Here is a 57,671-nt window from a genome sequence, read left to right as displayed (position 1 = left end):
AGCCGCGAATTGGGGGCTATAGACCATGACCACGCCTTCGGAATTTGCCGCAATTGCCTTGGCCAGCGCATAGATTGAAGTTGCGTCCAGCACGCCGCCTATGAAGGGCGCGCTGAAGCCATGCGTGACCACCGTCACCGAGGCATAGCGTTCACCTTCCGCCCGGCGTCGCGGCTCTACCGTAAAGGCCGCTTCGGCAAATTCGCTTTCATGCTGCTTGTCGTTCGATTGGCGGTGCAGCTCTACCCCCCAGAAATATTGCTGGCCAAAGGTCAGCAATGTATCGGATGACAGCGTGATGCGGATCAGACCATCTTCACCGATCAGCGCTTTGATGTCTTTCAATGTATAGTGTTTGGTGAAAATGCGATTGCGGTTGCCTTCGACGGGCACAACGCCTTCGCCTGCTGTCACATCGGTCCAGCCCAGCAGTTTCAAGGCTGCAACAGCTTCGCTGCTGGCTTGGTCGGCGAACAGCCCGTTTGCGGGATCGGCCGCCGCAACGGTAAAGGTCATGCCGGACACATTGGCCAGGTCTGTCAGTTGGAACACGAATGTCGGCTGCGGATAGTTGCTTTGGCCGCTGTAATCTTGCAAAGCCAGCCGATTTTTCGCCTTGGTGATTTCCAATGCGCCCTCGACCCCTGCCGGTGTCATGTTGATAGAGCTGCGCAACCCGGTAGAGCCATTGACAACGCCGCCGGTCACGATCGGCGTGCGCCGTTCAAACCCCGGCGGGGTGCCGACTTCCAGTTTGAAATGCCCCGCCGCATCTTGCCAGGGATACAGCGCGAACAGGGCACGCTCGTCGATTTCATACTCATATTCCGGGGCCGTTACCGGCCGCCCGAATTTGTTGAAATCACCCGCAGTCGTGAAGTCATCAATCGGGTAGTCATACAGCATGCTCAGGTTTGGATTGGACGTCTTGTGCTTCGCCAGCAACGTAGCCAGCAATTCCTCAATTTTCTGGATATCATAGACCAGCGTTGTGCCCAGCCTGCCGCCCGACATGACAACCTCACCCCCGTCCGAGGTCAGGCCAAGCGCCGTTCCCCAGCTTTGCGGAATGCCACGCGTTGCAGCGACCACTTTTGGGGGTAAGCCGTTATCACCGCCCAAAACTCCGGTCATCACGGCAATATTGCTGCCTGCAGGATTGTAGTATTGAGACGAGAAAATGCCGAATTCTTCCGCAGCCTTGTTCGGGTTGCGTTCCATCATTTCAGAATTGAACCGCCGTTGCCCTAGCACAAAGGCCAGTTTGCCATCGCGTGAAAAGACGATATCTACCGGGTCTGCAATCGTGAACGGGTCGATGAAAGGGTCAGCATCCACACTGGGCGGAAAGGCGAAATAGGTTACAGAGTCGCGCGCCCATGCCCCGCCGCTATCGCGTTTGAACACAAAGATACTGCCGGGATAGGCTTCGGCTCGGTTCATGTAATTGTTGTCCAGCACGATGATGCGCGCCAGCCCGTCATCCACGCCGTAACGTGTCTGAACTGCGCGCGGATTGCGCAGGAAGGTGCCGTTGCCATTCTCTTTGGCGCCAAACTCGATCACCAGCGCAGTCTCGATTTCAGGTGTGGGTTTGGCCAATTCTGCATTCAGCAGATCCAGATCATAGATCACCACGCGCCCGCCGGCCTGCCCGCCCTTGGTGTCAAGCTGGGTCACAACAAGCTGCTGAAAATCGGGTGTCAGGGTTGCGTCAAGATTGGTCCATTGCTTTCCGCCCAGCTCTGCGCTGGCGATAACCTTGTTATAGGTGAACGGGTCATTCTGATCGGTGCCGATGACGTAAATCATCGAGCTTTTGGTATCTATGGTATAAAGGCGTCTGCCGCTGGTATCAAAGAACAGTTCTGTCAGCGCCGGATTGCCGGGGATTTCAATATAGTTGATCCCGTCTTTTCTTACATTGGCGTCGATCTGGCGGTACATCACCGCATCGACCACCGCGATTCCACCCACCCCTTTCAGCGATACATAAAGCCGCGTGCCATCTGGCGTTACCGCAACCTTTTGCGGGCTGGTGGTTTGGCCGGTCGGCGCGCCTGTGGCGTCCAGATCACCAATCGGAATCCGCACGATCAATTCTGAACGCTGCGGAATAATCGTTTTATTGCTGGCTTCGTAGTCTTCCAGTTCTTTCACGGTCATTTGTGCGGGATCAACCGGCATCTCACGCATGACCACAAGCTGATCAATAGTGCCGCGCACAGTTGTCACGTCGGGCCCATCGGGCTGCGTGATGCCGCGTTCCACAACCAGATAGGTATTGCGATAATCCGAGGTTATTGAAACCGGCCGAGAAATGCGAACCGCGACATCCTTGTTTCCGCCCGAAATATTGGTCGCTTCGGCAAAGCCGGTCAACGCCGACAAAGCGCTGCTGATAGAAAATTCGGTGCCAAATTTCGCTACCCGCACCTGGCCAACCGAACCGCCGCGGGGTGGGTTGACGCTTAGAACCTGTTTTCCATCCTCGACCCGGCCCTCGGCGCGGACCGCCCGGCCAATGCCGTTTTCAGAAATCAGGTACAATTCGAAATCACCCGATTCCGCACCTGCCATCATCATGCCGGTCAACTCATCCTCGGGGAAATCACCAAAGACAATATAGCTGGGCGGGGCGTTGGTGCCTGTCTTGAAAAGATTTGTGCCTTTCAGTTCCAGCTTTTGGTTGGTGGTCAGCGCCGTTCCCGCATCATCGGTATAGCGGATCACAGTCTCGTCGATAACCGGGGCGTCGATCCTCAGATTATCCAGCAGCCCGCCAGTCCCCACAAGATTTACCGACATGTCTTCGATGCCGTCAAACACCGTCAGATTGGCGCTGCGAACGAATTGCTGTGTTTCGCCATTGATGATGGCAACGGAGATCTTCTTGATGACATTCGGCAAGCTAAGGGTAAATTTGGCACCCGCATTCAGCGCACCGATGAATACGCCACCCTGCGAATTTGACACAAAGGCCGATGTTTGAATCGCATCGCCCGGCCCTTTGGCAGTAACTTTCGTGATCCCGGTAAGTTGCCGCGCCATATCGACGCCGACTTTCATCACCGCCATTGGACCGCCAACCATTGGCCCGTCATGCGGCGGTGATTTTGTCCGGGCGATACCGTTTTCATCAACCGAACCGGAATCAATCTCTTGATAGCCTTTGACCAGCGATCCGTCTTCCATCACGAAATCAGAAATACGGTAAAACAGCACCCGGTCGCCGGGGGCAAGATTGGTCGGCACCGCAAACTGCATCGGAATCTGCATTGGCGTGCCGCCTATATCCAGATTGAAGGCCGCCGCAAATTCAAACCCCATGCCGGTTGGCATCGGTGGCGCTTCAAGGTCTGCCTCGGTCAGGGTTGTGATAGTTACATTGGTCGCGCGTGGCATCGCCCCGGCAGCAATCGCCACCTGATAGCCATCACTATTCGCAACGATCCCGCCGTCACGGCCCACGGGCACATTGTCGGCAACAACAGGTGCCATCACCGTTACCGGCACCAGTATTTCAGTTGCGCGGAAAATCACCTGTACCGTGGTTTCGCCCGGCTGCAAGCCGATGATCCGACCATCTGCGGTGACCTGCACGATACTGCCATCGACAACATAGCTGATCACCTCATCCGGGCGGGTCGCAATAACATTCTCGCCCTCGGTATCGAACAGCAAAAGCTGCCGCGAGGCGCCGGGCGCTATCATCACAGCATCCGGGTAAACATCGGCACCAAAATTCACCAGGGCGCGGTCATATGCGTCTAATTTGCCCACCCGCACCACGGTCGCCGCCGAAATGGCACCCCGCGCCGCGATCAGATGCGTAAAGCCGTCACCGCGCCCTTCCAATTGCCCGCGCCGCAGTACGGCGACAGTTGGGTCTGCAATGTTTACAGTGATATAGCCTTCGGGCAGCGCCACAATACCACCATCGGCAAAGGCCCCAAAAATTGCGAAATCACGGCGTTCGCCATCGGCAAGATCGGGCGCGCGCTGCGCAAATTCAATCGCTTCCAGCGCCGCCGCTGAAATATCGACGGCAAGTTCCGTCACATCCGACCAGCGATGCCCATCTGACGCCCGCAGATAAATCCGCGCATCGCCGGTGCGGCCGGTTTGTGGCGTGAACAGCAGGCTGCGGCCATCGGGCGCAAGCTGCGCCACGCCGCCATTCGCCCCCATAACCTCATAGAAAATCGCGTCGCCTTCGGCATCTGCCGTCATCGTGCCAAGGTCGATCCGAATGGCAAGATCGGCATAGGTTTTGCGGGCTTGCGGCGTGATAACGGGCGCGGAATTGGCCAGCAGGCCAAAATTCTGCATCATAAGCGCGTGGTCGCGGGCATTCGCCGCGCCGTCACCGTTGATATCAACCGCTACCAGTTCAAAGCCCGCCAGATCGGCCCCGTTCACGCTGCCATCCGCCGTCAGATCGCCCGCTGCAGTCACCTGCAAACGGTAATCGCCCGCCACGGCAGCCGCCATGGTCACAACCTGCAAACCTGCCGAGTCCACCGCAAAAATCACAACGCTTTGCCCGCCGATCTGGTGGATCGGCAGTGGTTCCTGCCCGTTCAGGCGCAGCGTTGCGGCCCCCGGCCCATCGGCCTGCACGCGCAGCAAGATGCGCCCACCCACCGTTGCCAACTCACTATCGCGGATGGAAAGCGTTGCGGTTGCGCTGCCATTCGCGGGCAATGTTGCGTCAAACGGCGCTGCGGTGGCAAGCACCCCGAAATGATGCCCGCCAGCAGAGGTTTGCATGCTGCCATCGGAAGTATAGGCATAACTTGCGGCATCCGGCCCCGTGGCCGCAATCAACCGCCCCGCGCCTGTGCCCTCATACCCGTACAGCACGGGGTCTGTGCCAGCCTTGCCGACAAAACTCAGCCGCCCAAGCGCGTCATAAAGATAGATGATACGCGCGCCATCGGGCAGTTGAACCCCCGCAATGGCACCAGCGATATTGGTGATGATATTCACCGTATCGCCATTGGCCGCGATGATGCCGCTATCCGAAACCCGCAGCCGGTTGCCGTTTTGCACGATGCCGGTCACGTTGCCCGCACCATCTGCCTGCCAGCCGGTGCCATCTGCTGTGGTCAGGGTCAGGCTGCTGCCAAACGCCGCAAAGGGCGAATAGGGCAGCCCCAGCAACGCGTCAAACAGCCCGCCTTCGGCCTCCATCAACACCGGGCCGTTATGTGCCAGCGTATAGCCCGTATTTGTGCCATCAAAAACCAGGTCAATCCGGGTGAACCCGGCAATCTGCGTTGTGACAAAGCGCGCGGTAAAGGTCAGCCGTGTGCCATCGGGCGCGCTCAGATGTACCCGGTCGCCTTGGCGCAGCGCGCGGTTGCCGGTGGCCGCAGGCCCGGCGTCAAGGTTCAGATCGGCCCAACCCGCTTGCCAGCCGGGGCCAAATTCGCCCGGTTTGCCAGCATCGCGGGCATCCAGCACCCGTTGCAAGGGCAGCGTCACGCCGCCAAGGGTGATGATTGCATCGGTATCAACCCGGCGCAGGCCAGAGGCGGCGGCGGGAAGAATTTCCACCTCACGCTCTACAATGCTGCGCAGGCCTGCAAGGTCGGTCGCCTCCAGCCGCAGGGTATAGAATCCGGATTGCACCAGCGCCGGGTCCAGTGTGGCCAGCACCCCGTCAACCCCGGCACCGCCCTGGGCCAAAATTTGCGCCGCGCCGTTTTTGCCAATCAGCGCCAGTCGCCACTGATCAAGGCTTGCATCGCTGATACGCCCCGCAATCGTGCCAGCGGCCAGAACAGCGCCGTCAGCCACATTCAGCGCCAATTCCGGCGCGTGGCGGTCGCTGGCATCACGCACGGCGATAACGCGTTCGGCCCGGCCAACGCGGCCATCGGCATCGGTCACTTCCAGAATGGCGCTATATTTACCGGGCGCTGTGGGCGTGAAATCGGCCCGCCCCAGCGCGTCCAGCGCCAGGGGTGTACCGTCCAGTGTCAGCCGATACCCCGTTACCGGCACCAGCCCCGACCCGGTGACCGAAAGCGTCACCTTTTGCCCCGGCAGCGCGGGAAAGCCCGGCGTTACATCCAACACCGCGACCGGCAACACCGCCTCACGCGAGATGCGAATGACCATGGGGGCAACGGTTTCATCTGTGCCGTCAAAGGCCCCGACCCGCAGCACCAAATCCCCCAGATCCCCCGCATCGGGGGTAAACAGCAGCCGCCCGGTTGCCGCATTGAAACTTGCCCCGGCTGGCAGGTTGTCAATCCGCAGGGTCACGCTGTCATCGCTGTCCGGGTCGGTCGCGCCGATAATCGTATCCAGCGTTTCGCCCAGCACAACAGCGCGGTTTTGCAGGGTCAGGACCGGCGCGCGGTTGCTGTTGAGGATGCGAACCTCGACATCTTGCTGCGTGGCCGCCCCCGCCGCATCCCGCGCGCGGAGGGTTATCGTCCAGGTTCCGGCCTGCACATGGGTCGGTGTCCAGCTTACAACGCCGGTGCGCGCATCCAGTTGCATACCGGGGGGCAGGGCGCCGACCGGCTCAAACAAAATCCCGTCACCGTCAATATCTGACGCCAGCAGACGGAAGCTGAGCGCATCCGCCTCGCGCCCGGTTTGCGGCGGGGTTGCCACGAAAATCGGCGCGCGGTTGGTATTGGCGACAACCAAAAGCACAGGGATGCTGGCGCTGCGATTGCCATCGCTTGCCGTCACCACCAGCGGGTATTCCCCGGCCTGAAAGCTGTGCGGTGTAAAGGTCAGGGTGCCGGTCAGCGGGTCAAGCACGGCCCCACCGGGCAGGCCGGTGGCCGAAAACGTCAGCGCGTCGCCTTCGGGGTCTGCCGCCTCAAAAACATGGGTCAGAGATGAGAGTTCGGCGACCTCAAGCCGCGCAACCGGCGTCAGGAACGGCGCGCCGTTGGTTGGCCGCACTTTCAGCGCAAAGCCCATGCTGTCGGTGTTGCCGGAACTGTCGCTGACGGTCAAAACCACGGGATAGTCACCCGCAGCCACCGCGCCCGCCGCCCAGGCAAGCCGCGCCGTGGTGCCGCTGGCCGAGGCAACAAGCGCTGCACCGGCAGGCAGGCCCGCCGCCTGCCATGTGATGACCGCACTGTCAGCGTCAGTCGCGCTGAACACAAATTCAGCCGCCGCATCTGTCAGGGCAACCAGCCCCGCCACCGGCTGCAGCCTGGGCGCAAGGTTTTCTGCCGCCACGGTCAGAATAAAGCTGCCGCTGTCGCTTTGCGCATTCGCGGCCTGACCATTGCCGTCATCGGTCACTTGCAGCTCTATCCGCCAATTGCCGCGATCCAGCTCATTGGGGGTAAGCCGCAGCAGATAGCTGCCATCGGGATTGATGATCAGCGCGCCAAGCGGTGATGTGCCATCCAGCGGCACCGGGTTTGGATCAATCGAGATTTGATCCGCGCCGCCGGTCCGCACCGCAAAGGCAGAAAAGATCAACGCACCGCCATCGGCATCAACCGAGGCCAGCGGGATGTCCAGCACCGCACCCGCCTGAACGCTGCGGTTGGGCAGGTCTGGCAATTGCGGCGGGCGGTTTACATCTGTCACCGTCAGCACGATATCAACCGATCGTTCCAGCGCAACACCCGTGCCATCGCCATCATCGCGCGCGGTCAGGCGCAGGATGTAGCGCCCCGCATCGGCAAAATCGGTCATCCAGGCAAACTGCCCGGTCTGCGCGTCATAGCGCGCGCCGTCGGGCAGGCCGGTCATCGTATAGGCAATGCTTTCGCGTTGCGACCCTGCGTAGTAAACTAGTTCGCCATTGTCGTCCCGTTCGGGCAACACATAAAGCGGATTGTCGGGGTCAAACCCCGTGGTGCGGAAAAATATCCCTTGCCCCTCGGCTACGGTCCAATCCTCAAACCCTTGCAGAACCGGCGCGCCATTGGCATTCACCACCTCCAGATCCAGGGTGATCTGCACCGTTGTCTGACCATCCGACACCCGAACCGGAATCGCATAGTGCCCCATCTGATCAAAGCGTGGCGTCCATTCAAACAGGCCGGTATTCGGGTTGATCACCGCACCCGCCGGCAAGACCGGCGCGCGGAAGCTCAGCGGCTCGCCTTCCGGGTCATGGGCGATCAGCGGGATGCGGATCAGATCCCCCTCGCGCACCTGCAAGGCCTGCGGGGTGGCCACGACGGGCGCGGCATCGCCCGGATAAACGATCACGGTAAAGCGCTCGACCGCCTCTTTCGCGCCATCGCTGGCACCGATCTGGATATTCGCGTAAATCCCGCGCTGCCCCGGCAACGGCCGCCAGACCAGCTCTTGTGTTTGCTGATCAAGATAGGCGCCTTTTGGCAGATTATCGGCAAACAGCACGATGCGGTCGTAATCTTCATCCATCGCGATGATCGGCAGGCGCATCTCTTCGCCCTCGATCAGCGTGATAACGGCATTGGGCGGCACGATGCCGGGGGCGTGGTTTACCCCTTGGCCAATCGTGATATCCCATGCGATTTCGCCGTAACTGCCCTGATCGTCATAAACCCGCACCCGCACGGTAGAGGTTTCATCCGCCTCGCGGCCCGGTGTCCAGGTGACAAGACCGCTGACGGCATCAATTACCATACCCTCGGGGCCCTGCATCAGGGCAAAGCCGATCACGTCACCGTCAACATCAACCGCCGTCACCTGATGGGTGTAGGCCGTGCCGATCACCGCATCGGCGCGGTAATCTTGCAAGATCAGGGGCGCAGCATTGGCCCCCGGCAACACCCGCACCCCATGTTCAAACGGGGCGCGCTCGGCCGGGTCAAGCAACAAGGATACCGCAAGCGCCATCGTCGTTTCGCCCGCAAGCAGCACGCCGTTCGGGCCAAGTGCGCTTGTCAGATCAATCAGCCAGATATCATTGCTGCGGGTGCCCGACAGCGGCGTTCCCGAACCGTCAGGGTCGCTGATATCCAGCGTCAGTTGTGCAGGCGCCCGGATGGGCCGGGTGCCGGTGTTGGTCACCAGAACCTCATAGGTTACACTCTCGGCTGCGCGATCATAGCGTGTGTTCTGGAACACAAAGGAAACCTGCGCCGTCGCGTCCTCCATCCGGCTGAACGCAAAGGATTCGATACTGCCCAGCACCATGCCGCGTGACGATTGCACCTTGTCGCTGACGGTAATCTGGTAATCGCCACGCTGTAGCGGCGCAAAAGACAGCGTGACCTCGCGCGTTTCATCATTATAGCGCGTTGCGGTGATCGGGATCAGCCGCCCCGTCGCATCCGACAAAACGTAATTCGCCGGATCAATGGCCGAACCTGTTCCGCGCACCGCCATATCATCATCAAACCGCAGGCTGAAGCTGGCAACGGGCAGGGCGGTTACTGCGCCATCCTCAAACGTGGTCGCAATGATCTTTGGCACATAAAGCGGGCGCAACACGTCAAGGCCCCGGCCATGGGCCAGTATCACGCGCCCATCCGCCAGCGTGATGATATCTTCGGCGCGCGCCGTGGAAGCCGCGATTGTGACCACCTGATGCGAGGCCATATCCAGCGCATAAACCCGCGACAGCCCGGCACCGTTGCGCACCGAGGTCAGCAAGGCGAGGCCGGCAAACTCGGTGCCCTCGGCGCCAAAGGTCAGCGAATCCAGCGGCGCATCAAGCTGGGCGATCAACTCGGCCTTGCCCGCTGCGTCAAAGCGCAAAACCTTGCCCCGGTCAGGCCAGCTTGTGCCCCAAAGCGTGCCATCGGGGGCCAGTGCCAGATCATCCACCCGCATATCTGAAAACGGTGTCAGCAGCCCGCTGGCCCGGTCAAAAACCGCGATCCCGTCGCCGGTAGAGACGTAAAGCTGGCCTTCGCCCTTTACCGCCACCGCCTGGGTGATGCCATCACCATACTGGCCGATGATATCGCCGCTTGTCAGGTCAAGTTCCAGCAAGGCGCCCCCGCCCGAGGTCGCCCAGATACGCCCCGCGCCATCTTGCGCCAGCCCGTAGATCGGCGTGCCAAGCCGCGCCAAAGGTTGCTCGGCCCCTGTACCATCCTTGGCCACCCGGTAAAGCCAGCCGCGATCCGGCCCGCCTGAAAACAGGACCGAGCCATCCGCCAACCCCAACAGGGCCAACGCGCCGATGCCACCCTGACTGCCCGGCAAATCCTCGACAAAGGCCTCAAAGCCGAAAGGGGCGATGGAATTGGCAAACACCCCGGCGCGCAGCGCGGAAATGGTGGCCGCGATGCCATTTTGTGCCTGAAGGAACAGCGCATTGGCGGGTATATTTGCGACCGGGTTCCCCAGATCAAGCGGGGTGGCCTCGGTGGTGGCCTTTACCAGCGTTCCGCCCAGATCGACCACATCCGCCGGGATGGACCCGGTGCCGGTGCCAACCGGAACCGCGCTGCGATTGCCGGCCATATCGCGGGCAAGCACAAGGAATTTCACCTCAACCGCGTCCGGTGCGGCCCAGACAAAGGCACCCGTTGTCTCATTATTGGCGATCAGGCGGAAATCACCGCCGTCTATCGCGGCATAGATATTCGCATCGCGCAGGCCCGAGCCGTTTTCCTCCTCGGTGGCGCTCCAGGTAATGCGGTAATCGCTGCCATCGCCCAAACGCTCGGCAGAAAAATTCGTGACAGGGGCTTTGGTATCCAGTCGATAGCGATAGGGCGCGGTATCTTCGGGCGCGGCAATATCTGTCAGAATTCGCGCAACGGCGCTGACCTCATGGCCAGAACCGGCATCGGGTGCGGCGGCGGCGGTAAACTGTACCGCGCCGCTTTCACCGGGCAACAGCAGGCCATTTGGCCCTGCCGTATCCAGCAATTCGCCGGTTTCAGGGTCAATCGCCTGCACCAGCCAGGTTGCGGTGCGGCTGGCAATATCCATCCCTGCCGATAGCCGCAGAATAAACCCGCGCGTAGCACTCAGATCCAGATCCTGTTGCCAAACCATGCGCCCCGCCGGCACCTTGACCGACAGGTCACCCAGCGTCAGCCCGCCCAGCCGGAAGCTGCGTGCATCCAAAGCGGGGTCAAGCGTGGTGACAATGCGCAGGTCCCGCAAGGGCCGTGCGCTATCGGTATCCACCGCAAAACCCACCTCATGCGGCAGGGCATAGCCGGTTGGAACCCAGTTGCCCGCACCCACACCAATCGGGCCGCGCAGCCATCCGCTGCCTTCGCCTGCGGGCACGCCCGCGATATCGCGGAAACGGTCCAGATCCAGCGCGACCAGCTCGGATGTGGTATTGTCAGAGCCGAAATCCGGCAGATCGACGGCGCCGAGCCCCAGCCAAGGGGCATAGATATTGAACGCGGTGAACGTGGTTGGCCGGGTCAGGCCCAGATCATAGGACGCCGCCGCTGGCAGGTGCGGCACCGGAACCGCATAGGGAATGCCATTTGGCGGGTTGCGCATATCATAGCGGGCAACCGGGGCCTTGGCATTGGTGCTGCTACCATACCATTCGCGCACCTTGCTGTAAAAATCGACCAGATCGCCCGAACTGCGGATGCCCCCCCCAGCCGTTCCCAGCAGCAAGCCCTGCGACAGTTGGGCAACCAGCGAGGTGACACGGGTGGACGCAAACACTGGGGGCGCATCGGCCTCTTGGCGCAGCAGCCCCGCTGTTGTCAGCGCCGCAAGGAAACCATCGGCCCAGGTTTCGGCATCGGCGGCAAGGGTTTGCAGGCTTGGCACAGCATCGGGATCGGCAAGCACGGCAAGGCGCAGCCCCTCGGCATCGGCCTTTTGTCGCGCGATGAATTCATCGCGCGTCATCGGCGTTGCCGCAGCAACCACATTGAACTGGAACGGCAAATACCAAGGCAGATCACCCGAAACCACCTCTTTTGCAGGGTCGGTGAAAATCTCATGGATCAGCGGGTCCACGTCTTCCAGCGCCGCCACGCCCCCACTCAGGCCATCGCGCGCCGCCAGTGCCGGGTCACGGCCATAAAGGAAGGTCTTGATGCCTTCAAAATCGCGGTCAATCAGCGCCTGCAAACCCGGATAGGTCTGCACTGTAAAGTTCATCTGCACCTGACCCGCCGCAGCCAGATCATAGCCATAGCCGGGCGCAAGCAACTGCCCGCCAAGGTTCAGCCCCGATTGCGCGCCTGTCAGCCCCACCGTAGGCGCATCCGACCCATCGCCAAGGTTGGTCGCAAATTGCAGAAAAGGCAGGTTGTAGGCCATATCATTGACGCCCATTTCCGGCGCGCCAAAGGTGAAATAGACATATGGCGTATCAACATTGGTCAGGCTGTCGACCACGACGCTATAAAGCCCGGCTGAGCCCGCAGGCACCACGCGCGGGCCGCCAAGGCCGACGGTCACATCGCGTTCCACAGCGCGTTCCACCAGATAACGATAGGGCAAGATTGCCTGCTGGCCGTCGCCATTGGTCACGATGACATCGTAAAGCCCATGCGGCGCGCCTTGCAGATCAAAGATCGCAATCAGCTTGGTCGCATCAATCCGGCGCACGGATACCGGCAAAAACTCGGCCACACCGGGGCGCGACAGCTTGGCAATCGCGCCTTCGCTGATCGCGGCACCGTCGATCGTCATGGTCACAAACCGGGCCGAACCGCCCTGATCGGGGGTCACATCCATCACCTGAAACGGCAATAGCTCGGCTTTCAGGGTATGGGGTACGGGTGTGGTATCATCCCCGCCAAAACTGCGCACCAAAACGTAATAAATGCCCGGCTTGGTGGTGGAAATCACCGCTTCTTGCACCTGCCCGAAGATACTTTTCTGCGAGGCATCGAAATCGGCCTGATTTGGCGGTGCGTCCCATTTCACAAAAATCTCATTCGGCACCTGCGGATCGCCGCCCGCCAGCGACAGGCGCAGGGTTTTACCGGCAGGCACCTCGACCCGGAAAAGCCGTTCGGAATTGCCGGCCAGCATCGTGGTCACCGGCACATCCAGTGTCAGGCGCGGGCTTTGCACGGCCAGGGGGGCGGCGGCGGCAAGGGTGTTGTTGCCTTCATTCGCGCCCTCATTCACGGTGTTGCGGGCATCGGCGCGAACGATCACACGCCACATGCCATCGGCGACAATCGGCAGTTCGGCTGTCAGCGTTGCCGCATAGCTTTCACCCGCCGCCAACCCGCCCGTCCGGGTGAAATGCCCAAGGAAGATATCGCCAATATCCCAATCGCCATCTTTGGAAAGCCAGACGGCATCAACCCAGGTGCCCGTTGCCGCCTCGGTGCTTTGATTGGTGACGGTCCATGTCACCTCAACCGCATCACCGGGGGCAGACCCGCCGCTTGCCTCGACATTTTCGGGCCTCAGGTCAGAGGGCGGCACCTGATCTATCAACAGCGGCTGCGACGAGACGCGGATATTCTCTTCGGCGCCATTCTCATATACCTTGCCGGAATAGTCGTTGCGCAATGGATCGGCGACGACAAAGACATACCACGACCCCGACAGCCCTTTGGGCAAACGGCTGGACAAGGATACTTCACGCGCGGCGCCCGCCTCCAGCCCTGTCAGATGGTCATGGAAACCAAGGTAGAAATCGCTGCGCGTATCCAATGAGGCATCGCGCGAAAGATAGATCATATCGCGCCAGCCGCCGCCCGTGGCGATTGCGCCGGTGTTGGTAATTTCCCATGTCAGCGCAAGGCTTTGGCCGTTGATCGCGCGCTGCGGGATGGTCAGCGCGGTAATGACCAGATCGGCGGTCGATGCCGCCTCTACCGCAATCAGGGCGCTGGTGCTGTTATTGCCTTCGCCCTTGAACTCATCCACCGCATCCGCTGTCAGCGAAAGCCCCCGCAGGCCCGGACGGATGGTAGAGGTTTGGTAGGTTCCGCCTTTGCCAAAGTTGGAATCTGTCTCGATGTAAATCGTGTAATTGCCTGAAATCCCCTGCGGCAAGGTGATGTTCAGCGCGGCGTCATAGCTTTCGCCAATGCCAAGCGCGCCTGTATGGCGCAGTTCACCCAACAAGAAATCCTGCCCGTCAAGCGAGCCGTCAAGCGACAGGAACACCCGGTCCGTCCACGCAGCCACGCGGGTTGCGCGGCTGCCCTGATTGGTCACTGTCCATTGCAGCGCCAGCGGGCCGCCGCTGGTGGCATTGCTGGGGATCGTCTGCGCGGTTATGCGCAAATCCGGCTCGGCATAGGTTATATCAAGCGTGCCACGCCCGAAATTGCCGGTGGGGTCATCCTCGGTTTCAAATACCGTGCTGGCATAGCTGCTGCGCACCCGGTCCGCACTGCCGCTGTCGCTCTCGCCTTGCGGGATGTGGCCCACGCGGCCCACATCGGTGGCAACATGCAGGTAATAGGCGCCTTCGGTGCCCGGCGGCAACGTCAGATTCAGGCTTTGGGTATAGCTTTCCCCCGCACCAAGGCCCGCCCCGGCGTCATGCAAGACTTCGCCCAAAAAGGTTGCGCGCGTGCGGTCAAGAACCGGGTCTTTTGACAGCCAGACAGCATCCGCCCAATAGCGCGTTCCATCCCAGACGGGCCCACCCTGATTTTGCACGGTAAAGCTGATTGCCAGCGCCTCGCCCGAGGTGGCCCCAGCCGCCGCGGTAACCGCTATGACCCGCAAATCGGCGGGGATATTGGTAACCAGGGCCTGACCTGACGCGACGTTATTGGCCTCATCCGACTCGGCAACTGCTTGGCGTCCGTTTATGGCGGCATCGGTGATGACATGCACAAACAGCCCCGCCGCCGAGGGTGGCAGATCAAACTGCGCCGTGGTGGTATAAGAGGTGTCTGCCGCCAGCCCGTCATCCCGGCGGATATCACCGAGGAACCAAAGTTTGGCCCCCCCTGCGCCAAAGGTTGCCTTGTCCGACAGATAGACCCGATCAATCCAGCCGCCGGCCGGTGCCGCCTCAACCAGGCCGGTATTCGTGACTGTCCAGGTCACAGCCAGCGGCGCGCCCCCGGCGATAACCGGGCCTGCCGTTTGCACATCTGAAACCACAAGGTCGGGCCGTACCGGGGTATAACCCAGAATATCAATCGCGCGGCCTTTGTAATTGTTGTTGTCAATCTCGCTTGGGTCATCAGGATTTATGTTGATGGCCAGCGTATCTTCGGCCACCACATCATAGCTGTCGGACCAGGGCGTGATATAGTAGCGGCCCGAGGGCAGATTGGCGGGAATGGTGACCCGTACAACCATCTCATAGCTTTCGCCAACTGCCAGCGCGCCTTTATGGGTCACTGTTGCCAGCAGGCGCGCCGAATTGCCTTTCAGAAAATCCGCGCCGTCCACATCGACAAAGGCAGCCGTATTCGGGCGGCGCGCATCTCGCGTAATCCAGATCGTATCGCGCCAGGTGTCATCAAGCGTGACACCCTGACCCAGGTTGGTCACGCGGTACCGCAACTCGATTTCCGACCCGTAAACCGCCTGCACCGGGGCGATAACGCCCGATGCCACCAGATCGGGGCGCGGCAATGCATTAACCGTAAAGCCCGCAGACCCAAGGTTGTCACCGTCAAACGGGTATTCATCAACCGTACCGCCGCCATCGGTACTGACAAGAACATAGCCCTGCCCGGCCCAGCGCAGCGGCACCGTGCCGGTATCAGAGGTGATCTGATACCGCTCACCGGGGGCCAGCGACATTGGGTTGCCGGTGCGGCTGATCAAGATATCATCGCTGCTCAGCTTGTCATCCAGTGAAAGATAGACGGAATCGACCCAATCGCCGGTCGCGGCAACCGTGCCTTGGTTGATAACCTCAAACGTAGCGCGGATCGTGCCACCGGCGCTGACCAAGGGCGCTGCGATAACCGACGCGACCTTAAGGTTGGGGCGTGGGTTCAGCGTCACCTCAACCACCCGGTCATCCGACCCGGTATTGTTAAGCGCGGCGGCGCCGTTTTCATAAATGCCCTTGTCGTAATTGGTCACGACCGTCAGCGTATATGCACCCTCTATCTTGGTGGGCAGGCGAAATCTTTCGGTCCGTTGATAGCTTTGGCCAACGCCGAGTGTGCGTGTGGTGGTATAGGTGCCAACGATGATCGGGCGCTTTGCCGTATCCAACGGTATCAGCAAAACCCGGTCGGTCCAGCTTCCAACGGCATCGGCCTGCCCCTGATTGCTTACTTTCCACGCAAGATCAATCTCTTGCCCCTCGGCTGCGGTTGCCAGCGTGGCAAGGTCTGTCACCCTTAGATCCGCACTTGGCGCCAGTGAAACCGTCACCGTAGCCGCATCCGAGCGGTTGTTGTCGGCAAAGATGAACTCATACGGGGCGCTATGGCGGGCGTGGCGGGCGGTGTGAACCGTGACGTAATATGTGCCCTCAATCCCTTCGGGTATGTCGATCACGGCACTGCGGGCATAGATTTCACCCTGCGGCAGAATACCAAGATGGGTAAAGTTTTCGGTTGCCATTACCCCGGTGCCGCTGGGGCTGCGCGAAAGCGTGACGGTATCGGTCCAGCTTGACCGATCAGTGGCCCCAATGCCGGTGTTTTCAACCACCCATGCCACGTTGATCTGCCCGCCCGAAACCGCCACCGCCTGCGCCTGAATGCTGCGCACGGAAAGATCGGCGTAAGGGGAGCGGGCCACATCGACATTTTCCGCAAGGACCGCGCGGTTGTTTGCCGTCTTGCCATCCTCAAACACGGCGGCTGCCGCATCGGCGACAACGTAAATTTTAAGCCGGTCCGAAAAACCGGCAGGCAGCGTAATCGCCTCGGATCGCAGATAGAACGCGCCGGGCTGCAACGCGCCATCGCGGTTGAAGCTGGCCAGCAAGATATCATCGGCATCGCCAATGATGCTGTCGCGCGACGCCCAGACCTGATCTTGCCAGCCTGTCTCGGTCCCGACCTGCGCCGCAATATTCGTGACGCGCCAGCCAACCCGGATCACCGCAGGGTCGGCCACGGTCAGCGTTGGTGCCACCACATCCGAAACCGCAAGGTCGGAATGGTGCGTAAGGGTGACGGCAAGCGCGCGGGCCAGCGTGTTGTTGCCCTCTTCGGTCCGTTCTTCCACGACATCGGTGGCATCGGTGACCACGATCACCTGCCAGCCATCGCGGGCGGCAATCGGCAGCACCACCTCGGCGGTTTGGGTGTCAACGCTGCCGACGGCCAGCGCGCCTCGCTTTGCGGAGGTATGCAGCAAAATGTCGGTGCCATCCACGACGCCATCCCGAGACAGATAAATCCGGTCAACCCGCCCGGCCTGTGCCGCGCCGCCGCCCTGATTTCCGACCTGCCAGGTTATGGGAATCAAGGTTCCGGAAATCGCGGTATCGGGGGCCTCGATGTTAGAGACAAACAGATCTGGCGTTGACAGGCCAAAGGGTACTGGGGCCAAAGCGGCGTTATTTTCTTCGCGGCCAATCTCATAAACCTGCTCAAGCCGGTCGGTCACGACCAGAAAGCGCCATATCCCATCGGGAACGGTCGGCAGCGTCACATCCAGCGACAGATCAACCCCCGCACCCGCTGCAAGCGTCGTATCATGGCGGTAGGTGCCGATGTGACGCGCGCCGACCAGCCCGCCGGTTGCGGTCAGGTAAATATAATCGGTCCAGGGCGCGCGGGCGATGCCCTCGCCCCGGTTCTCAACCCGCCAGCTTACCTGTGCTACGGTTCCGGGTGAACCATCGGTCGGCCCGACCACATTCAGCGCCACAAGATCCGCAGCAGCGCTGGAAGAAATCAGGATCGGTTCCAGCGCGGCACGGCTATTGCTGGCCTCACCTGCGCCCTCGGCCTGGGTATTGCCGCTGTCGGTGACCACTATCAACCGCCAGGCCCCCGTAATGCCGCCCGGAATAACAACCGTCGCGCTGCCAGTATAGGTTTCACCGACCGCAAGCGGGCCAGCAGGGGCCGCAACCTGCGCCAGCAACATATCGCCTGCGTCAAGCACCCCATCTTGCGACAGGTAAACCGAATCCGCCCATGTGGCGCTGGTGGCGCTGTGGCCCTGATTGGCAACACGCCAGCCGACCTGCACCGATTGCCCCCAGCTTGCGGCTTGCGTGCCCGCCACGGCCTCGACCACCAGATCAGGCAAGGCGGCGGGGGCGATGGTCAGCGGCAGTCGGGCAGACAGGTTATTGCCCTCGCCATCGCCTTCATTCACGGCGGCATCTGCATCAACGATCACCGCCAGCCGCCAATCGCCAAAGAGGGAAGGCGGCAGGGTGATTGTCGTTGTCACCGTCTCGGCTGCGTTGCCAGCCAGGCCAGAGCGGTTCACCAAGCCAAGCACGATATCATCGGCATTGCCAAACACATCATCCGCACTCAGCACCAACCGATCCAGCCGCGGGCCTGCGGCGATGGATGTGGTGTTGGTGACCGTCCAGGACACCTGCAACGGGTTTCCGGCAACAGCCGCGCCACCAACAATCGGCGCGGTCACGGCCAGATCGGGATAGCTGCGCACGGTTGCGGCAAAATCAAGTGTTACGGCGTTATTCGATTCCGCCGAGTCATCTGCATTGGCCTCACGGACCGCCCCTCGGTAATCGACATTCAGGTAAAACCGCAGATCGCCCGCGCCACTTGCGCCATCGGGCAACGCAAAGGTCAGACTGCGGGCACGGGTTGCCCCAGCAGCCAGAACCGTTCCCGCCTCTTGCGCAAAGGTAACCTCTTGGTCGTAAACCCATTCCCTTGTGATCAGGTTATACACCCGAAGGTATTCGACAAACGGCCCGGTAACATTCGCCGTTCCGGCATTCTGCACATCCCAGGCAAAGGTTGCACTGTCACCCGCAAACAAAGGCCCATTAGTCAGCCGCAGATTGGCAACCTGCATATCTGGCGCAGACAGCACATCAAACAGCGTTGTGTTATTGGTCTCGGCATCGCCCGCCGCATTGCCTTCGTTGATCACCGCGGCGCTGTCGGTTGTCACGCTGAACCGCATCTTGCCGGTGCCGTCGATACCATCAGGCCAGGTAATCACTGCGCTCCGCTCTAGCGTGTCGCCAGCGGCAATGGCGCCCGACAGGGCCGGATCATAGGCCATACCCCATTGCCCGACAGATTTGTTATAGGCGGTAAGATTGTTCAGGCGCAGCTCTTCGGCAAAGCGGGTTGTGACGGCGGCCGCGCCCGCATTGCGCAGCGTCCAGCGCACAGTAACGGATTGCCCCGGCTGATAGCCGCGCGCAGGCTCGGTCCGGATGTTTTCAACCACCAGATCAGCCAGCGTATCGGGCAAGGCGATAAAGGCAAGCGATGCCGTGTTATTCGCCTCGGGGCTGGTGCCGCCATTGGTTTCATCGACCGCGTTGGCGATATCAAGTTCCAGTTCTGCGATCAGATTGCCCGTTCCCGGCGCGCCTTGCGGCAAGTGCAAAATCGCGCTGCGCTGCACCGAAGCGCCCGCAGCAAGCGGGCTGCCAAGATCGGGCGTGACGCGAACGCCGATGATTTCGCCCGTGTCGGCCCGGCGCAAAACCACCCGGTCCCGGCCCGTCAAAGCGGCTGCCGCGCCGGCGTTGGTGACAGTCCAGCCAACCGTTACAGGCTGGCCCGCCGTAATTGGCCCCGCAGCCGCAATCGAAAGCGCCGATGGCACCAGATCCGCCGCAACCCGCGCCAGAGTCGAGACTGGGATTGCATTGCGCAGCGGTGTCTCGATCAGATTGATCTTCAGGCTCTGCGGCTCTTGTCGCGCGTTGTTGCCTTCAAACATCAGCAGATAGCGCCCGCTGGCATCCAGCGTGATCGGGGCGCGCTGTGTGACAGAGGTCGGGCCAAATACCGCATTTCCATCCGGGCCGATCAGCCGCCAATTCGCATAAATGCCGCCAAACTCGGTCAGGTTGAAGGCAAGGCGCTGTCCGGCCACACCTTCAAATGCATAGCCCATGGTCACCGAACCCGGCGAAAGCTGAACCTGCAGCGGTTGGCCCAATGTCAGCTTTGGCAGATCATCCGCCAGCAAAAGCCGGAAGGGAAGCTGCGTCACATTATCATCCGAACGGTAAGCGATCAGCCGATAATCGCCCGCCGCCAGCCAGCGCAATGTATCGCTACGAAATTCATTATAGAACGTGTCGCTGTGAACCACGCGGTTTTGCGCATCAAGAATACGGAACCGGGCGTATGAGTCACTGATCTGGCTATCGACCCAAACCGAGCCGGCCTTTGACATCGTGAAGCTATAGTGCAGCTCTGCCCCAAGGTCGGAAAGGCTGTCTTGATTCCGCGCAGAAAACACAAGTGGGCGGGTTACGATCTGCTTTTCCGTTAGCCGGAAACTGTAGGACATGGCTGCGGTTACATTGGCCTGCGGAAGGATGACCAGCCGCCAGAGCCCGCTCATCTGCAATTCCCGTGCTGCGGTGTTCGTCATCTCGTAGCGCGGCAATACCGTGCCATCAGGCGCGATCAGAAAATAGGTGCCATTGGCATAGGATGTGCTGGACGACAGCACGTCAAATATCAGCGATTGTCCGGCGGTTCCGGTAAAGGTAAAACTGCGGGCCAGGGATGGCACGGTTTCATCCACCACCACGGTTTCCTCCAGGGCTATCGCACGCCCCTTTGCGGTATTCAGCAGTGCAACGCTGAACGGCGTCACCAGCGCGGCACCAGAGGTGAAGACCAATTCATAAACCCCAGGGGCAAGGCTGAAGGTTCGCGGGTCCAGGCCATCAATTCGGCCTGCGGCAACGCCCAGCCCGCTGGTGTCCAGCATTTTCCAGCTAAGCTGTGATGTGCTCAGGCTGCTGTGAAGCTGATAGACCCCGGCCTCGGTCACTGTGACTGCATAACGCGCCACCGTTCCCGCATCGGGCAGGGTAACCGTCGCAACCGTGTCCGGTGCCAAAGCCAGTGCCGGATTGGCCGCAATCGTCACGTTGACCGTGGCAGGAACCGAGGCGCCGCGCTCACCATCCAGAATCAGGGTATAGGTGCCCGCCAGCCGCGCCGTGAAATCAAGATAGCCGACCCGGTTTTGGGTGGAAACAAGCCTCCCTTGCGGGTCCAGCAGCAAATAACCGACGTAGTTTTCAGAGGTGCTTGCGATCATCCGCAGCGCCAGCTTTTCCCCTGCCGCCGCGTCGAAATGAAGGACGACCGCGCTTTGTGCCGGGTCAATCAGCGCGGTTGTCGGGGTCTCGCGCGGCAGGCTGGGGGCTGTATCAAGGTCCAGCAAAGAAAAGGCGAACGGATCAGATGCATTCGTGGTTCGGATGCTGATCTGGTACTCTCCGGCGGGCAGATCAAGCCACCATGTGCCGTCCTGTTGATCGCCGCGCGGGACAATCGTGGGTGCGAAATTGCCAAAACTCAAATCATCAACAATGACGCCAAGTGCATCGCGCAGCGTGACATACATGCGGAAATTATAGGTCTGTGCGTCTATGAACAGACGCTTGGGCGCATCCAGCGATACCAGAAAATTCTGCGCCACATTTGCCCCAGTCAGCGTACCGCTGGCGATTGCACCCACAGCAAGCGGCGTGCCGCTTAACACCGCCGCTGGTGTGGTGCCCTTGTCGCGGATCGCAAAGGCAAATTTGGGGCTGGCCCCGGAATTGCCAACCCCGCCCCTGATAACCATGATATATTGCCCGGTTTCAGACAGCAAAATTCCGTTGGTGTCCGTCAGCCCGCTGCGGGTATAGATACGGCGACCATCCGGCCCGAAAAGCTGATTATCCGCGGTGCCGGAACTGCTTAGCACGTCGAAATCAATAATCTGGCCGCGCACACCTTGCCAGGTAAACAGCGCCATGCCATTCGCCGGGTCCAGCGTGGTCAAAGGGGTCGATGTGTTATCCGTCAATGCCGTTGCATCAGCGACGCGCAGCAGGGTAAAGCCATAATCTGAAATATAGCCGTCAACGCCTTGCACGACGATGCTGTAGTTCCCTGCATCCAGATCAAGCCGCGATTCCGCAAAACTGACCGCATTCATCGTATCGGGGTTGGTCAGGGCCACGCCGTCACGCTCTAGATACCAGGTGACTTTGGTGCTGTTCAGATTGCTGTTGAAAAACAGGATTTCGGCTGCGTCCAGTGTGAAATCATGGCGGATGCTTGCCATTGGCGTTGCAATCATGCCTGAAATTTTTGTGCCGGGCGCAATGTCGCGCTGCCGCGTCTCTACAGTGGTCACGCGGAACGTCGTTTCCCAGGCTTCCGGGTTGGTGGTGCGGTCAATAAACACCAGCGTATAGCGCCCATCCTCGGGAACATAGGCGACCATGTCGGCCTGAAGCAGCGCCGCCTGCATCAGATTGCCCTGCGGGTCATAAAGCTGCCAATAGCCCTGCCCTGTCGACGCCTTTGTATCCAGAAAAACCTGCGTGCCGCCCAGCAAATCCAGATGCCTGAACATCGCGGCAGTCGTGCCCGCAATCGTCACATCCGCCCCAAGTGCCAGCGTGCCCCCCTGCGCCATATCACGCAGCGCAAAGCTGTAGGCCGGGGTAAGGGTTTGGTCTGGTGTCAGAACCAGCCGGTAATCCCCGGCGTTCAGCCGAAAATGGGCTGGATTGCTGTCAAAATCATTGAAATCACCATTGGCGGCAATGGAAACCTCTGCCCCGCCAGCATCAAAAACCTTCCAGCTCAGTCCCGAATTGGTCAGCGCATCAAAAAACAGCCGTTTCGTCTCGGTCAGCGAGAACAGATATTCATGCACCTCATACGGTACTGCGACTTGCCCGCTGATCACGGCATCAATGGCAAGGCTTTTTGTAACCGTCTTGGAACTGCGCAGCGTCAGGTCGTAAACAAGCGGCTGGCTTTGCCCAAACTGGCCCTTGATGGAAAAGTAATAGCGCCCGTCGCGGGCAGGCGTGAATGACAGATCGGCCCCGCTTGCGCCCGCTTGCAGATGCACGGTGCCATCCGGCCCAAAGACATACAGGTTTGGGTTGTAATAGGTATTCCTGCCGGTCATCGCATCGAAATCAAAGGTCAGTTGTTCACCGCCAATGGCATCAAAAGCAAAGCTGACACTGTCCTCTCCCGGATCAATCGTGCCGTTGAACCGTTGGCCAAGCGCCAGAACCGGAAGCGCGGCAACGTCGCGAATGACCAGCCGGGTGACTGCCGTGTCGTCATAATACCTGGAAAGCCGGATCCGATACTCACCCGCCGCAAGCCGAAAGCGCTGCGAGGCCATTGCGGCATCTACGGCGATATTGCTTTTGATAACCCCTTCCGGGCCGAAAAGATCATAGCGCAGATAATACGCGCCAGTCCCGATCTCGGGCGATTCAATTTGAATCGTCGTGGCATTGGGCACGGTAAAGGCCATTTCAAGGATACGGCCCGGCTGGTCAATATCTACAAGGAAAGGCGTTTCAAGGGCAACGCGCTGGGTGACGACAGGCGACAGGCTCAGGTTCCAACTGGTTTCAATCACCGTATTGGCGCTGCGCATGACCTCCAGCCGGTATGTGCCATCATAGGGCGCAACCACTGTGCTGATATCACTCAGGCCTGAGGTCAAATCCCAGCTGTTCTTTCCATCTGGTGAAAAGAGCCTAAACGCAAGGTTGTAGGAACTTGCGTTTCCGGTCAATCGGTCAAGCACCAGCCGCTGACCAGATTGCAGGGTGACCGAATAGATTTTCAAAGCATTATCAGCGTCAAGCGCGGTGGTCGTATCCGCGCCCAGTATCAGCGGGATATGCCCGTCATCGGTGTTGCGCAACCGGATCTTGTAGGCGCCGGGTACAACGCTGGCATTGCTGCCCTTGAGTACCAGCGAATAACTGCCCGGCACCAGGGCCTTGTGCACAAGATAATTGGCATAGCGATCAAGGCTGCTGGAGCTCATGACCGTGCCGGACGCGCCTTCCAGTGACCATTTCATCGTCGCTGGCAAATCCTCCAGAAACTCCATGGCAAGCGGCGTGCCACTGATCACCGTGAAATCATAGCGATGTTCCTGCCCCGCAGCCAAGCTGCCCGCAAGCACATCGCCGATTGCAACGGTTTGCACCGTGCGGTCCACGACGGTACCACCAAAGCTGCCATTTTGCTTGATCTCAAAAGCGTAATTGCCAAGGCCAAGCGCGCTGTCTGTCACCACAAAAGTATAGCGCCCCGCTTGCAAATCCAGCACGGTTGGCGTTTCGCCCAGCACGACCGGCGTATTGATGGCGCCATTTGGCGATTGTACAAACCAGGTTGGCAAAACCGTATTCGCGCGGATGCCGGTAATTTCTACCCGGCTATTGCTGGCAAGCGTAAAGCTGTAGACATGTGTCTCGCCGGTCGTGTCAATAGTTGCGGTCTGGGTGCTGCCCAGCGCATAGGCTTTGCCCTCTGGCTGCCCCAACGTCATACGCAACACCAGATCAACCGGCGTCGTATTCGCGGGCATCCCTTCAATCAGCAGCGTGTAGCGCCCGGTTTCGGTCAGCACCCTGTTGAAACCGGTCAGGTTGTTGTTTCGCAGCACCGTACCAGATGGCGCAACAAGGGCGATATTGGCGTCATTCGAACCAGCCGAGTGCGTGACTGCCAGATTGAAGAAATCCCCTGCGTTTGCCTCAAATGCCAGCTCTCGGGTTTCATTGCCGACGGGCAAATTGACCGGGTGGTCGGTGTTGGGCAGCAAGCTGGGGGCGTCTGACAGGTCGTGCAACTCAAACCGATAATCACCCGTCTGCAGGCTCGCGCCAAAAACGCTTAGCGTATAGGTGCCGCGCATCAATTCAGCCACCGCCGGGTGGCTGCGGCCATAGCCCGCATCCAGATGCATCCGACCGGTAATTTCGGCTGACTCTGGCCCGCTTAGCCGCCAGTTCAGCTCTGCCGGGCTGAGCGAGTCGAAGGATACGCGCAGCGGCTCGGAAATCGTGATCTGATAGCTGTCCTGCTCACCGGGTACTGAAATCGTGCCGATGATGGGGACCAGATCGGCCGATAGCAGCAAGCGCGGCTCCAGCGTCTCCATCAATACGCGGCGTGAGACAGTGCCCCGCAGCAGTTCTGTTGTCATGCTTTTGTGCTGTAACGCGCGCCCCGCGCTCCGGTTAAGATCAGATGCCTCACGCGGAAAATTGCTATTGGCTTGTTTCATATCACTGACCTACCCGATCTGGACAATAGGGCGGGTTTGCCTGATGGCCCCCCCAATCCCTGAAAACTGAAACCTTGAACGTCTAATAGTTATTCTTGTGCGGCCCGAAATTAGCCTTGAAATACCAATTTTGCACAACACAGACTTGTATTAACAAATTAACAATAGCACCATAATTTTCATATTGAAAATAATATTATGAGGTGGCCAAATGTTCTCACGTCACATCAAACCAAAAGCGTGGGCTCTGGGCTTGCTGCTTTCTGCCACGGCTGCGTTCCTTGGGGTTGGCGTGGCTGGCCCGGCTCAATCCTTTGAAATCGTTGATTGCCTTGTGAAACCTAAGGAAATTGCCAAACTCGGCGCATCGGCTCGTGGTGTTATTGCCAGGATCAATGTTGATCGGGCAGATCCGGTGCACAAAGGCGATATCCTTGCCGAGCTGGAAGCCTCGGTCGAGCAAAATGAGATTGCGCTGGCAAATCTGCGATTCGAAAATGATGTTGCAAAGCGGCTTGCGCAGGCCAAGGCCGAAACGGCTGAACTTGGCGTGGAGCGGCTAAGGCAGTTGTCGGCAAAGAATCTGGTCAAGGAAAATGAGTATGAACATGCCTTGCTTGAGGCCCGCACCGCGCGGCTTGAAGAGGAGGAGGCCGAACTGAGCGCGAAAATTGCCGGGGTCCAACTGGAGGCTGCGACAGCCGCGTTGGAGCGTAAACGCATCCGGGCCCCGTTTGATGGTGTTATCACCGAACGGGCCATGTCGGTGGGCGAGCTTTATAATGAGCAAGGCCCGATATTCAGCATCGCCCGCATCAATCCGCTGGTCGTCGAGGCTTGGTTGCCGGCCTCGGCGCGCAGCGCAATTGTCATAAACAGCCAATGGAACGTCCAGTTGGAAAGCGGCCTAGCGGTGCTTGCAACGCTGGATCTGGCCGACCCGATCCTTGACCCGGCCACAGGTACATTTGGCATCCGGCTGAATCTGGCCAACCCTGACGGGGCAATCCTTGCCGGGCAAAGCTGCCGCTTGTCGCCAGAACCGTAGCAAGGTCAGGGCAAATATCTGCCTGTTTGGCCAGATCGGCATGTTTTTGGATCGTAAGGTCAAGAAAATTGCTGTCTGATCAAAATTCTTATAGTAACCTTGCAGAACCAGACGCCACTTATCAGAGTATATCATGGCCAAAGTCGCCGCCGAAATCAGACGGCCTGAAATTCTCGATGCTGCCTTTCGTGTTTTGGCACAAGAGGGGCTTCCCATGCCCTCTTATGACGTGATCGCCAAAGAGGCGGGGATATCAAGGCAGCTCATCCGGCATTACTTTCCCGATCAAACCTCGATGATGGTGGCGCTTTGTGACAGTCTGGCCGGTGCCTATCGCAATCTGATGATGAAAGGGATCATCGACGCCGCCTCAACCGAACGCTTGCAGATCTTTCTGGATTTCTACTTTGGGTTTCTGGAAGGCAAGGGCCTGAAAAAGCCAGAAGATGACAAGGTCTATGATGCCATGTTTTCGCTTGCGGCGGGCAGCCCGGAAATTCGCAGCACCTTGAAAGAGCAATACAGCCTTTTGCATTTTACAATCTGGCATGAGGTGCAGATCAGCAATCCAGACATTCCGCAGCGGGCTTGCCAGGAAATCGGCTATCTTTTCGTGACCTTGATGTATGGGCATTGGAAGATGGTCGCCTCACTCGGGTTTTCCGAAAAACACAACCGCATCGCCCGCGAGGCAATGGACCGTATCATCGCCTCTTACAAAGCCAATTACACCGACCCAGATGCCTGAAACCTTGGTGGTTTTCGCGCCCGAACAAAACCAGGCTGGCCGCGTTCATCCTGTGGTTGGGCAAAAACCCTTGGATGAAAGGCGCAAAGGATTCGGCTGGGGGATAGAGGCAGCGGCCGTGACGGACCTGCTGGGGCTTTATTGCAAGCCTATCCATCTGATAGATTGTAAAGTGACGCAGGTTTTCGCCCGATGGTTTCTGACAGGGACAGCAAAGATGAAGGATTATTTGCCCCAGGACGCAGCGCGCGCCTGCATGATCCGTCGGGCCTGGCCGCCGATGGCGGGTGGCCCGGTGAGTGTTCGGGTTGATGGGGCGCATCACCAATGCTCCGACGGGTTTTTCCTGCATCCCGGCACGCCTGATGCGAAACCTTGCAAAGTGGCCGCTTATCCAAGCACCGGGGCCGCCACAGCCCTTTGCCAAAACAACCCGGAGTAGTCGCTATGACCAAACTGATTGATACCCATCAGCACCTTATTTACCGCGATGTTGCGGGCTATGGATGGACAGGTGATATTCCGGCCTTGGCCGGGCAGGATTTTACGCTGGGGCGCTATCATGGCCTGACAGAAGGGGCCGGGGTTGTTGGCGCGCTGTTTATGGAAACCGGGGTTGATGATGGCGATTACAAGGCCGAAGCCCGTTTTGTCGCCGGGCTTGCGCGTGCGCCCGAAAGTGGCATTCTGGGGATTATCCCGTCTTGTCGCCCCGAGGAGGACGCGGGCTTTTCCGATTGGCTGGATGAGGCGGCAGGCCTGGGGGCGGTTGGGTTTCGCCGGATCTTGCATGTGATGCCGGATGATCTTTCGACATCCGAGACTTTTCGCCGCAATATCCGGGCTGTTGGCCAGCGCGGCTTGCCGTTTGATCTGTGCATTTTGCCGCGGCAAATGGGGCAGGGGGCTGCGCTTGCCCGTGCTTGCCCGGATACGGTGATGATTCTTGACCATTGTGGCGTGCCAGATATTGCGCAGGGTGAAATGGCCCGGTGGTACAGCGGGCTGCAAACGCTGGCAGATCTTCCGAATGTCTATTGCAAACTGTCTGGCCTGCTTGCCTATTGCGGGCCGGGTGATGCCTCACTTGATGCAATCGCCCCCTATGTTGCAAAGGCGTTAGACCTTTTTGGGCCTGACCGTATGCTTTGGGGCAGCGATTGGCCGGTCGTTGACATGGCGAATGGCCTGCAGCATTGGCTGGAAATCACGCAGGCCATCCTGTCGGAGCTATCAAAGGATGAAGCCGCAGCCATCGGCACGAAGACGGCACAAAATGTCTATAAGCTGGCGTGAAATGTGGTTCCGCCCCGTAAATCATCGCAAACGGTACGAGGCAAGGGCCTGTACCGTCTTGATGCACCGTTAAAGTGCCTTGTCGTCCCTTGCAAAACATTACTCGATCGCCATGATGGGCAGCACTGGCCTTTGTATAATGGCCACAACCCAACGATCAAACTTGAACAAAAGGCCGATATGATGTGTATGTGCCCGTATAAAGCGAAGCACCTGCGACTGAAATCATCTGGGGCCGTATCGCGTTACAACAAGGGAAGACAAAATGTCTCTTAAAACAACACTTGCAACCGGTCTTGTCATGACCGCGCTTTTGGCCCCTGCGGCCTATGCCAAAACAATGGTTTATTGCTCTGAAGGTTCGCCCGAGGGGTTTGACCCGGCGCTGTATACGGCCGGGACCACGTTCAACGCGTCCTCTCATCCGGTTTACAACCGTCTTGTTGAATTTCAGGGTGCCACGACGGCAACCAAGCCAGCACTTGCTGAAAGCTGGGAAGTTTCCGAAGACGGGTTGGAGTATACTTTCAACCTGCGCAAAGGCGTCAAGTTCCATTCCAGCGACAAGTTCACCCCGACCCGCGACTTTGGTGCTGATGACGTTATCTTCACGTTTGACCGCCAGCGCCTGGAAGACAATCCCTATTACAAGGTTGAAGGCGGAAGCTGGGAGTATTTCAACTCCATGTCGATGCCAGAGCTGATCAAAGAGATCGTGAAGATTGACGATAACACGGTGAAATTCGTGTTGAGCCGTCCCGAAGCGCCGATGATCGCGAACCTTGCAATGGATTTCGCCTCTATCGTGTCCAAGGAATACGCCGATGCGATGCTGGCGGCAGGCACGCCAGAGATGGTGAACCAGGCGCCAATCGGCACCGGCCCGTTCACGTTTGTCGCCTATCAAAAAGATGCGGTGATCCGTTATGCGGCAAACCCCGACTATTGGGAAGGCGCGTCGCCTTTGGACAATCTTGTCTTTGCGATCACCACGGATGCTTCTGTCCGCTATCAAAAGCTGAAGGCGGGCGAGTGCCACCTGCTGTCTTATCCCAACCCGGCTGATGTGGCCGCGATGCAAGCCGATCCTGAAATCGTCGTGCAAGAGCAAGAGGGCCTGAACGTAGGCTATCTGGCCTATAACACCAAGGTTGCCCCGTTTGATAATGCCGAGGTCCGCAAGGCCTTGAACAAGGCGATCGACAAGCAGGCGATTTTGGATGTGGTATTCCAAGGCTCTGGCAGCATTGCGAAAAACCCGATTCCACCGGCGATGTGGTCGTATAACGACGCGGTGCAGGATGATGCGTATGACCCGGAAGCCGCAAAGAAGATGCTGGCCGATGCGGGTGTCACTGATCTGTCCATGAAGATCTGGGCGATGCCGGTGCAGCGCCCCTACAACCCCAACGCCCGCCGCATGGCCGAGCTGATGCAAGAAGATCTTGGCAAGATCGGCGTGAAGGTTGAAATCGTTTCCTATGAATGGGGCGAGTATCTGGAGCGGTCAAAAGCCGAAGATCGTGACGGTGCGGTGCTGTTGGGCTGGACAGGTGACAATGGCGATCCGGATAACTTCCTTGCCGTGCTTTTGGGCTGTGACGCCGTGGGCGGTTCCAACCGTGCACAGTGGTGCAACGCAGACTTTGACGCGCTGATCCAAAAGGCCAAGGTCGTTTCCGATCAGGCGGAGCGCACCAAGCTTTATGAAGAGGCTCAGGTCATCTTCAAAGACCAGGCCCCTTGGAATACGATTGCCCACTCGTTGACGTTTACCCCGATGAGCAAGAACGTCGAAGGCTATCAGATGAGCCCGCTTGGTTCGGTGCGCTTTTACGGCGTTGATCTGAAAGAGTGATCTGAACCGGAAGGGGGCCAGCAGGCCCCCTTCTTTCCCAACCCTCCCCCTTTGCCAAGGTAAGAACCCATGACCGACCGTTATGCCGAACATCGCCGCATTGCCCGCGATCTGGGCGTTGATGCTATTGCCCTTGTTCCTGGTTTCAATTTTGAACGGCTGTATAACGCCGGTTTTAGCAGCTTTGAGCGCCCGATGGTCATTATCATTCCGGCCGAGGGTGCACCTGTGGCGCTGGTGCCCAATCTTGAACTGCTGTCTTTTGCGGCCCTTGGCTTTGAAGGTGAGGTGTTTGATTGGCGCGATCAGACTGGATATAGCGATGCCTTTGCCGCTATGGCCGCCCATCTGCCGCTGAAATCGCTGGCGGTTGAAGGCCAGGTGATGCGGGTTTTCGTACATCACGCGCTTGCCACTGCATGGCCGGGTTTAAGGATTATTGATGCTGAAAAGCAGATTTCCGGCCTGCGGTTGCGCAAAACCCCGGATGAAGTCGCCGCATTGACCCGCGCTATCCGCCTGTCCGAGGCGGCGCTGGCCGAGACTGTGGCGGCGGTAAAAGTTGGCATGACCGAACGCGAGGTGGAAAGCCTGCTGGTTGCCGCCCTGTTTCGCAACGGCGCACAGGGCCTGGCCTTTGGGCCGATTGTGGCAGCGGCGGGCAATGCCGCGATGCCGCACGCCCATGCCCGCGATGTGGCGCTGCGGGCCGGTGACGCGCTGCTGATTGATTTTGGCGGCCGCAAAGATGGTTTCGCCGCCGATATTACCCGCACCTTTTTCATCGGCCATGCCGACGACCGCGCGCATCAGGTCTATGACACGGTGTTGCGCGCCAATTTGGCGGGGCTTGCCGTTACCCGCGCGGGCATAAGCGCCCATGAGATTGATGACGCGGTTATTTCTGTGCTTGAGGCATCCCCCTTTGCCGATTATATTCGCACCAAGACGGGCCATGGTTTGGGGCGCGATGTGCATGAGGCCCCCTATATCATGCGCGGAAACCATGAAATTCTTGCCGCTGGCACCGTCTATACCAACGAGCCGGGGCTGTATATTCCGGATGAAATCGGGGTCCGGATTGAAGATGATGTGCTGGTCACCGAAGGCGGCTACATCTCCTTGACCGAATATCCCAAAGACCTGACGGTGATTGGCTGATGCTGAAATATCTTGCTTCGCGGCTGCTGACGTTTCTGCCCACTTTTATTGGCGTTACGTTGATTTCTTTTGCGTTCATTCGGATGTTGCCGGGCGATCCGATTACCGTGATGGCGGGCGAGCGGGGCGTCTCGCCCGAACGCTATCAGGAACTGATGCAGCAGCTTGGCTTTGATCAGCCGATGTATGTGCAATATTACGAGTATCTGAAAGGGGTGTTGCAAGGCGATCTTGGCACCTCTTTTGTGACCAAAAAACCCGTTTGGGATGAGTTTTTTACCCTGTTCCCCGCGACGCTGGAACTGTCAATCTGTGCCATGATCTTTGCCGTGGCGCTGGGCCTGCCTGCGGGGGGTGATTGCCGCCGTGAACCGCGGCAAGTTTTTTGATCGGGCGTTGATGTCGACGGCGCTGATCGGCTATTCGATGCCGATTTTCTGGTGGGCGCTTTTGCTGATCATCGTGGTGTCGGGGTGGCTGGGCTGGACCCCGGTTTCAGGGCGTATCAGTCTGATGTTCTATTTCTCCAATTCAACGGGCTTCATGCTGATTGACAGCCTGATGTCGGGCCAGAAGGGCGCGTTTTCCTCTGCTGTCAGCCATCTGATCTTGCCGACTATCGTGCTGGGGACCATCCCTTTGGCGGTGATCGCGCGGCAAACCCGGTCAGCGATGCTGGAGGTGTTGTCAGAAGACTACATCCGCACCGCCCGCGCCAAGGGTCTGTCGCCCTTTGGCATCAACGGCGTCCACGCGCTGCGCAACGCGCTGATCCCGGTGATCACGGTGATCGGCTTGTCGGTTGGCACCTTGCTGGCTGGCGCGATCTTGACCGAGACGATTTTTTCATGGCCGGGCATTGGCAAATGGATGGTCGACAGTATTTTCCGCCGTGACTATCCGGTGGTGCAAGGTGGGCTGCTGCTGATCGCCGTAATGGTGATGATTGTTAACCTGACCGTGGACGTGCTTTACGGCTTCATCAACCCCAAGATCAGGAAACGCTGATGACCGATACAACGCAAACCCCGCCCGACCAGCACGCCGAACAGCACGCGCGGCCGGGGCGCCTTTCGGAGTTTTGGCATTACTTCCGCGAAAACCGCGGGGCTGTGTTTGGAATGTGGGTATTTGCGGCGTTTGTCGCGGTAGCCATTCTGGCCGATATCATCGCGCCCTATGACCCGACCCAGCAATTCCGGCAAAATCTGCTGCAACCGCCGTTTTGGCAAGAGGGTGGAACGACCGCATTTCTGTTGGGAACAGATGCTGTGGGCCGCGATATGCTGTCGCGCCTGCTGCATGGCGCGCGCTATTCCTTTTATGTTGGTATTGTGGTCGTTACCGTTGCCGCCACGGGCGGGATATTGATCGGGCTGGTGGCCGGGTTTGCGCCGAAATGGGCCGATACCATCATCATGCGGGTGATGGATATCATTCTGGCTTTTCCGTCCTTGCTGCTGGCGCTGGTTCTGGTCGCCATTCTGGGGCCAAGCCTGACCAACGCGATGATCGCTATCGCCATCGTTTTGCAGCCGCATTATGTGCGCCTGACGCGGGCCAGCGTGATGTCGGAGTTGTCCAAGGATTATGTCACCGCGTCCCGCACCACCGGCGCGGGCCTTGCGCGGTTGATGTTCATCACCGTGCTGCCGAACTGCATGTCACCGATCATCGTGCAGGGGGCCTTGTCGTTTTCCACCGCGATTCTGGATGCGGCGGCGCTGGGCTTTTTGGGTATGGGTGCGCAGCCACCAACACCGGAATGGGGCACCATGCTGGCCGAGGCGCGCGAATTTATCTTGCGGGCGTGGTGGGTTGTCACCTTCCCCGGCCTTGCCATCCTGATCACGGTGCTGGCGATCAACTTGATGGGTGACGGTTTGCGCGACGCGCTCGACCCCAAGCTAAAGCGGAGCTGAGCCATGCCCCTGTTGGAAATTCGTAACCTTTCCGTTGATTTCACCACCGCTTCGGGGGCCTTTCGGGCCGTGGATTCGGTTGATGTGTCGGTTGATAAAGGAGAGATTTTGGCCATTGTCGGCGAAAGCGGCTCTGGCAAATCAGTGTCGATGCTGGCGCTGATGGGCCTGCTGCCATGGACTGCGACAATCACCGCCGATGTGATGCAATTTGAAGGCCGCGACCTGCGCACCTTGTTGCCAAAGGCGCGGCGCAAGATTGTCGGCAAAGATATCGCCATGATCTTTCAAGAGCCGATGTCCTCGCTCAACCCCTGTTTTACGGTGGGCTTTCAGATCAAGGAAGCCTTGCGCCTGCATATGGGCATGGACCGCGCCGCGCGCCACAAACGCGCGATCGAGTTGATGGAGCTGGTCGGTATTCCGGCGCCAGAAAGCCGTCTGGGCACCTTTCCGCATCAAATGTCGGGCGGCATGAACCAACGGGTGATGATAGCGATGTCAATCGCCTGCAACCCAAAGCTGCTGATCGCGGATGAACCGACGACCGCGCTGGACGTGACGATTCAGGCGCAAATCCTTGATCTGCTGACCGGATTGCAGCGTGATACCGGTATGGGCCTTATCCTGATCACGCATGACATGGGTGTGGTCGCCGAAAACGCTGAACGCGTCTCGGTGCAATATGCAGGCCAAAAGGTTGAGGAACAGCCGGTGCATGACCTGTTCGCACGGCCACATCATCCCTATACCGCCGCGCTGCTGGCCGCCCTGCCCGAGCGTGCCACCGAAAAGCTGCTGCCAACCATTCCGGGCGTGGTTCCGGGGCAGTTTGACCGCCCCAGGGGCTGCCTGTTCTCGCCGCGTTGCGCCTATGCGGATGATCGTTGCCGCAGCACGCCGCCTGTGCCTTGCAGCGCCGATCTGGGCCTTGCGCGCTGCCATTATCCGCTGAACGCGACCGAGGAGGCCGAGGCATGAATGACACGCCCGTGATCATCGCTGAAAACCTGAGCCGACATTACGAGGTGGGCGGCGGGTTGTTTCGCAAACCGCAAATCGTGCGCGCCTTGTCCGAGGCCAGCTTTACCCTTTATCCCGGTAAAACACTGGCGGTGGTGGGCGAAAGCGGCTGTGGCAAATCCACGCTTGCGCGCCTGATCACCCTGATCGAGGAGCCGACCTCTGGGCAGTTCCAACTGGCAGGCAAGGCCGCCACAAAGGAAAACTGGCCCAGCCTGCGTACCGATGTGCAGATTGTGTTCCAGGATCCCTACGGGTCTTTGAACCCACGCCAGAAAATCGGCGCGATTCTGGAAGAGCCGTTAAAGATCAATCGCCCTGAAATGACCGCAGTCGAGCGCACCGAAAAAGCCCGCGACATGCTGCGCATGGTTGGCCTGCGCCCCGAGCATTTTGACCGCTACCCGCATATGTTTTCCGGCGGCCAGCGTCAGCGGATCGCTGTCGCCCGCGCCCTTATGCTGGACCCCAAAGTCTTGGTTCTGGATGAACCGGTTTCGGCGCTGGATCTGTCGATTCAAAGCCAGATCCTGAACCTGTTGACCGAATTGCAGCAGCGCATGGGCCTTGCCTATCTGTTCATCAGCCATGATCTTTCGGTGGTCAAACATATGGCCGATGATGTGATTGTTATGTATCTGGGCCGCCCGGTGGAAACCGGAACCAAGGCCGAAATCTTTGATGAACCGCGTCACCCCTATAGCAAGGCGTTGCTGTCGGCGACGCCGGTCGCTGACCCCGGCGCGATAAAACACCGCATCAAGCTGGAGGGTGAGCTGCCCTCGCCGATGAATGTGCCGCCGGGCTGTGCCTTTGCGCCACGATGCTGGAAGGCCCAAAAGCGTTGCCGCGCCGAACGCCCGTTGCTGGAGGGCACGTCGCATCTGACCGCGTGCTTTTATCCGGAATCTTCTGCCGCGCCCTCTGCCGCCGCGCCCCAACCAAAGGCAACATCTGGCTGATATGGCTGCTCCGGGGCGTTCCGGGGGTGCTTTACCCAGGGTTTGCTTGCTGGACTTGTGGTGCTGGCTGGCACAGGATGGCCGCAAAGCCCTGTCACAGATGAGCAGTGAATGTATGGTCAACCAACGCTTCAGCTAGCGCAAACCCGATCCTTGACGATGACCGGGGCGCTGCGGCAGGCGATATCCCTGCTGCAGCTTTCCAACGCAGAGCTTTCTGCACGTCTGACCGCACAGGCCGAGGTGAACCCGTTTCTGGTGGTCCGTCTGTCAACCCTGCCCGTAAAGGCCTGGCTGTCTGATCGCGCCCCCCCCTATCCCATCACGCCAGAGATGCGAGGGCCGCAAGGGCAGGGCGATGCTGCCGAGATGGCGGGCGCGATTTCAACCGGGCTTTGGGGCCATGTCCTTGCGCAATTGCCGCTTTTGGTGCGCAGCGCCGCAGATCACCACATCGCAGAAGCCTATGTTGCCGCCCTTGATGCCAATGGTTGGCTATGCCGCACCGAGGCAGAGGTGGCGCGTGAATGTGGTTGCAGCATCGACCGGGCAAAGGCCGTTTTAAGTGCCCTGCAACAGGCCGAACCCACCGGTTTGTTTTCGCGGAACCTGTCTGAATGTCTGCGGCTGCAGGCGATTGATTTGGGTATTCTTGACCCGGCGTTTGACAGGTTGCTGGATAACTTGCCGCTGCTGGCCGAAGGCGATCTGGCGGCGGTGGCTGTGCATATCGGCTGCGATGTTGATCGGGTCGCGGATATGCTGCGCGCAATCCGGCAAATGAACCCGAAACCGGGCTCTGTTTTTGCCGCCGAGGCGTCACCTGTGGCCGAGCCTGATATCATCGTGCGGCAGATAGGCACGCGCTGGGTGGTGGAATTGAACCGTTCCAATCTGGCTGCGGTTGAGGTGAAAGAGGTCGACGCCGCCACTGATGAGTTGCGGGCCGCGCGGTGGTTGGTGCGGGCCGTTGCGCGGCGCAATGCCACAACTTTGCGGATAGCCCGCGCGCTGGTGGCGTATCAGGTCGATTTTGTGACCAAGGGCGTGTCACATCTGCGCCCCCTGACCCTTGCTGATCTGGCGGCGCAAACCGATTTGCATGTCAGCACGATCAGCCGTGTTACAAATGGAATGATGGTGGCCGTGCCGCGAACCACGCTGATGCTGCGTGATTTTTTCGGGCGGGCTGTGGATGAGGAGGACGGCCCGACAACAGCCGCGATCCGTCAGGATATCTTGTGCCTTGTCGCTGCCGAAGATCCGGCCAAACCCCTGAGCGATCAGCAGATACAAAGGCACTTTGCCCAAAAAGGCATCCCCTTGGCGCGGCGAACTGTCGCAAAGTACCGACAGCTATTGCGTATCCCGGCCTCTGCTGCAAGGCGTAGCAAGGCGCGGCTGGATTGTGCGGCCAAAGGGCATTCCAAGCGCGTGTGATATTTGCGCCTGCTGCGCGAAATGCGCGCAAGGCGCGGCCCGCTACCAAGCTTTGCAATTGCAAAAAACTGCGATCTGCTTTCAAAGCACTGTGATTGTTTGAAAATTATTTCATGGAAGATTGTGGCACGAATTTTGCATCTAAAACCATGACCACTCAGCACTAGCCTAACTTTGACTTGGGTGGCTAATAAGGGAGAGGAAACTATGACTAGCATGCACAGAATGCTGCTGGCGACCGCTGTGGCGGTTGTCCCCGGCCTATACGGCGCGCAAGCCGCCGACCTGATCGTGGGGTTCACGCAAGAACCCTATACGCTTGATCCGGCCAATCACCGCAACCGCGAAACCGAAACCATTATCCGCAATCTTTATGACGGAATGGTAACGCGTGACGCGAATATGCTGGTGGTGCCAGAGATCGCCGAAAGCATCACCCAAATATCCCCTACCGTTTACGATTTCAAAATCCGCAGTGGTGTCAAATTCCATGACGGGTCAGAGATGACGGCAGAGGATGTGAAATTCACCTTGGACCGGATCACCCAAGAGGCCGCTATGGGCAATGGCGAAACCAGCCCCCGCAAAAGCCTGATGGGGCCGGTTGCCTCGGTCGAATTGGTTGACGGCAACACTGTTCGTATCAACCTGTCCGAGCCATGGCCGATTCTGCCTGCAATGCTGCCGAACCAGCAGATTGTCTCGAAAGCCTTTGTTGAAAAAATGGGCACCGAGGGCATGGCAACGGCTGAAAATGGCACCGGGCCGTTCAAGCTGACCGAATGGCGCAAAGGCGATGCCATCATCATGGAACGGTTTGACGATTATTACGGCGGCTCGCCAGATATGCCCCCGGTTGGCAAGGCCTGCGTGGACCGTGTGATCTTCAAGATCATTCCCGAAAGCGCGTCGCGTGTTGCGGCCTTGCTTGCGGGCGATGTCCATATCATCAACGAATTGCCCACATTCTCGATCGCGCAGGTCGAGGCGAATGAGGGCACCAAGGTGATGACCGTGAACGGCACCCGCAGCTTTTTCATCGCGATGAACACGCAGGGCGAGATTTTTGATGATCTGAAGGTACGTCAGGCGGCAGCCCATGCGCTGGATAAAGACCTGATCATCGAAAAGATCCTGAACGGCAACGCCGCGCGGATTGAGGGTATCTTGTCACCAGACGCGTTCGGTGCCAGCGAATTGCCGATTCTGGCCTATGACCCGGAACAGGCCCGCGCCATGTTGGCCGAGGCAGGCTTTCCCGATGGCATTGACGTAACGCTGGATACAGACGGTTCCAACAAGGAAATCGCCGAAGCGATTGCATCGGTGTTGACCAAATCGGGTATTCGTACCTCGGTCGCTGTGGGTGAGGCAGAGCAACTGTCGCTGAAATGGCGCACCAAGGGCGAGCCGAAAACCGGCGATATGTATTTCTCCAGCTGGGGGAATGGTTCGCTTGATCCGTTTGACATCTTTACGCCAACCCACCGCACCAATGATCGCGGCAACTCTGCTGGCTATGCCAACCCAAAACTTGATGCGCTTTTGGATGCTGCCGGCATTGAACTTGACGCGGAAAAGCGTGCGGGCATGTACCGCGAGGCAGAATTGATGGTGAATGCTGACGCCCCCTATCTGTATCTTTGGGTGCCGCAAGATGTTTACGGCGTGTCGAACAAGCTTAGCGGCTGGCAGCCAAGTGCCGACAGCCGGATGAACCTGCACGACGCCTGCATCAACTGACATCTTGAAAACGGGGGGACGGATATGAGTGTAGGAAAACTGCTGGAGCGGTTGTTGCAACTGTTACCTGTGCTGCTTGGTGTAAGCCTCATCGTCTTTGTGATGATGGCGCTGACACCGGGCGATCCGGTTGGGATCATGATCGGTGACCAAACCGTCACCCCCGAACAAGAGGCCGAATTGCGCCGCGGTCTGGGCCTTGACAGGCCTGTCGTGGAGCGGTTCTTTATCTTCCTGGGCAATGCTGTCCAGGGAGATTTCGGCCAGAGCTTTTATCATCGCCGCCCGGTAAGCACCGTGATTGCCGAGCGCCTGCCCGCCACGATAGAGCTGAGCCTTGTGGCGCTGATCGTGGCCCTTGCCACGGCCATTCCGCTGGGCGTGCTGGCAGCCATCCGCAAAAATTCCATTCTTGACCGCTTGGCGACCATTGGTTCGCTTCTTGGTGTTTCGCTGCCGGGGTTCTGGTTCGGGATTTTGCTGATCATGCTCTTTGCGGTTCAATTGAAAATTCTGCCGGTGTCAGGCCGTATCGGTTATTCGTCCGAGGTGTTGCCGATCACGCATTTCCTGCTGATCGACACTTTGCTGCACGGCAATTTTCGTGCCTTTGGCGATGCGCTGTCCCATATCATCTTGCCTGCGATCACCCTTGGCCTGCCAATGACGGCGATTTTGATGCGGGTCACGCGGACCTCCATGCTGGAGGTGCTGCGCCAGGATTATGTGACCTTTGCCGAGGCAAAGGGCCTGTCACGCCGCCGGGTGCTGTTTCGCCATGCGCTTAAAAACGCACTTATCCCGACGGTTTCCGTGGCCGCGATTGAAACAGGCAGCCTGCTGGGCGGCAATATGATCGTTGAGACGGTGTTCGGCTGGCCCGGTCTTGGGCGGCTGGTGGTGGAAAGCATCTTTTTGCGCAACTATCCGTTGGTTCAGGCGGCGGTGCTGTTTTACGCGGTCACCTATGTCTTGCTGAACTTTTTTGCCGATATCCTTTACACCGTCCTGAACCCGAGGGTGAAACTGTGAATACTGCAATAGCTTCCATGCCGGTAAAGGCAGACAGCCCGTTTCGTCGCAACATGGCAATCTTTGCCGAAAACCGCCTTGCCGTGGGCAGCGCTGTTGTGGTGGTGTTGTTCATCATCATGGCAATCGCAGCCCCGCTGATCGCACCGCATGACCCGAATGAAACCGACCTGTTCCGGCGCTTGCAGCCCCCCGGTTGGAAAGTTGGGGGCGACTGGTCTTTTGTTCTGGGCTGCGATGCGCTGGGACGGGATATTTTATCGCGCATCATCTATGGCTCTCGGATTTCGATATTTATCGGGGCGGCGGTGATCTTGGTGGCCACGACCGTTGGTATCGCGGCGGGCTTGGCGGCGGGTTACTTGCGCGGCTGGGTTGATGTGGTGATTTCGCGGGTTGTCGATATCCTTTTGGGCTTTCCCTACCTGATATTTGCGATTGGTTTGATGGCGATGATGGGGCCGGGCCTGGCGAATATCATCATGGCGCTGGCCTATAAGGAATGGGTGATCCCCTGCCGCGTCGTGCGCGGCGAAACCTTGGCGGCACGAGAGCTGGAATATGTCGAGGCCGCCCGCGCGCTTGGTGCCTCCAGCCGCCACATCATGATGAAGGAAATTTTGCCGAACATCCTGTCACCTGTCATCGTGGTCGCGACCATCCGCATCGCGCATGTGATTATCCTTGAGGCGTCGCTGTCCTTCCTTGGCCTTGGTGTGCAACCGCCGACCGCCTCATGGGGGTCGATGGTTGCCGATGGTCGCGCATTTATTCTAGAGGCTTGGTGGGTTTCCACTTTCCCCGGCTTGGCAATTTTGTTGCTGGTGCTGGCAATCAATGTCGCCAGCCAAGGCCTGCGCGACGCTTTTGACCCGAGGTTCAGCGAATGAGCGCTTTGTTGGAGGTAGCCGGTCTGCGCACAGTGTTTGAAACCCGCGCCGGTGATGTCTGGGCCGTGGATGGCGTGGATGTGACCGTGAACCGGGGTGAGTGCCTTGGGATTGTGGGCGAAAGCGGGTCGGGCAAAAGCGTGACATTTGCCTCGGTAATGGGCTTCGTGCGCAGTCCGGGGCGGGTGGCGGAGGGCAGTATCACCTTTGACGGCACCGATTTGTGCGCCCTGACCCCGGACCAGATGCGCGCCATTCGCGGCCGTGATATTGCAATGACCATGCAAGATGCGCTGACCGCGCTGAACCCGGCCCTGACCGTGGGCGAGCAAATTGGCGAGGTGTTGGAGGCGCATGATCAGACCCTTCCCGCCCGTGGGCATGCCCGACAAAAGGCGATCCGTGACAAGTCGGTGGAAATGCTGGGGCTGGTCGGTATTCCCAGTGCGCAAGAACGCTTGCGCCAATACCCGCATGAGTTTTCGGGCGGGATGCGCCAACGGATCATGATTGCGATTGCGCTGGCCTGCCGCCCCAAACTGTTGATCGCGGATGAGCCGACAACCGCGCTGGACGTGACCATTCAGGCGCAGGTGCTGGAACTGATCACCGACATTCGCCAGCGGCTGGGGATGAGCGTGGTTCTGATCACCCATGACCTTGGCGTGGTGGCCGAACATTGCGACCGGGTGATGGTGATGTATGCGGGGCAAGTGGTAGAGCAGGGGCCGACGCGCGACGTGATCCGCGACCCAAAGCACCCCTACACGCGGGGCCTGCTGCGCTCGATCCCGCGCATTTCGATGCGGGGGCAGCCGATCCAGCCGATTGAGGGGCAAGTGCCGGATCTGATCGGGTTGTCCGGGCAGTGCCGCTTTATGTCGCGTTGCCCCCTGGCAATTGAGGCGTGCCGCAACCCCATCGCCATGCAACCCATTGGTGCGGACCGAAAGGTTCGCTGCATCCGCGCCGAGGAGGCGTTGCCATGAGCTTTCTGAAAGTCGAGAACCTGTCGAAACATTACGGCGGTCAGCGCCGCCTTGCCGATTGGGTGACGGGTAACAAACCCTTTACCGTGCGGGCGGTGAATAACGTCAGCCTGACAGTGGAAAAGGGCGAGATTCTGGGCCTGATCGGGGAAAGCGGCTGCGGAAAATCCACGCTTGGCCGTGCGATTTTACGGCTGCATGAGCCGACCTCGGGGCGGGCGATTTTTGACGGCACCGACCTGTCTACGCTGGACGCACCTGCGCTGAAGGCGATGCGGCGGCGGATGCAGATTATCTTTCAAGACCCCTACGCCTCGCTTAACCCGCGCCGAACGGTCGCGGAAATCGTCGGCCTGCCGTTGCAACTGCACGGCATCGCCAGCGGCGAGGAGGCCCGCGCCATTACCGCCAAGATCATCGAACGGGTCGGGTTGAAACCCAACCAGATGGATCGCTATCCGCATCAGTTTTCGGGCGGTCAGCGCCAGCGTATCGGCATCGCCCGCGCGCTGGTCTCCAACCCCGAATTTATTGTCTGTGATGAACCGGTTTCGGCGCTGGACGTCTCTATTCAGGCGCAAATCATCGCCTTGCTGCAAGAGTTGAAGCAAGAGATGGGTCTGACCTATCTGTTTATCAGCCATGATATTTCGGTGATCGGCTATCTTAGCGATAAGGTCGCGGTGATGTATCTGGGTGAGATTGTAGAGATGGGGCCGGTGGATGCCGTGCTTGCCCGCCCGCGCCATCCCTATACGCAAAGCCTGATGTCGGCGGTGCCCGATATTGACAATCCGGGCAAGGGCGCGCGGGTGCGCTTGACGGGCGATCTGCCCTCGCCCGTGTTGCCGCCGTCGGGGTGCAAGTTTCATACCCGTTGCCCGCTGGCCATCGACATTTGTCGTCGCACGGCCCCGGTGACGGAAACGGTTGGCCCCGGCCATCAGGCGGCGTGTCACCGGCTGGCCGAAGGCATTGATATTTCACAAACAGGTGCAGCATGACCGTTCTTTCCCTATCCGGCACCGCCCATGCGCGCGGGTTGGCCCAAGCAAACGGGGCCGACGCCGCCCAAATTCGCCGCGCAACCGTGGGCCGGGTCGAACTGGCCCGCGCCGATGGCTTGTTTGACAGCGCCGCACTGGCCTATCTGGCCGCACAGCGCGACTTCATGCAGGCCGCCGACCCGGCAGGTATGGCCGAACTGGCGGGCATTGCCGAAGGCTTTGGCCTGTCAGAACCCGACCTGTTCCAACACCTGCACCTTGGCACCCTGCGCGATATCAAGGGCGGGGCTGCAATGATTGACGGGTGCAGTGCTTGGGCTGTGGCATCTGGGCCAGATGGGCCGATGGTGGTGAAAAACCGCGACTTTTCGGGCCAGCACCTGGGGATTCAACGGGTTGCACGCCATGCGGGGCCGGATGTGAAAACCGGCGCGATGCTGTGCCTTGGCAGCCTTGGCAGCCCCGGCGCCTATTCGTCGGGGATGAACGCCGCAGGGCTTGCCCTGGCCGATACGCAGGTGCCGGTGGCCACGCACCGTGTCGGTTGGTTGCGCTATTTCCTGATGACGCGGATTTTGGCGGATTGTGGATCGGTGGCGCAGGCCGTGGCCTTTATCAAACGCATCCCCCATGCGGGCGGCGGCACGCTGATTTTGGCCGATCGCAGCGGCGATACTGCGGCGGTTGAACTGGGGGCGGCTGGCCCGCAAATCACCACTGGCGGGACCGTTTGGCGCACCAACCACTATGTATCCGATGCGCTGGCAGCGGATACGCTGAAGCCCAAGGGTGATGTGATCGCCAGCAATTCGCCGGACAGGTTTGCGTGTTTGTCTGCGCGGCTGCCCAGGCAGGTATGGTCGGTCACCGATGCCAAGCGATTGATGGCAACGCATCCCGATGACGGCCCGGATGCAGCACCTATTTGCCAGCATGGCGAAGGCGATGGCACCATGACCATTTCCTCGGCCGTTTATTCCTGTAAGCTGGGCGGAATGGATATTTGCACCGCCAATCCCTGTTCCGGCAACTGGACCCGCCTGTCCCTTGTCGCCTGACCGGCTTGGCTGAAAAAAGGGCCGGTCATGGGTGAGGACGTTGCGGATATTTGCCAAAGCCTGGTCGGGGGCCACCCCAATACGCTGCGCCTGCGGCAGATGGCCCGGCGGGTTGCGGTAAGCCCTGCGCGGACAGTTCTGATCTATGGCGAAACCGGCACTGGCAAAGGGTTGGTGGCCGAAACAATTCATCGTCTGTCACCGCGCAGCACCCATGAGTTTGTTGATATCAACTGTGCCGCAATCCCCGCCAGCTTGCTGGAATCCGAACTGTTCGGGCATGAAAAGGGTGCCTTTACCGGCGCGGTAGAGCGCAAACTGGGGCTGGTAGAGGTTGCCAATCGCGGAAGCATCTTTCTGGATGAAATCCGCGAAATGGACATGATGATGCAGGCGAAATTGCTGTCGGTGCTGGATACGCAAAAGTTCCGCCGGGTTGGGGCGGTTCGCCCTGTTACGGTTGATGTGCGCTTTATCGCCGCCACCAATAAGGTTTTGTTAAGCGAGGTGAATGCAGCGAAGTTTCGCGAGGACCTGTATTATCGGTTGCAGGTTGTTGCCGTAAACCTGCCGGCGCTGCGTGATCGTGGCGATGATGTGCTGGTTCTGGCCGCCCATTTCATCAAGGTATTCAACAAGTTTTACGCCCGCGATATCAAGGGGCTTGCGCCCGAGGTGGAAGACATCTTTCGGCGCTATCGCTGGCCCGGAAATGTGCGCGAACTGCGCAACCTGCTGGAACGGATTTTTATCCTGGAAGACGAAGATATTGTCGCTGTGCATCATATGCCCGACAGGATTTTGCGGGCGGTACGCGGCGATGGCGCAAAGCTGCCCACGCCGGATGCCGCCAAGACACTGCCGCTTGATGGCAGTTTTCGCGATGCAACCGAGGCCTTTCAACGGCAGGTGATAGAGCGGGCCCTGCAGCGCAGCCACGGCAGCCTGCAACATGCGGCGGAAAGCCTTGATCTGAGTAGGCACGCGCTGCGGCATCAGATGGCCAAGCTGGGCATTGCAAAAGTATAAAAGCCGCGCACGGTTTGCGTGGTTTTCGCGCGGGGTGATCTGGCGCCTCCCTTTGCTTTCATATTTCTTTTTAATTACAATGACTAACGTCGTGCAAATTGGTGGCATGAATTTTGCATCTAAGGGGGTAATGAAATCGCAGCATGGAGGCCGGACATGGCATCTTTACGAATTATCTGCCCCAATGGCCATTTGGGCTTTGCCCCGCTCAAGACCGAGAGCTTTCACATCGCGGTAGAAACCAAGCCCGATTTTATCGCCGCCGATTCTGGCAGCGATGATATCGGTCCGGGCCCGCTTGGCCATGATGTTTGCGCCAGCCCGAAGGCATGGCAGGAACATGACCTGGAGGAAATGCTGCTGGCCTCGCGCCGCATCGGGGTGCCAATGATCATCGGCTCGGCAGGCGATACCGGCACCAACAGCCGCGTCGATATGTATGTCGAAATGATCCGCGAGATCGCGGCCAAGCACAAACTGCCGCCGTTTCGTGTGGGGTGGTTCTATTCCGAAGTGGACCGCGAGTTTGTGCGCGCGAAAATCCGTGGCGGCTCGCCGATCACGGGGCTGGATGCGCGCGAAGATCTGACCGAGTCGGAACTTGATGCCACCAATCGTATCGTGGCGATGGCGGGCGTGCATCCCTTCCTGAAACTGCTGGAGGATGGCTGCGATGTGATCATTGGCGGGCGCTCGTCCGACAGTGCGATTTTCGCCGCCGCGGCCTTGCACAAAGGCTACCCCGAGGCGCAAAGCTATTACCTTGGCAAGGTGCTGGAATGTGCATCGTTTTGCGCCGAACCCTACGGCGCCAAGGAAACCGTGATGGGCGAAATTACCGCCGATCACGTTGAAGTCACCGCGATGAGCCCAAGCCAGCGCTGCACCGTGGCATCGGTGGCGGGGCATGCGATGTACGAACGCTCCAACCCGTTCCATGAATTTGTGGCGGGCGGTATGCTGGATATGACCGATTGCCACTATGACCAAGTGGCCGACAAAACCACCCGCGTCACCGGGATGGAGTTTGTTCCGGCGGAACAGTTCCGGGTAAAGCTGGAAGGCTCTGGCAAAGTTGGAGAGCGGTTCGTGGGCATGGCGGGTATTCGTGACCCCTATACCGTTGCCAACGTCGATGCGGTGATCGAATGGGCGCGCAACCAAACGATAGAGCGTTTTGGCCCTGACGGCTGGGAATTGCACTATAACGTCTTTGGCCGCGATGGCATCATGGGGCCGATGGAACCGCTGCGCGACCAGCCGGGGCATGAGCTGTGCGTGATGGTTCAGGGCGTGGCACCCACCGTGGAAATGGCCGAAGAAGTCACCATGACCGGCACGCGTCAGATGTTCTATGCCCGCCTGCCTGACGTGAAAGGTACTGCTGGCGGCGTGTCTTTTGTGCTGGATGAGGTGCTGCGCGCCAGCCCCGCCTACCGCTGGACGCTTAATCACACGATGGCGGTGGATGACCCGCTGGAACTGTTCCCGACCCACTCCGATATGGTGACAGGAGATGCAGCATGAATACCCGTAAAAAACTGTCTGATCTGGCCAAAACCATCCGGTCCAAGAACGCAGGCACTGATAAAATCACCTTTGACATCATCTTTCGCGAAAAGGCGACTTATGACATGGTGAAACGCTCTGGCGCGCTGACGCCGGACAGCGTTTGCGCCCTGCTGAGGGTTGATCCTGCGCGGCTGACCGATTTCGTGGAATATGATCCGGCCTATGCGATCAAATTCACCATCCTGCGGCTGCGCCCATCGGGCAGCGCGGGCGATGGCGATATCTTTGGCGCGCAACAATACGCACCGTTTCTGGATCTTGAGGTCGATATAAGCGCCTGACCAAGCCAATTTCGCCGCCTGTTTGCCGCCAATCCCGATTGGTGCGAATGGGCGGCGTGCCTTTTATGGTCGAATGTGGATTTTCCCAACTCGGGTGCCACACCAGACGGATTTACGATTGCGTTTTGTTTGCCGCCACCTTTGCAGTTGCGCTGCCTGTCATGCTAACAGGGGGGCGATGCGGCTGCACCTGCCGCGCCGCAAGCAAAGAGGCGACTGATGCACATTTTTGGCAAGACCGGCCTGACAGTGCTGCCGCTGCTCTTGGGGCTGCTGTTTCTTGCGGCATCGCTGACGCCTTCGCTGATCCCGCGCGGATGGCAGACACAGGGCGCGCTGGGCGGGTTGCTCATGGCGCTTGGCTATTTGATCGGTCGGGTTTGCGTGGGCCTGTGGTGGGTTTTGGGCTTGCCTAAACTTAAGGGCCGCCTGGCGGCATTGGTCAATCTTGCTGCGGCCATACCCACCTTTGTCACATTGGTTCTGTGTCTTGGCCAAACGCAAGACTGGCAGAACGGTATCCGTTCGCGCATGGGAATGGAGCTGGTGGACAGCAGCCACACCTCGCTGATGCTGTTGCTGGCCCTGGCTGTGTTTACCACTTTGGTCATCCTTGGTTTTTTGGTGCGTCTGGCCTTTGATGTGCTGAGGCGCCGTCTTTATCGGTATATGCCACGGCGCAGTGCCGATATCGCCGGGTTTCTGCTGACAGTGCTTATCATCACGGTGGTCACGCGGGATGGTCTGTTGGATAAGGTGATCGCCAACCTGGACAAATCGGTGACCGTGGCGCAAAATCTTTTTGATACCGCGCCACCCGCACCCAATGGCAGCGCTATTCCCGGTGGCGAAGGCTCTTTGATTGACTGGGGCGCAATGGGGCAGCCGGGGCGTGATTATGTTACCGCGGGGCCGGATGCCGCAGCGATTGCTGCCTTTACCGGGCGTGCGGCCTTGCAACCGATCCGGGTCTATGTGGGGTTGGCGCAGGATGAAACGCCCGAGGCGCGTGCCGGGGTTGCGTTGGCAGAACTGAAGCGGCTGGGTGGGTTTGATCGTAAAATCCTGATTATCGCCATGCCGACAGGCACGGGTTGGCTTGACCCGGGTGCGGTTGACACGGTGGAATATATGCATGGCGGTGACATTGCGACGGTGGCGGTGCAATATTCTTATCTGCAATCACCGCTGGCGCTGATCCTTGAAACCCGTTCTGGCCTTGATCAGGCGCAGGCGCTGATTTCAAAGGTGCATGGCTATTGGAAAACGCTGCCAAAGGAGGCGCGGCCCCGGCTTTATATCCACGGGCTCAGCCTTGGCGCGTGGTCCTCGATGCATGGGACGGGGCTGGTTGCGCTGTTGGATGACCCGATCAACGGCGCGTTTTGGGCGGGGCCACCCTTTCCATCCGCGATGTGGACCAGCATCAATGCCGAGCGTGAGCCCGGCAGCCCTTACGTTCGGCCTACCATTGGCGATGGCCGCTTGGTTCGCTTTGCCGCGCACAACCAGGATGCAGGCGGGCCCGAGGGGTGGGGGAATATGCGTTTGGTCTATCTGCAATATCCCAGCGACCCTATCGTGTTTTACGAGCCGACATCGGTATTTCGCGCGCCGGTCTGGATGACAGAGCCGGCCGCGATGGATGTCTCACCCGAGATGCAGTTCATTCCCGTGGTGACGCAATTTCAACTGGCCGTGGATATGGTGTTGGCCAACACCGCGCCGGATGGTCACGGCCATGCCTATTATGGGCCAGACTATGTTCGGCCCTGGGTCGCGGTTACCGACCCGGAAAACTGGTCCGAGGCCGATAGCGCCCGCCTTGCAGCCCATTGCGATGCTGGTTTCAAGCTGGGATGCCGACATTGATGCATCCGGGCCAAAGCGTTTCGCCTTGGGCCATGTTTCAAGCTAAAGGCGAAACGCGCTATGTGATGGGCGGTGATTCAAGTCAAAGCCGAAACGCCATAGGTGGCCCATTCAACATGCGCGAACTTGATGGGCGTGCCGATCAGCGCTGCGGGCGCAGCGTATCAAAACTGGCGCGCGCCAGAATTTCTCCGGCGGCATCCACCGTCAGCCGCAATGCGCGGTCTTTGTGAAAAAACGTCAACCGCCAGCGCCCGGCATCTGCATCCACGCCTTTTTCACAGCGTGAGGTGATCTTGCCGTCTTTCATTTGCAAGGGCACCTCGGCCGCTTGCAGATGAAAGGCGTCCGCCAGAATTTGGGCTTCGATCACAAAGCCCTCATCACCAACGGAAATGCCCGTCATGACGGTTTGTGCCAATAGCCATTCGCCGCCGCCACCGTTGCAAAATGCGTGGCCACAACCTGGCTTGACGCGATCAGCGCATCGGCGTCATTCGCGTAAACCGGGCGCAATTTTTCGCGCACTTCGGCATCTGGCTGGGTCATTTTAACCGCAACCCGTGCCATTTTGACGGCAAGGTTATAGCCCTCTTCGGGGGTGGCGGTGATCAGGGTGGGAAGCCAGGTTGTCATAGGTCAGTCCTTTTCATTTTGGGGTGTAACGGGGTCAAGGATGCGCGCGGCATTGCCCACGGGGTCGTCAAACTGATCACTGCGCATGGCCCAAAGAAAGGCAAGCAGGCCAACAAGCCCCATGCCGATTGATAGCGGGATAAGGATGAAAAAGCTGCTCATGGCCCATCCCTGTTCATTGCTTGCCAGGCGTGCCAGGTGCCGTGACCAAGCACCGGAAACACGACCGCCAGCGCCAAAAGCCCGGTTGCCGCCGATACGGCCATGCCAATAGTAATGATCGCCGCCCATGCAAGGCAAGGCGCAAGATTCTGCGTGGTCATGCCAAAGCTCAACCCCAACGCGGTCAGCGCGTCAACCCGGTTTGTCATCATCATCGGCACCGAAAACAGACTTAGCGCAAAGGCAAAAGCGGCAAACAGCCCGCCCACAGCCGCACCCACCAGCAACAGCGCCCAGCCGCGCGGCGTGGTCAGCACATTGGTCAGCGCATCCGCCGCCCCCGGAAACGGGGCCATGCCAAAGAACAACGCATACAGCAGATCAGCGGCGCGCAGCCAAAACAGCACCAACATCCCCAGCATCAACCCGGCAAAGGCCAGTTGTGCCGTCGATTCAGGCCGCACCAGCAACATCTGCCCCAGCGAAGTTTTTTCACCCAATGCCTTGCGGCGACTTTTTTCATACAGCCCAAGCGCCAGAAACGGCCCGACAATCAAAAACCCCGCGATTGCAGGCAAGGCAAGGTACAGCAACCCCGAGGCCGCCAGTACCCAAAGCACCGCATAAGACACCAGCACCAGAAAAACGCCGTAAGCAAGGCTTGTTCCCGGTGCCGCACGCATGTCGGCCCAGCCCTCTGCCAGCCACGTCAACGCCGCAGTTGCAGGCAGGTTACGGGCAAGGCGCGACGGCGCAGGTTGCGGCGCTTGCAGGGTCGGAAGTGGTTCCAGCATATCAATCCCCCTAGCAGGCGCGTTTGGCGGGAATACCCGCGCCTTCAACCGCAACACAGGCGGGCTGCGACCCGAATGCCGCCAAAAACAACTGCACATTCGCCGCCACAAAGATGCCAAGCAGCAGCAACGCCCCGCCAATCGCCAGCCGCTTTTGCGTGGTTACAGTCATTGCGCGGCCTCCTGTTTCGTATCCGCCAGACGTGAGACGTAAAACGCCAGCATGTTGATCTCCTCCACGCTCAGCCGGTCTGACCAGAACGGCATCACCCCGCGCCGCCCATAGCGCAGCGTGTGTTCAACCGAGGCCTTGTCCTGACCATAGATCACGGCGGCATCGACCAGCGAGGGCGCACCAACCTCCAGCCCGCCAACCCCCTGGTCGCCGTGGCATGAGGCGCAGTTATCCTCAAACAACACCCCGGCAGGGCTGGCATGATCAGCGCTGCCCAGGGGCAAGGCGGCAACATATTGCGCAAGCGCGCTGCGCTCATCCCGCTCCAGCCAGTCAAACATCGGCATTTCAGCGATACGCGTATCGGGATGTTCGGAATTGATGCCAACCGTCAGGGTTTCGGCAATGGTCGCAGGGTCGCCCGCCCACAGCCAATAGCCATCATTCAGCACCGGAAATCCCGGCCCCCCCGCCCCGGTTTCGCCGTGGCAGGCCGCGCAATTATCCTTGAACAAGCGATGCGCTGCGGCGGTCGCGCGGGCGACCGTTGCCGGGTCATCCGCCAGGGCCGCAAAATCGGGGTCGGTGAACTGCACCATCCAATCATCGCGCGCCAAGCTGATCACCTTCAGCCGCGCCTGTGCCATTTCAGACTGGTCCAGCCCCAGCAGCCCGCGCGTGTAATCGCGCCCGTAGGGCCATGCAGGCAGCAAAACCCATGTGATCGCGGAATAGATAAAGGTCAAAATCAACGCCCAGATCACGATTTTCGGGAAAGGCGTGTTCAGCTCGGTAATGCCCGCCCAATCATGGCCCGTGGTGTCATAGCCCGTCACCGGGTCGATGAAACGGTTGCCGGTGTGGGGGTCGGCATCAGGCAGATCGCGCGGGTCGGTGGGTTTACGCATTGCCCTTCTCCTTTTGCGCAACCCCATCCTCTTGCAAAATCGACCGTGCGGCGCGTTCGTGTTCGGCGCGGCGGCTGGGGCTGTAGGCGCGGATTACGATGATCAGGAAAAACCCGGCCATCCAGATCGGCCCGAATATCTTGGCAATCAGAACATAGGTTTCATGGGTCATTGCACGGCCCCCGCAGTTCTTTCGTTGCCTGCTGTCATTTCATACGGTGCTTTGGTCAGCGTCCCAAGCGATTGCAGATAGGCGACAACGGCGTCCATTTCAGTCAGATTTGCGGGGTCACCGTCAAAGGCCCGCAGGGCGACATGCGCGCCATAGCGTTCCTGCACGGCTTCGGCCCCAGCAGAATCGGGGCGGCTTTGCGCCACGGCATCGGCTACGGCATTGGCCACCTTATCCGCATCATAGGGCACGCCCAACTTGGCAAGGGTGGAAAGCTGGCCTTGCAGGATTGACGTATCCAGCGGCTGCATCAGCCACGGATAGGCGGGCATGATTGACGCGGGCACCACGGCGCGCGGGTCAATCAGATGCGCCACATGCCAATCATCTGAATATTTCTCACCCAGCCGCGCAATATCGGGGCCGGTGCGCTTTGACCCCCAAAGCATCGGGTGGTCATAGGCACTTTCGGCGGCCAGCGAATAGGGGCCATAGCGGTCAATCTCATCCGCCAAGCTGCGCACCATCTGGCTGTGGCAGGCATAGCATCCCTCACGCAGATAAATCTCGCGCCCTGCCAGTTCCAGCGGGGTATGGGGCCGCAGATCATCGGGCAGGGTGACGGTTTCATCAATCGTAAACAGCGGTGCTATTTCCACAATACCGCCAATCGAGGCCGCAAGGATAATCCCCACAACCATCCCCATCGACAGCTTTTCAAGGTTGTAATGCAGCTTCAGCATGGCTCACTCCGCCGGTTGCGTGTGAAGGGGGTGGTCGGCGATATTCACCTTGTCACCGACATTGCGCATCGTGGCCCGGCAGTTCAGCGCGCAAATCACCGCCCCGGTCAGGAACATCAGCCCGCCTATGGTGCGCAGCAGGTAATAGGGTGCCATGGCGCGCACGGAATCGACAAAGCTGTAAGACAGCGCGCCATCTTCATTATAGGCGCGCCACATCAGCCCTTGGGTAATCCCCGCATTCCACAGCGCAATCACGTAAACCAGCGTGCCGCCCACAGCCAGCCAGAAATGCCATTCAATCGCCTTGGGCCAAGCCATTTCGTCACGCCCCGACAGCATCGGCACCAGCGTATAAATCGCGCCGAAAATGATCATCGCGACCCAGCCAAGCGTGCCCGAATGTACATGCCCCACGGTCCAATCGGTATAATGTGATAGTGAATTGACCGGGCGAATGGCAAGGAATGACCCTTCAAACGTCGAAAGCCCGTAAAACACCGCAGCCACAAACATGAACCGCAGCGTAGCGTCATCGCGCACCTTGTGCCAGGCGCCGTTCAGCGTGGCAATCGCATTGCCCGCTGATGCCCAGCTTGGCACCAGCAGCATCACCGAAAACGTCATCCCCAGCGTCTGCACCCAATAGGGCAGGGCGGTGTAGTGCAGATGATGCGACCCCACCCAGATATAGAAAAACACAATACCCCAAAAGCTGACAATCGACAGCCGATATGACCAGATCGGCCGCCCCGACCGCACCGGCAGGAAATAATACAGCATCCCGAGGAAACCGGCCGTCAGGAAAAACGCCACCGCGTTATGCCCGTACCACCATTGGATCATCGCATCTTGCACACCCGCCCAGATCGTATAGCTTTTCGCGCCCGCAAAGCTGACCGGCAGGGCCAGATTGTTGACAATATGCAGCATCGCCACCACCAGAATGAAGGCCATGTAATACCAGTTCGCCACATAGATATGCGGCTCATTCCGGCGGGCCAAGGTGCGGATATACAATGCGAAATAGACCAGCCAGACCACCACCAGCAGAATATCGGCATACCATTCGGCCTCGGCATATTCCTTGGATTGGGTGCTGCCCATCAGATAGCCGGTTACCGCCCACAGGCAAAACAGGTTGAACCCGATCAGCACCACCCAAGGGCTGACGGTATCGGCCAGCCGCGCCCGCGAGGTGCGCTGCAACACATGAAACGATGTCGCAATCAGCGCGTTGCCGCCAAAGCCAAAGATGATGCCGGTGGTATGCACCGGGCGCAACCGCCCAAAACTGGTCGCGGCCCACAGCGGCGTCGCCTCGGGCCAGTACAGCAGGGCCGCCACCCAAACCCCCACTGCCATGGCGAATATCGCCCAGATCAGCGTCATCACAATGCCAAAGCGGGTTGTCGCGTCATAATAGCGGGTCAGGCGTGCGTGGCCCGGTCCGGGCTGGTCATAAAGCGACCCGCCGATGATGAAAACCAGCGCCAAACCCAGCACCAGCGCCATGCCGCCATGCACTGCCATCACCCCATGCCGGGCAGCGGCTGCCATAAACAGGCCAAGCAGGGCAAGTGCAACCGAAAGGCCCATACCGATGCGCCGTTCATTCAGGGTAAGACTTGCGGTCATGGTGCCATTTTCCATTGTGCTCACAGCTCCAAAGCGGGGGTCAGCGATATATCTGCCAAGGTCGATCGGTTAAGGTTGTCAAGAAAGGCCAACTCGGCAGCCCGCAATCGCGCCTTTAGCTGGCAACGGCCATTGATGGTGCAATCACCGCCATCGGCCCGGAAACATTCCACCAGCGCTGATTTTTCTTCCAGATGGCGAACAATTTCGCCCAGCCGGATGTGTTGTGGTGGTCGCGCCAGAAATGCGCCCCCACCAGCACCGCGCCGCGTTTCAACCAGCCCGCCCTGCGCAAGTCGCTGCATGATCTTTGCCAGATGGTTGCGCGACAGACCAAACTCCTCGGCCAGTTCGGCGGTTGAAAATGCCCGCTCTGGCGCACTTGCCATCCGCATCATCATGCGCAAACCGTAATCGGTGAAAGAGTTCAGATGCATTCGACTCGCCTGTGGAATAAATAGGTATCTAAGATACCTATTAACATAATCCTCAAAAAATACAAGCCCGCAGGCCATTCACATCAACGGCCGCTTCTCCAGCGGCTCTGGCGATGCATTGCTAAGGGCGGCAAGCGCGCCGCGGTCGGGGATTGTCAGATGCCCATCGGACCAGATCGCCAGCCCGCGCAATCGCAACGCCGACAGCGTTTTATTGGTATGGACCAGCGACAGGCCCAGCGCATCGGCCAGGTCACGCTGCCGAAAGGGAAAGGGCACGGCGCCCGCTTTTTCCAGCCCAACCATCCGCAGCCTGTTGAACATCCGCAAAAGCGCCCAGGCAATTTTTTCCATCGCATCACGCTGCCCAAGTGTGGCGATGGTTTCGCCCAGAAAATGCTCCTCCACCGCCGCGATCCATGTCAGATCAAACGCCCGGTCGGGGTGGGATTTGAACATCGACCACAGATCAGACCGATTGAAGACGCATAAAACCATCGGGGTCGAGGCATCAATCGAATGTTTCATCTCGCCCATGATGCCCGCCTGCATCCCAATAAAATCACCGGGAAACAGAAAGTTGATCACCTGCCGGTTGCCATCCTCCAGGGTTTTATAGCGCGTTCCCATCCCGCTTAGCACGGTAAAAAGCTGCGGGCTGTTTGACCCTTCCATCAAGATCGTGCTGCCCGCATCCACCCGCAACTCACCGCTTTTGAATTGGCGCATGAAGGCCACTTCCGCATCTGTCATTGGCACAAAAGCCTCGCAGTTGCGCAGCGGGCAGTTTTCACAAGATACGGGCATGTTTCCTCGTTTGCTATGTCACAGTTTAATGCGCCAACTTGAAAACAGTTCCATCATAGGCGGCTAAATACGGTTGCATTTGGTGTTTTTTTTCACACCGCCGTGAAATGCCTGATTTTCAAAGGGGTCCAATTATGAATGGCCAAGGGCAGGTCTATCTTGTGGTGCTGCGACAGCCTCTTGTGGCCCAGGATATTGCGCTGACCATTGCTGAATTTGATATGGCTGCGCGGGTCATCGTGGCGCCTGACATGGCGCAGGCCATGACCCAGATGGGGGAAAATCAGCGTGAGGCGGATGTCTGTCTGGCCTTTGTGGACCTTGCGCTTGCGGCAGGTTTGGCAGCAGATGCACGCCCCGACTTACCAGAGGCAACCCCGGCGTTTCCGGGCCAGATGCGCTGTATTTTGGTGGGTGATGGCGCGGCCCCCCCACATCTTGCGATATGCGGTCGCTTGGATACCCCTTTTACCACCGCACAGGTTTTGTCCGTGCTGCAGCGGTTTGCAAACCGCGATGGAACCCGGAATTGCCTGCCTGCGTTTCCCTCCTGATGCCCGACCTGATGCCAAGGAAAGCCTTCTTGGCAAGACAGGAAAAGCAGACAGGACCAGATAAGACCAGATAAGACCAGATAAGACCAGATAAGAAAGGACATATCATGGCACAGGAAATGAAAGTTGTTCCACAGGCTGACAAGGTGAAAACCGGTGTTGAAGACGCAAAGTTGCTGGCCGAGGGTCTGGCCAAAGCGGTGGCTGATACTTACCGGCTGGTTTTCAAGACCCACGCCTATCATTGGAATGTCGAAGGCCCGATGTTTTTCTCGATCCACCATCTGACCGAGGAACAATATGAGGAAATGTTCGCTGCCGCCGATCTGTTGGCTGAGCGGATGCGGGCCTTGGGCCAGCTTGCCCCGATGTCGCTGACCGAGATCATGAAGCTATCGCTGATCGAGGACCTGAATAAAACCCCATCGGCACAGGAAATGGTCGAAGATCTTGCCAGGGATCACGCCACTGTGGCCCGCCGCTTTCATGATCTGATCGAACTGGCCGAAGGGCACCGCGACCCGGTGACCGCCGATCTGGCGACCGCGCGCTCAGCCTTTCACGAACAGGCGGCCTGGATGCTGCGCGCCACCGCCGCCAAATAAATCGGTCAGGCAAAAGGCCCCCGGAACCCGGGGGCCTTTGTTTTGGTGTTTGGCCCTCAGGCGTGGAGCGTTTCAGTGCTGGAAAAGAACATCGCCTGACCCAAGGCAGAACGAATCTGATCCTCGGAATAGGGTTTGGTGATCAGGAAAGCTGGCTCTGGCTTGTCACCTGTCAGCAAACGCTCGGGGAAGGCCGTGATGAAAATCACCGGAATATCGTCGAACTGCGCCAAAATCTCATTCACGGCCTCAATCCCCGAAGATTTATCGGCCAATTGGATATCTGCCAAAATGAGGTCCGGCTTTTCAGAGGCGGCCAGTGCCACGGCTTCTTTATGGGTCCGTGCGATACCTGTAACCGAGTGGCCCATTTCGGTGACGATTGCGCTGATGTCCATTGCGATAATGGCCTCATCCTCGATCACCATCACGCGCCCGGCAACGGCTGCCTCCATCTCCTCCATCGCTTTGGCGATCAGGGAAACGGTTTCGTCAACGTCGATCTGCATGATCGCGGCCACCTCTTGCAGGGTGAATCCTTCGATGGCCTTCAACAGCAGGGCCTCACGCGAATTTGGCGTAAGCTCTGCCATATGCGTCTGTGCAATCGCGGAAAACCGCGAGTCGGGTTCGCCCAGCGGGGCCCCGGCGCTGGACCAAACCAGATGAAAGGCATGAAACAGCCCAACGCGCACATCACCCAACTGCGCCAGCGCCGCCGGATCTTCCAGCATCGCTTCCAAAGTTGCAGCGGCAAAACTGTCGCCGGTTTTCTGGCTTCCGGTCAGCGCGCGGGCATAGCGGCGCAGATAGGGCAGGAGTTGGCCGATGGTGCTTGCAACATCACTGCTGGTTTTATTTGGCATGTTTTCCCTCATGGATCACGTTTTATCAAAGTTTTTCCGTTTTCTCGGGAACCAAACGCATGGCCGCGCGTTTGGTTCCAAGTAAAGTGCAGGAAAAGCCGGGCAGCAGAAAGAAGATACTTGATATGCCAAACAGTGACCCAAAGGCAAATCTGCGTCAGCAGATCGACGAGAATCTAAAGCGCGTTTATCAAGACGCGCTAAGCGAAGACGTGCCCGATCGGTTCAAAGCCCTTCTTGACCAGTTGCGACAGAAAGAAAAATCTGGTGAGGAAAAGTCATGACCGCACAGCCAGAGACAGAGTCCGAAATATCCGAAGACTTGTCCGATCCGCGCGACCAGATCGTCAACTACCTGTCTCCGCTGCGCGCGTTTGCCATCAGCCTGACCCGCAATGTCGCCGCTGCCGATGATCTTGTGCAAGATACGATCGTAAAGGCCTGGACGAAAATTGACAAATTCACACCGGGCACCAATATGCAGGCGTGGCTGTTTACCATCCTGCGCAACACCTTTTATTCAGACCGCCGCAAACATCGGCGCGAGGTGCCGGACCCTGACGGTATCCATGCGACCAAATTGTCGGTGAAACCCGACCACGACGGCAGGCTGGCCTTTAGTGATTTTCGCGCTGCCTTTGATCAACTGTCGGTCGAGCACCGCGAGGTGCTTATTCTGGTCGGTGGCTCTGGTTTTACCACCGAAGAAGCGGCCGAAATGATGGGCGTTGCCGAAGGCACGGTAAAAAGCCGGACCAACCGCGCCCGCAAACGCCTTGCCGAACTGATGGGCCTTGCCGATGGCGAAAGCGTCCTTATCGGCGGTTTTGATGCTGCAACGCCAAATTCACAGGACGCCGCTTGAAAAACCTTCCTTTCCGCCAGCGCAGCCACCGCTGGATGCGCAGTCTTGGGGTGCGGCTTGCCACGTTGATGGCGGCGGCACTGCTGCCGCTGGGCATTGTCGCCTATCTGCAAACCAGCAACCTTGCGCATGAGGCGCAGGGCCGCACCGAAGAGGCGCTTATGGGCCAAAGCCTGCGGGCTGCCGCAGGTGAAATCCGGCTTATCAGCTACGCACAGGGGGTGGTTGCGGGCATCGCCCAAATTGTGCCTGATGTGATGAATGATGATGCCGCCTGCTCAAAACTCATGCGTGATACCATAGCCGATATGCCCGATTTCAGCCTGCTGTCCTTTGTGCCTGCAAGCGGCCG

At 59.1% G+C, this 57,671-nt stretch carries 37 protein-coding genes and 1 pseudogene (2 of these 38 cut by a window edge); 25 read left to right on the top strand and 13 right to left on the bottom strand.

The window, feature by feature from the left end; translation table 11 throughout:
• Window positions 1-24,945: the 5' portion of a CARDB domain-containing protein gene (locus VDP61_RS02455; protein WP_323005345.1), read on the bottom strand. 7,239 nt of this gene lie to the left of the window's left edge; 24,945 of the gene's 32,184 nt are visible here — the first part of the coding sequence; its start codon is at window positions 24,943-24,945; the stop codon falls past the left edge of the window.
• A gap of 292 nt (window positions 24,946-25,237) precedes the next feature.
• Between VDP61_RS02455 and VDP61_RS02450 the strand changes: the two genes are divergently transcribed.
• The 20 genes and pseudogenes from VDP61_RS02450 to VDP61_RS02355 all read left to right on the top strand — a co-directional run bounded on the left by VDP61_RS02450 (window position 25,238) and on the right by VDP61_RS02355 (window position 47,957).
• Entirely contained in the window at window positions 25,238-26,074 is an 837-nt protein-coding gene (locus VDP61_RS02450) for an efflux RND transporter periplasmic adaptor subunit (protein WP_323005344.1), read from the top strand.
• Window positions 26,075-26,207: 133 nt separating this feature from the next.
• Window positions 26,208-26,822, top strand: coding sequence for a TetR/AcrR family transcriptional regulator (locus VDP61_RS02445; protein ID WP_323005343.1), 615 nt, complete (start codon window positions 26,208-26,210; stop codon window positions 26,820-26,822).
• A gap of 447 nt (window positions 26,823-27,269) precedes the next feature.
• Window positions 27,270-28,118 (top strand): amidohydrolase, encoded by an 849-nt coding sequence (locus VDP61_RS02440; protein ID WP_323005342.1) that lies wholly within the window; start codon window positions 27,270-27,272, stop codon window positions 28,116-28,118.
• Between the two features lie 265 nt (window positions 28,119-28,383).
• Window positions 28,384-29,976 carry an ABC transporter substrate-binding protein gene (locus VDP61_RS02435; protein WP_323005341.1) on the top strand — a complete coding sequence of 531 codons (1,593 nt, stop codon included), beginning with the start codon at window positions 28,384-28,386 and terminating at the stop codon, window positions 29,974-29,976.
• Between the two features lie 69 nt (window positions 29,977-30,045).
• A complete protein-coding gene (locus VDP61_RS02430) occupies window positions 30,046-31,137 on the top strand; it encodes a Xaa-Pro peptidase family protein (RefSeq protein WP_323005340.1) in 1,092 nt (363 codons plus the stop codon).
• Window positions 31,137-32,145 (top strand): annotated as a pseudogene (locus tag VDP61_RS02425) (ABC transporter permease subunit). Before VDP61_RS02430 ends, VDP61_RS02425 begins: the two are co-directional and overlap by 1 nt.
• Window positions 32,145-33,059: an ABC transporter permease subunit gene (locus tag VDP61_RS02420; RefSeq protein WP_323005339.1), complete on the top strand. Its 915-nt coding sequence runs from the start codon at window positions 32,145-32,147 to the stop codon at window positions 33,057-33,059. Before VDP61_RS02425 ends, VDP61_RS02420 begins: the two are co-directional and overlap by 1 nt.
• 3 nt (window positions 33,060-33,062) lie before the next feature.
• Entirely contained in the window at window positions 33,063-34,040 is a 978-nt protein-coding gene (locus VDP61_RS02415; RefSeq protein WP_323005338.1) for an ABC transporter ATP-binding protein, read from the top strand.
• Window positions 34,037-35,044 (top strand): dipeptide ABC transporter ATP-binding protein, encoded by a 1,008-nt coding sequence (locus VDP61_RS02410; RefSeq protein WP_323005337.1) that lies wholly within the window; start codon window positions 34,037-34,039, stop codon window positions 35,042-35,044. Before VDP61_RS02415 ends, VDP61_RS02410 begins: the two co-directional genes overlap by 4 nt.
• A 111-nt stretch (window positions 35,045-35,155) precedes the next feature.
• On the top strand, window positions 35,156-36,484 hold the full coding sequence (rpoN, locus tag VDP61_RS02405; protein WP_323005336.1) for an RNA polymerase factor sigma-54: 1,329 nt from the start codon (window positions 35,156-35,158) through the stop codon (window positions 36,482-36,484).
• Between the two features lie 207 nt (window positions 36,485-36,691).
• On the top strand, window positions 36,692-38,227 hold the full coding sequence (locus VDP61_RS02400) for an ABC transporter substrate-binding protein (protein WP_323005335.1): 1,536 nt from the start codon (window positions 36,692-36,694) through the stop codon (window positions 38,225-38,227).
• A 24-nt stretch (window positions 38,228-38,251) separates the two neighbouring features.
• Window positions 38,252-39,259, top strand: a complete 1,008-nt coding sequence (locus VDP61_RS02395; RefSeq protein ID WP_323005334.1) for an ABC transporter permease — start codon at window positions 38,252-38,254, stop codon at window positions 39,257-39,259.
• Window positions 39,256-40,149, top strand: coding sequence for an ABC transporter permease (locus VDP61_RS02390; protein WP_323005333.1), 894 nt, complete (start codon window positions 39,256-39,258; stop codon window positions 40,147-40,149). The genes VDP61_RS02395 and VDP61_RS02390 overlap by 4 nt, the downstream gene beginning before the upstream one ends.
• Window positions 40,146-41,138 (top strand): ABC transporter ATP-binding protein, encoded by a 993-nt coding sequence (locus tag VDP61_RS02385; protein ID WP_323005332.1) that lies wholly within the window; start codon window positions 40,146-40,148, stop codon window positions 41,136-41,138. The genes VDP61_RS02390 and VDP61_RS02385 overlap by 4 nt, the downstream gene beginning before the upstream one ends.
• Window positions 41,135-42,142 carry an oligopeptide/dipeptide ABC transporter ATP-binding protein gene (locus VDP61_RS02380; protein ID WP_323005331.1) on the top strand — a complete coding sequence of 336 codons (1,008 nt, stop codon included), beginning with the start codon at window positions 41,135-41,137 and terminating at the stop codon, window positions 42,140-42,142. The genes VDP61_RS02385 and VDP61_RS02380 overlap by 4 nt, the downstream gene beginning before the upstream one ends.
• Window positions 42,139-43,203 (top strand): C45 family peptidase, encoded by a 1,065-nt coding sequence (locus VDP61_RS02375; RefSeq protein WP_323005330.1) that lies wholly within the window; start codon window positions 42,139-42,141, stop codon window positions 43,201-43,203. Before VDP61_RS02380 ends, VDP61_RS02375 begins: the two co-directional genes overlap by 4 nt.
• 27 nt (window positions 43,204-43,230) lie before the next feature.
• A complete protein-coding gene (locus tag VDP61_RS02370) occupies window positions 43,231-44,232 on the top strand; it encodes a sigma-54 interaction domain-containing protein (protein ID WP_323005329.1) in 1,002 nt (333 codons plus the stop codon).
• Window positions 44,233-44,388: 156 nt separating this feature from the next.
• Window positions 44,389-45,759: an acyclic terpene utilization AtuA family protein gene (locus VDP61_RS02365; protein ID WP_323005328.1), complete on the top strand. Its 1,371-nt coding sequence runs from the start codon at window positions 44,389-44,391 to the stop codon at window positions 45,757-45,759.
• Window positions 45,756-46,085: a DUF4387 domain-containing protein gene (locus VDP61_RS02360; protein WP_323005327.1), complete on the top strand. Its 330-nt coding sequence runs from the start codon at window positions 45,756-45,758 to the stop codon at window positions 46,083-46,085. The genes VDP61_RS02365 and VDP61_RS02360 overlap by 4 nt, the downstream gene beginning before the upstream one ends.
• A gap of 219 nt (window positions 46,086-46,304) precedes the next feature.
• Window positions 46,305-47,957: an alpha/beta hydrolase gene (locus VDP61_RS02355; protein WP_323005326.1), complete on the top strand. Its 1,653-nt coding sequence runs from the start codon at window positions 46,305-46,307 to the stop codon at window positions 47,955-47,957.
• Window positions 47,958-48,099: 142 nt separating this feature from the next.
• Here the strand turns inward: VDP61_RS02355 and VDP61_RS02350 are convergent, their stop codons facing one another.
• The 11 genes from VDP61_RS02350 to VDP61_RS02300 all read right to left on the bottom strand — a co-directional run bounded on the left by VDP61_RS02350 (window position 48,100) and on the right by VDP61_RS02300 (window position 54,429).
• Window positions 48,100-48,363, bottom strand: a complete 264-nt coding sequence (locus tag VDP61_RS02350) for a DUF6522 family protein (RefSeq protein WP_323005325.1) — start codon at window positions 48,361-48,363, stop codon at window positions 48,100-48,102.
• The gene (locus VDP61_RS02345; protein ID WP_323005324.1) at window positions 48,360-48,593 is read right to left on the bottom strand and encodes a hexameric tyrosine-coordinated heme protein; all 234 of its coding nucleotides are present in this window, start codon (window positions 48,591-48,593) and stop codon (window positions 48,360-48,362) included. Before VDP61_RS02345 ends, VDP61_RS02350 begins: the two co-directional genes overlap by 4 nt.
• A gap of 3 nt (window positions 48,594-48,596) precedes the next feature.
• Window positions 48,597-48,755, bottom strand: a complete 159-nt coding sequence (ccoS, locus tag VDP61_RS02340; RefSeq protein WP_323005323.1) for a cbb3-type cytochrome oxidase assembly protein CcoS — start codon at window positions 48,753-48,755, stop codon at window positions 48,597-48,599.
• Complete coding sequence (locus tag VDP61_RS02335; RefSeq protein ID WP_323005322.1) at window positions 48,752-49,549, bottom strand: DUF2189 domain-containing protein; 798 nt, start codon at window positions 49,547-49,549, stop codon at window positions 48,752-48,754. Before VDP61_RS02335 ends, ccoS begins: the two co-directional genes overlap by 4 nt.
• A 10-nt stretch (window positions 49,550-49,559) precedes the next feature.
• A complete protein-coding gene (locus tag VDP61_RS02330) occupies window positions 49,560-49,721 on the bottom strand; it encodes a hypothetical protein (RefSeq protein ID WP_323005321.1) in 162 nt (53 codons plus the stop codon).
• On the bottom strand, window positions 49,718-50,632 hold the full coding sequence (gene ccoP / locus VDP61_RS02325; protein ID WP_323005320.1) for a cytochrome-c oxidase, cbb3-type subunit III: 915 nt from the start codon (window positions 50,630-50,632) through the stop codon (window positions 49,718-49,720). The genes VDP61_RS02330 and ccoP overlap by 4 nt, the downstream gene beginning before the upstream one ends.
• On the bottom strand, window positions 50,625-50,804 hold the full coding sequence (locus VDP61_RS02320) for a cbb3-type cytochrome c oxidase subunit 3 (RefSeq protein ID WP_323005319.1): 180 nt from the start codon (window positions 50,802-50,804) through the stop codon (window positions 50,625-50,627). The genes ccoP and VDP61_RS02320 overlap by 8 nt, the downstream gene beginning before the upstream one ends.
• A complete protein-coding gene (ccoO, locus tag VDP61_RS02315; protein ID WP_323005318.1) occupies window positions 50,801-51,547 on the bottom strand; it encodes a cytochrome-c oxidase, cbb3-type subunit II in 747 nt (248 codons plus the stop codon). Before ccoO ends, VDP61_RS02320 begins: the two co-directional genes overlap by 4 nt.
• A 3-nt stretch (window positions 51,548-51,550) precedes the next feature.
• Window positions 51,551-53,185, bottom strand: a complete 1,635-nt coding sequence (ccoN, locus tag VDP61_RS02310; protein WP_323005317.1) for a cytochrome-c oxidase, cbb3-type subunit I — start codon at window positions 53,183-53,185, stop codon at window positions 51,551-51,553.
• Between the two features lie 20 nt (window positions 53,186-53,205).
• Window positions 53,206-53,622 carry an Rrf2 family transcriptional regulator gene (locus VDP61_RS02305; RefSeq protein WP_323005316.1) on the bottom strand — a complete coding sequence of 139 codons (417 nt, stop codon included), beginning with the start codon at window positions 53,620-53,622 and terminating at the stop codon, window positions 53,206-53,208.
• 78 nt (window positions 53,623-53,700) lie between these two features.
• The gene (locus tag VDP61_RS02300; RefSeq protein WP_323005315.1) at window positions 53,701-54,429 is read right to left on the bottom strand and encodes a Crp/Fnr family transcriptional regulator; all 729 of its coding nucleotides are present in this window, start codon (window positions 54,427-54,429) and stop codon (window positions 53,701-53,703) included.
• Between the two features lie 134 nt (window positions 54,430-54,563).
• Here VDP61_RS02300 and VDP61_RS02295 point away from each other — a divergent pair, with 134 nt between their 5' ends.
• Together VDP61_RS02295 and VDP61_RS02290 are read left to right on the top strand one after the other, a co-directional pair.
• A complete protein-coding gene (locus VDP61_RS02295) occupies window positions 54,564-54,983 on the top strand; it encodes a hypothetical protein (RefSeq protein WP_323005314.1) in 420 nt (139 codons plus the stop codon).
• A gap of 107 nt (window positions 54,984-55,090) precedes the next feature.
• The gene (locus VDP61_RS02290) at window positions 55,091-55,588 is read left to right on the top strand and encodes a Dps family protein (RefSeq protein ID WP_323005313.1); all 498 of its coding nucleotides are present in this window, start codon (window positions 55,091-55,093) and stop codon (window positions 55,586-55,588) included.
• A 56-nt stretch (window positions 55,589-55,644) separates the two neighbouring features.
• Here VDP61_RS02290 and VDP61_RS02285 read toward each other — a convergent pair whose 3' ends face one another.
• Complete coding sequence (locus VDP61_RS02285; RefSeq protein ID WP_323005312.1) at window positions 55,645-56,454, bottom strand: response regulator; 810 nt, start codon at window positions 56,452-56,454, stop codon at window positions 55,645-55,647.
• A gap of 59 nt (window positions 56,455-56,513) precedes the next feature.
• Here VDP61_RS02285 and VDP61_RS02280 point away from each other — a divergent pair, with 59 nt between their 5' ends.
• The 3 genes in view from VDP61_RS02280 to VDP61_RS02270 are tightly spaced (each overlapping or abutting the next) and all read left to right on the top strand, a layout consistent with a single transcriptional unit that may run on beyond the window.
• Window positions 56,514-56,738: a NepR family anti-sigma factor gene (locus VDP61_RS02280; protein WP_415234417.1), complete on the top strand. Its 225-nt coding sequence runs from the start codon at window positions 56,514-56,516 to the stop codon at window positions 56,736-56,738.
• Window positions 56,735-57,319, top strand: coding sequence for an RNA polymerase sigma factor (locus tag VDP61_RS02275; protein WP_323005311.1), 585 nt, complete (start codon window positions 56,735-56,737; stop codon window positions 57,317-57,319). The genes VDP61_RS02280 and VDP61_RS02275 overlap by 4 nt, the downstream gene beginning before the upstream one ends.
• A protein-coding gene (locus VDP61_RS02270) for a histidine kinase dimerization/phosphoacceptor domain -containing protein (RefSeq protein ID WP_323005310.1) crosses the window boundary here: on the top strand, window positions 57,316-57,671 show its start. Its footprint extends 1,450 nt past the window's final position; 356 of the gene's 1,806 nt are visible here — the first part of the coding sequence; the start codon lies at window positions 57,316-57,318; the stop codon falls past the right edge of the window. The genes VDP61_RS02275 and VDP61_RS02270 overlap by 4 nt, the downstream gene beginning before the upstream one ends.

This window comes from Pseudorhodobacter sp., from assembly GCF_034675685.1.
In the GTDB taxonomy this organism is placed as follows: domain Bacteria; phylum Pseudomonadota; class Alphaproteobacteria; order Rhodobacterales; family Rhodobacteraceae; genus Pseudorhodobacter.
This window is presented reverse-complemented; position numbering and strand designations above follow the sequence as displayed.

Coding starts and splice junctions, on each gene's coding strand:
- VDP61_RS02450 (WP_323005344.1), top strand. CDS start 25,238: ATGTTCTCACGTCACATCAAACCAAAAGCGTGGGCTCTGGGCTTGCTG.
- VDP61_RS02445 (WP_323005343.1), top strand. CDS start 26,208: ATGGCCAAAGTCGCCGCCGAAATCAGACGGCCTGAAATTCTCGATGCT.
- VDP61_RS02440 (WP_323005342.1), top strand. CDS start 27,270: ATGACCAAACTGATTGATACCCATCAGCACCTTATTTACCGCGATGTT.
- VDP61_RS02435 (WP_323005341.1), top strand. CDS start 28,384: ATGTCTCTTAAAACAACACTTGCAACCGGTCTTGTCATGACCGCGCTT.
- VDP61_RS02430 (WP_323005340.1), top strand. CDS start 30,046: ATGACCGACCGTTATGCCGAACATCGCCGCATTGCCCGCGATCTGGGC.
- VDP61_RS02420 (WP_323005339.1), top strand. CDS start 32,145: ATGACCGATACAACGCAAACCCCGCCCGACCAGCACGCCGAACAGCAC.
- VDP61_RS02415 (WP_323005338.1), top strand. CDS start 33,063: ATGCCCCTGTTGGAAATTCGTAACCTTTCCGTTGATTTCACCACCGCT.
- VDP61_RS02410 (WP_323005337.1), top strand. CDS start 34,037: ATGAATGACACGCCCGTGATCATCGCTGAAAACCTGAGCCGACATTAC.
- rpoN (WP_323005336.1), top strand. CDS start 35,156: ATGTATGGTCAACCAACGCTTCAGCTAGCGCAAACCCGATCCTTGACG.
- VDP61_RS02400 (WP_323005335.1), top strand. CDS start 36,692: ATGACTAGCATGCACAGAATGCTGCTGGCGACCGCTGTGGCGGTTGTC.
- VDP61_RS02395 (WP_323005334.1), top strand. CDS start 38,252: ATGAGTGTAGGAAAACTGCTGGAGCGGTTGTTGCAACTGTTACCTGTG.
- VDP61_RS02385 (WP_323005332.1), top strand. CDS start 40,146: ATGAGCGCTTTGTTGGAGGTAGCCGGTCTGCGCACAGTGTTTGAAACC.
- VDP61_RS02380 (WP_323005331.1), top strand. CDS start 41,135: ATGAGCTTTCTGAAAGTCGAGAACCTGTCGAAACATTACGGCGGTCAG.
- VDP61_RS02375 (WP_323005330.1), top strand. CDS start 42,139: ATGACCGTTCTTTCCCTATCCGGCACCGCCCATGCGCGCGGGTTGGCC.
- VDP61_RS02370 (WP_323005329.1), top strand. CDS start 43,231: ATGGGTGAGGACGTTGCGGATATTTGCCAAAGCCTGGTCGGGGGCCAC.
- VDP61_RS02365 (WP_323005328.1), top strand. CDS start 44,389: ATGGCATCTTTACGAATTATCTGCCCCAATGGCCATTTGGGCTTTGCC.
- VDP61_RS02360 (WP_323005327.1), top strand. CDS start 45,756: ATGAATACCCGTAAAAAACTGTCTGATCTGGCCAAAACCATCCGGTCC.
- VDP61_RS02355 (WP_323005326.1), top strand. CDS start 46,305: ATGCACATTTTTGGCAAGACCGGCCTGACAGTGCTGCCGCTGCTCTTG.
- VDP61_RS02350 (WP_323005325.1), bottom strand. CDS start 48,363: ATGACGGGCATTTCCGTTGGTGATGAGGGCTTTGTGATCGAAGCCCAA.
- VDP61_RS02345 (WP_323005324.1), bottom strand. CDS start 48,593: ATGACAACCTGGCTTCCCACCCTGATCACCGCCACCCCCGAAGAGGGC.
- ccoS (WP_323005323.1), bottom strand. CDS start 48,755: ATGAGCAGCTTTTTCATCCTTATCCCGCTATCAATCGGCATGGGGCTT.
- VDP61_RS02335 (WP_323005322.1), bottom strand. CDS start 49,549: ATGCTGGAACCACTTCCGACCCTGCAAGCGCCGCAACCTGCGCCGTCG.
- VDP61_RS02330 (WP_323005321.1), bottom strand. CDS start 49,721: ATGACTGTAACCACGCAAAAGCGGCTGGCGATTGGCGGGGCGTTGCTG.
- ccoP (WP_323005320.1), bottom strand. CDS start 50,632: ATGCGTAAACCCACCGACCCGCGCGATCTGCCTGATGCCGACCCCCAC.
- VDP61_RS02320 (WP_323005319.1), bottom strand. CDS start 50,804: ATGACCCATGAAACCTATGTTCTGATTGCCAAGATATTCGGGCCGATC.
- ccoO (WP_323005318.1), bottom strand. CDS start 51,547: ATGCTGAAGCTGCATTACAACCTTGAAAAGCTGTCGATGGGGATGGTT.
- ccoN (WP_323005317.1), bottom strand. CDS start 53,185: ATGACCGCAAGTCTTACCCTGAATGAACGGCGCATCGGTATGGGCCTT.
- VDP61_RS02305 (WP_323005316.1), bottom strand. CDS start 53,622: ATGCATCTGAACTCTTTCACCGATTACGGTTTGCGCATGATGATGCGG.
- VDP61_RS02300 (WP_323005315.1), bottom strand. CDS start 54,429: ATGCCCGTATCTTGTGAAAACTGCCCGCTGCGCAACTGCGAGGCTTTT.
- VDP61_RS02295 (WP_323005314.1), top strand. CDS start 54,564: ATGAATGGCCAAGGGCAGGTCTATCTTGTGGTGCTGCGACAGCCTCTT.
- VDP61_RS02290 (WP_323005313.1), top strand. CDS start 55,091: ATGGCACAGGAAATGAAAGTTGTTCCACAGGCTGACAAGGTGAAAACC.
- VDP61_RS02285 (WP_323005312.1), bottom strand. CDS start 56,454: ATGCCAAATAAAACCAGCAGTGATGTTGCAAGCACCATCGGCCAACTC.
- VDP61_RS02280 (WP_415234417.1), top strand. CDS start 56,514: ATGGCCGCGCGTTTGGTTCCAAGTAAAGTGCAGGAAAAGCCGGGCAGC.
- VDP61_RS02275 (WP_323005311.1), top strand. CDS start 56,735: ATGACCGCACAGCCAGAGACAGAGTCCGAAATATCCGAAGACTTGTCC.